This is a genomic window from Azonexus sp. (assembly GCF_049652925.1).
In the GTDB taxonomy this organism is placed as follows: Bacteria; Pseudomonadota; Gammaproteobacteria; order Burkholderiales; family Rhodocyclaceae; genus Azonexus.
This window is the reverse complement of record NZ_JBASFI010000015.1, coordinates 57,672-107,495: the sequence shown is the minus strand read 5'-3', so window position 1 is coordinate 107,495 and position 49,824 is coordinate 57,672. Positions and strand designations below refer to the sequence as shown.

Annotated in this window: 50 protein-coding genes and 3 tRNA genes (1 of these 53 cut by a window edge); 21 read left to right on the top strand and 32 right to left on the bottom strand. The window is 61.8% G+C overall.

Features of this window, described 5'->3' with window-relative positions:
* The 7 genes from WBK19_RS07845 to ilvD form a co-directional block, all read right to left on the bottom strand.
* Positions 1-178 (bottom strand): GTP-binding protein (locus tag WBK19_RS07845; protein WP_511288539.1); only part of this gene is annotated, 178 nt, incomplete at its 3' end.
* A gap of 53 nt (positions 179-231) precedes the next feature.
* A tRNA-Thr gene (locus WBK19_RS07840) sits at positions 232-306 on the bottom strand.
* 30 nt (positions 307-336) lie between these two features.
* A tRNA-Gly gene (locus WBK19_RS07835) sits at positions 337-410 on the bottom strand.
* A 39-nt stretch (positions 411-449) separates the two neighbouring features.
* Positions 450-534: transfer RNA gene (locus tag WBK19_RS07830), tRNA-Tyr, on the bottom strand.
* Between the two features lie 99 nt (positions 535-633).
* Positions 634-942, bottom strand: a complete 309-nt coding sequence (locus WBK19_RS07825) for a c-type cytochrome (RefSeq protein ID WP_511288531.1) — start codon at positions 940-942, stop codon at positions 634-636.
* A 150-nt stretch (positions 943-1,092) separates the two neighbouring features.
* Positions 1,093-1,713, bottom strand: coding sequence for a homoserine/homoserine lactone efflux protein (gene rhtB / locus WBK19_RS07820; RefSeq protein ID WP_511288529.1), 621 nt, complete (start codon positions 1,711-1,713; stop codon positions 1,093-1,095).
* The gene (gene ilvD, locus WBK19_RS07815) at positions 1,710-3,566 is read right to left on the bottom strand and encodes a dihydroxy-acid dehydratase (protein ID WP_511288527.1); all 1,857 of its coding nucleotides are present in this window, start codon (positions 3,564-3,566) and stop codon (positions 1,710-1,712) included. Before ilvD ends, rhtB begins: the two co-directional genes overlap by 4 nt.
* Positions 3,567-3,654: 88 nt before the next feature.
* Here ilvD and lgt point away from each other — a divergent pair, with 88 nt between their 5' ends.
* Genes lgt through WBK19_RS07800 form a run of 3 tightly spaced genes read left to right on the top strand, consistent with a single transcriptional unit; the run spans position 3,655 to position 5,722 of the window.
* Positions 3,655-4,446, top strand: coding sequence for a prolipoprotein diacylglyceryl transferase (lgt, locus tag WBK19_RS07810; RefSeq protein WP_511288525.1), 792 nt, complete (start codon positions 3,655-3,657; stop codon positions 4,444-4,446).
* A 40-nt stretch (positions 4,447-4,486) separates the two neighbouring features.
* On the top strand, positions 4,487-4,963 hold the full coding sequence (locus tag WBK19_RS07805; RefSeq protein WP_226442084.1) for a VOC family protein: 477 nt from the start codon (positions 4,487-4,489) through the stop codon (positions 4,961-4,963).
* 6 nt (positions 4,964-4,969) lie between these two features.
* Positions 4,970-5,722: a hypothetical protein gene (locus WBK19_RS07800; protein WP_511288523.1), complete on the top strand. Its 753-nt coding sequence runs from the start codon at positions 4,970-4,972 to the stop codon at positions 5,720-5,722.
* A 23-nt stretch (positions 5,723-5,745) separates the two neighbouring features.
* Here the strand turns inward: WBK19_RS07800 and WBK19_RS07795 are convergent, their stop codons facing one another.
* From WBK19_RS07795 to htpX, 6 genes are all read right to left on the bottom strand, one after another.
* Positions 5,746-6,360, bottom strand: coding sequence for a GAF domain-containing protein (locus WBK19_RS07795; RefSeq protein ID WP_511288521.1), 615 nt, complete (start codon positions 6,358-6,360; stop codon positions 5,746-5,748).
* A 118-nt stretch (positions 6,361-6,478) separates the two neighbouring features.
* Positions 6,479-6,817: a P-II family nitrogen regulator gene (locus tag WBK19_RS07790; RefSeq protein ID WP_511288519.1), complete on the bottom strand. Its 339-nt coding sequence runs from the start codon at positions 6,815-6,817 to the stop codon at positions 6,479-6,481.
* Positions 6,814-9,924: an efflux RND transporter permease subunit gene (locus WBK19_RS07785; RefSeq protein WP_511288517.1), complete on the bottom strand. Its 3,111-nt coding sequence runs from the start codon at positions 9,922-9,924 to the stop codon at positions 6,814-6,816. The genes WBK19_RS07790 and WBK19_RS07785 overlap by 4 nt, the downstream gene beginning before the upstream one ends.
* Entirely contained in the window at positions 9,921-11,060 is a 1,140-nt protein-coding gene (locus WBK19_RS07780) for an efflux RND transporter periplasmic adaptor subunit (RefSeq protein ID WP_511288515.1), read from the bottom strand. Before WBK19_RS07780 ends, WBK19_RS07785 begins: the two co-directional genes overlap by 4 nt.
* Positions 11,060-12,295 carry a TolC family protein gene (locus WBK19_RS07775; RefSeq protein WP_511288513.1) on the bottom strand — a complete coding sequence of 412 codons (1,236 nt, stop codon included), beginning with the start codon at positions 12,293-12,295 and terminating at the stop codon, positions 11,060-11,062. The genes WBK19_RS07780 and WBK19_RS07775 overlap by 1 nt, the downstream gene beginning before the upstream one ends.
* A gap of 41 nt (positions 12,296-12,336) precedes the next feature.
* A complete protein-coding gene (gene htpX / locus WBK19_RS07770; protein WP_511288511.1) occupies positions 12,337-13,212 on the bottom strand; it encodes a protease HtpX in 876 nt (291 codons plus the stop codon).
* 102 nt (positions 13,213-13,314) lie between these two features.
* Here htpX and WBK19_RS07765 point away from each other — a divergent pair, with 102 nt between their 5' ends.
* The 6 genes from WBK19_RS07765 to lipA are packed head-to-tail and all read left to right on the top strand — an operon-like array spanning position 13,315 to position 18,104.
* Positions 13,315-14,223 carry a LysR family transcriptional regulator gene (locus WBK19_RS07765; protein ID WP_511288509.1) on the top strand — a complete coding sequence of 303 codons (909 nt, stop codon included), beginning with the start codon at positions 13,315-13,317 and terminating at the stop codon, positions 14,221-14,223.
* A 35-nt stretch (positions 14,224-14,258) separates the two neighbouring features.
* The gene (locus WBK19_RS07760) at positions 14,259-15,398 is read left to right on the top strand and encodes a D-alanyl-D-alanine carboxypeptidase family protein (RefSeq protein WP_511288507.1); all 1,140 of its coding nucleotides are present in this window, start codon (positions 14,259-14,261) and stop codon (positions 15,396-15,398) included.
* Positions 15,399-15,402: 4 nt separating this feature from the next.
* Positions 15,403-16,278: a D-amino acid aminotransferase gene (locus WBK19_RS07755; protein ID WP_511288505.1), complete on the top strand. Its 876-nt coding sequence runs from the start codon at positions 15,403-15,405 to the stop codon at positions 16,276-16,278.
* Between the two features lies 1 nt (position 16,279).
* Entirely contained in the window at positions 16,280-16,549 is a 270-nt protein-coding gene (locus WBK19_RS07750) for a YbeD family protein (protein ID WP_494648372.1), read from the top strand.
* Positions 16,550-17,167, top strand: coding sequence for a lipoyl(octanoyl) transferase LipB (gene lipB, locus WBK19_RS07745; protein ID WP_511288503.1), 618 nt, complete (start codon positions 16,550-16,552; stop codon positions 17,165-17,167).
* Positions 17,160-18,104 (top strand): lipoyl synthase, encoded by a 945-nt coding sequence (lipA, locus tag WBK19_RS07740; RefSeq protein ID WP_511288501.1) that lies wholly within the window; start codon positions 17,160-17,162, stop codon positions 18,102-18,104. Before lipB ends, lipA begins: the two co-directional genes overlap by 8 nt.
* A 118-nt stretch (positions 18,105-18,222) precedes the next feature.
* Here lipA and WBK19_RS07735 read toward each other — a convergent pair whose 3' ends face one another.
* From WBK19_RS07735 to WBK19_RS07705, 7 genes are all read right to left on the bottom strand, one after another.
* Entirely contained in the window at positions 18,223-18,750 is a 528-nt protein-coding gene (locus tag WBK19_RS07735; protein WP_511288499.1) for a glycine zipper family protein, read from the bottom strand.
* Between the two features lie 12 nt (positions 18,751-18,762).
* Positions 18,763-19,101 carry a hypothetical protein gene (locus tag WBK19_RS07730; RefSeq protein WP_511288497.1) on the bottom strand — a complete coding sequence of 113 codons (339 nt, stop codon included), beginning with the start codon at positions 19,099-19,101 and terminating at the stop codon, positions 18,763-18,765.
* A 102-nt stretch (positions 19,102-19,203) separates the two neighbouring features.
* Positions 19,204-19,530: a hypothetical protein gene (locus WBK19_RS07725; protein ID WP_511288495.1), complete on the bottom strand. Its 327-nt coding sequence runs from the start codon at positions 19,528-19,530 to the stop codon at positions 19,204-19,206.
* Positions 19,531-19,541: 11 nt separating this feature from the next.
* A complete protein-coding gene (locus WBK19_RS07720; protein ID WP_511288493.1) occupies positions 19,542-20,837 on the bottom strand; it encodes an acetyl-CoA hydrolase/transferase family protein in 1,296 nt (431 codons plus the stop codon).
* A gap of 115 nt (positions 20,838-20,952) precedes the next feature.
* Positions 20,953-22,095 carry a THUMP domain-containing class I SAM-dependent RNA methyltransferase gene (locus tag WBK19_RS07715; protein ID WP_511288491.1) on the bottom strand — a complete coding sequence of 381 codons (1,143 nt, stop codon included), beginning with the start codon at positions 22,093-22,095 and terminating at the stop codon, positions 20,953-20,955.
* Between the two features lies 1 nt (position 22,096).
* Entirely contained in the window at positions 22,097-22,513 is a 417-nt protein-coding gene (locus tag WBK19_RS07710; protein WP_511288489.1) for a CopD family protein, read from the bottom strand.
* The gene (locus tag WBK19_RS07705; RefSeq protein ID WP_511288487.1) at positions 22,501-23,391 is read right to left on the bottom strand and encodes an SDR family oxidoreductase; all 891 of its coding nucleotides are present in this window, start codon (positions 23,389-23,391) and stop codon (positions 22,501-22,503) included. Before WBK19_RS07705 ends, WBK19_RS07710 begins: the two co-directional genes overlap by 13 nt.
* 33 nt (positions 23,392-23,424) lie before the next feature.
* Between WBK19_RS07705 and WBK19_RS07700 the strand changes: the two genes are divergently transcribed.
* Positions 23,425-24,438 carry a CDP-6-deoxy-delta-3,4-glucoseen reductase gene (locus WBK19_RS07700; RefSeq protein ID WP_511288485.1) on the top strand — a complete coding sequence of 338 codons (1,014 nt, stop codon included), beginning with the start codon at positions 23,425-23,427 and terminating at the stop codon, positions 24,436-24,438.
* A gap of 61 nt (positions 24,439-24,499) precedes the next feature.
* On the opposite strand, the gene WBK19_RS07695 is transcribed toward WBK19_RS07700, so the two are convergent.
* From WBK19_RS07695 to WBK19_RS07665, 7 genes are all read right to left on the bottom strand, one after another.
* The gene (locus WBK19_RS07695; protein ID WP_511288483.1) at positions 24,500-25,132 is read right to left on the bottom strand and encodes a COG3650 family protein; all 633 of its coding nucleotides are present in this window, start codon (positions 25,130-25,132) and stop codon (positions 24,500-24,502) included.
* 97 nt (positions 25,133-25,229) lie between these two features.
* Entirely contained in the window at positions 25,230-26,075 is an 846-nt protein-coding gene (locus tag WBK19_RS07690) for a putative RNA methyltransferase (protein ID WP_511288481.1), read from the bottom strand.
* A gap of 3 nt (positions 26,076-26,078) precedes the next feature.
* Positions 26,079-26,783 carry an ABC transporter ATP-binding protein gene (locus tag WBK19_RS07685; RefSeq protein WP_511288479.1) on the bottom strand — a complete coding sequence of 235 codons (705 nt, stop codon included), beginning with the start codon at positions 26,781-26,783 and terminating at the stop codon, positions 26,079-26,081.
* Positions 26,776-27,549, bottom strand: a complete 774-nt coding sequence (locus WBK19_RS07680; protein ID WP_511288477.1) for an ABC transporter ATP-binding protein — start codon at positions 27,547-27,549, stop codon at positions 26,776-26,778. The genes WBK19_RS07685 and WBK19_RS07680 overlap by 8 nt, the downstream gene beginning before the upstream one ends.
* Positions 27,546-28,607 carry an ABC transporter permease subunit gene (locus WBK19_RS07675; RefSeq protein WP_511288475.1) on the bottom strand — a complete coding sequence of 354 codons (1,062 nt, stop codon included), beginning with the start codon at positions 28,605-28,607 and terminating at the stop codon, positions 27,546-27,548. Before WBK19_RS07675 ends, WBK19_RS07680 begins: the two co-directional genes overlap by 4 nt.
* Positions 28,604-29,527 carry a branched-chain amino acid ABC transporter permease gene (locus WBK19_RS07670; RefSeq protein ID WP_511288473.1) on the bottom strand — a complete coding sequence of 308 codons (924 nt, stop codon included), beginning with the start codon at positions 29,525-29,527 and terminating at the stop codon, positions 28,604-28,606. The genes WBK19_RS07675 and WBK19_RS07670 overlap by 4 nt, the downstream gene beginning before the upstream one ends.
* Positions 29,528-29,598: 71 nt before the next feature.
* Complete coding sequence (locus tag WBK19_RS07665; RefSeq protein ID WP_511288471.1) at positions 29,599-31,002, bottom strand: branched-chain amino acid ABC transporter substrate-binding protein; 1,404 nt, start codon at positions 31,000-31,002, stop codon at positions 29,599-29,601.
* A 122-nt stretch (positions 31,003-31,124) separates the two neighbouring features.
* Here WBK19_RS07665 and WBK19_RS07660 point away from each other — a divergent pair, with 122 nt between their 5' ends.
* From WBK19_RS07660 to WBK19_RS07630, 7 genes are all read left to right on the top strand, one after another.
* Positions 31,125-32,426, top strand: a complete 1,302-nt coding sequence (locus WBK19_RS07660) for a GNAT family N-acetyltransferase (protein WP_511288469.1) — start codon at positions 31,125-31,127, stop codon at positions 32,424-32,426.
* Entirely contained in the window at positions 32,423-33,814 is a 1,392-nt protein-coding gene (locus WBK19_RS07655; protein ID WP_511288467.1) for an FAD-binding oxidoreductase, read from the top strand. The genes WBK19_RS07660 and WBK19_RS07655 overlap by 4 nt, the downstream gene beginning before the upstream one ends.
* Positions 33,815-33,816: 2 nt before the next feature.
* The gene (locus WBK19_RS07650; protein WP_511288465.1) at positions 33,817-35,682 is read left to right on the top strand and encodes a HAMP domain-containing protein; all 1,866 of its coding nucleotides are present in this window, start codon (positions 33,817-33,819) and stop codon (positions 35,680-35,682) included.
* Positions 35,683-35,800: 118 nt separating this feature from the next.
* Positions 35,801-39,247 (top strand): indolepyruvate ferredoxin oxidoreductase family protein, encoded by a 3,447-nt coding sequence (locus WBK19_RS07645; RefSeq protein WP_511288463.1) that lies wholly within the window; start codon positions 35,801-35,803, stop codon positions 39,245-39,247.
* A gap of 262 nt (positions 39,248-39,509) precedes the next feature.
* Positions 39,510-39,881 carry a hypothetical protein gene (locus WBK19_RS07640; RefSeq protein WP_511288461.1) on the top strand — a complete coding sequence of 124 codons (372 nt, stop codon included), beginning with the start codon at positions 39,510-39,512 and terminating at the stop codon, positions 39,879-39,881.
* A 249-nt stretch (positions 39,882-40,130) separates the two neighbouring features.
* Positions 40,131-40,883: a class I SAM-dependent methyltransferase gene (locus WBK19_RS07635; protein WP_511288459.1), complete on the top strand. Its 753-nt coding sequence runs from the start codon at positions 40,131-40,133 to the stop codon at positions 40,881-40,883.
* Between the two features lie 16 nt (positions 40,884-40,899).
* Positions 40,900-42,993 (top strand): sensor histidine kinase, encoded by a 2,094-nt coding sequence (locus WBK19_RS07630; protein ID WP_511288457.1) that lies wholly within the window; start codon positions 40,900-40,902, stop codon positions 42,991-42,993.
* On the opposite strand, the gene WBK19_RS07625 is transcribed toward WBK19_RS07630, so the two are convergent.
* A complete protein-coding gene (locus WBK19_RS07625) occupies positions 42,963-43,625 on the bottom strand; it encodes a response regulator transcription factor (protein WP_511288455.1) in 663 nt (220 codons plus the stop codon). The two genes, WBK19_RS07630 and WBK19_RS07625, sit on opposite strands and share 31 nt — an antisense overlap.
* 90 nt (positions 43,626-43,715) lie before the next feature.
* Between WBK19_RS07625 and WBK19_RS07620 the strand changes: the two genes are divergently transcribed.
* The gene (locus WBK19_RS07620; RefSeq protein ID WP_511288453.1) at positions 43,716-44,204 is read left to right on the top strand and encodes a PhaM family polyhydroxyalkanoate granule multifunctional regulatory protein; all 489 of its coding nucleotides are present in this window, start codon (positions 43,716-43,718) and stop codon (positions 44,202-44,204) included.
* Here WBK19_RS07620 and WBK19_RS07615 read toward each other — a convergent pair whose 3' ends face one another.
* Complete coding sequence (locus tag WBK19_RS07615) at positions 44,205-45,104, bottom strand: AEC family transporter (protein ID WP_511288451.1); 900 nt, start codon at positions 45,102-45,104, stop codon at positions 44,205-44,207. It lies immediately after the preceding gene.
* Positions 45,105-45,286: 182 nt separating this feature from the next.
* Here WBK19_RS07615 and WBK19_RS07610 point away from each other — a divergent pair, with 182 nt between their 5' ends.
* The 3 genes from WBK19_RS07610 to WBK19_RS07600 are packed head-to-tail and all read left to right on the top strand — an operon-like array spanning position 45,287 to position 47,767.
* Positions 45,287-45,727, top strand: a complete 441-nt coding sequence (locus tag WBK19_RS07610; RefSeq protein WP_511288537.1) for an NfeD family protein — start codon at positions 45,287-45,289, stop codon at positions 45,725-45,727.
* A gap of 19 nt (positions 45,728-45,746) precedes the next feature.
* Positions 45,747-46,610, top strand: a complete 864-nt coding sequence (locus WBK19_RS07605) for an SPFH domain-containing protein (protein ID WP_511288449.1) — start codon at positions 45,747-45,749, stop codon at positions 46,608-46,610.
* A 38-nt stretch (positions 46,611-46,648) separates the two neighbouring features.
* On the top strand, positions 46,649-47,767 hold the full coding sequence (locus tag WBK19_RS07600; protein ID WP_511288447.1) for a PQQ-dependent sugar dehydrogenase: 1,119 nt from the start codon (positions 46,649-46,651) through the stop codon (positions 47,765-47,767).
* 83 nt (positions 47,768-47,850) lie between these two features.
* Here the strand turns inward: WBK19_RS07600 and WBK19_RS07595 are convergent, their stop codons facing one another.
* From WBK19_RS07595 to WBK19_RS07585, 3 genes are all read right to left on the bottom strand, one after another.
* Positions 47,851-48,429 (bottom strand): hypothetical protein, encoded by a 579-nt coding sequence (locus WBK19_RS07595; RefSeq protein ID WP_511288445.1) that lies wholly within the window; start codon positions 48,427-48,429, stop codon positions 47,851-47,853.
* 102 nt (positions 48,430-48,531) lie between these two features.
* Positions 48,532-49,032: a hypothetical protein gene (locus WBK19_RS07590; RefSeq protein ID WP_511288443.1), complete on the bottom strand. Its 501-nt coding sequence runs from the start codon at positions 49,030-49,032 to the stop codon at positions 48,532-48,534.
* Positions 49,033-49,046: 14 nt separating this feature from the next.
* A protein-coding gene (locus WBK19_RS07585) for a phenylacetate--CoA ligase family protein (RefSeq protein ID WP_511288441.1) crosses the window boundary here: on the bottom strand, positions 49,047-49,824 show its 3' portion. It continues 452 nt past the right edge of the window; the window shows 778 of its 1,230 coding nt (coding positions 453-1,230); the start codon falls outside the window, past its right edge; the stop codon is at positions 49,047-49,049.

Genomic DNA, 49,824 nt, shown 5'->3' with positions numbered 1-49,824 from the left:
CACGAGCCTTTTCTTCCGGCGCCGCGTCGATTTCGTCATACTTCTTGGCCGAACCACCAAACTTGGCAGACAGCACCGTCGTGATCGCCGCCGTCAGCGTCGTCTTGCCATGGTCAACGTGACCAATAGTGCCGACATTTACGTGCGGCTTGGTACGCTCGAATTTTTCCTTAGCCATTCCAGTTCCTCAATAATCAAATAAATAAAAAATCCAGAATCCAAGCTAATCGGTGGTGCCCATGGGCAGGATCGAACTGCCGACCTCTCCCTTACCAAGGGAGTGCTCTACCACTGAGCCACATGGGCCTACCTTAAAACTCCAGCCGTACTGCGTTATGGAGCGGGTGAAGGGAATCGAACCCTCGTCTTAAGCTTGGAAGGCTTCAGCTCTACCATTGAGCTACACCCGCTTATTACGCCCGCAACACAGGCTGCTACAGCATTTAATCTGGTGGAGGGGGAAGGATTCGAACCTTCGAAGGCAGAGCCGACAGATTTACAGTCTGTTCCCGTTGACCGCTTGGGTACCCCTCCGGAAGAACCCGGGATTATCCGGACGACCACCAGCCCTGTCAACACCCAAAAACAGAAAAGCCGGCATATAGCCGGCTTTTTCCGCTTTCGAAACTGAAATTACTTCTGGGAGAGTACCCAGGCGACCAGCTTCTTGGCTTCGTCTTCGGTAACGTTGTTCGGCGGCATCGGGATCTGACCCCAGACGCCCTTGCCACCAGCCTTGACCTTGGTGGCCAGCATCGCGGGGGCAGCCTTGTCACCCTTGTATTTTGCAGCGACTTCCTTGTAAGCCGGACCAACCAGCTTTTTGTCGATGGCATGGCAGGACATGCAGTTCTTGGCCTTGGCCAGAGCTTCGTCGGCCTGGGCCTGACCGGCCATTACGATACCAGCGGCGGCCATCACGGCAACATAAACAGCTTTCATTCTCTCGCTCCGTTATTCAGGTTGGTGGATAAATCAGTATTGGATGATAAAACCCTTTTCTATCCCTTGCAAACAGGAAGCTCGGTGTAACCGCATCTCCTGCTCAAGGTAATTAACGCACAGCCTTAGCAACGCGTTGACAGCAAATGCTTATGAAGGTCGCGACGATAAAGCCAACAACGTACCAGCCGAGACGAATAAACCACCGAAAAGGCGATTCTGCAAACGAATAGCGACCGGATCATGCAACCACCGACCCAGATGTACTGCGGCAAGCGCGTATCCGGACATTACAACCATATCCGTCAGACAGAGTGTTGTCGCTATCATCAGGTACTGGGGAATTTGAGGTTCCGCTGGATTGACAAACTGAGGAACCAGCGCGCCGATGAATATGATCGCTTTCGGATTGGTCAGATTGACCAGAACCCCCTGCAGAAATAGCCCTTTGCGACGAACCATCGGCGCATTGGCGTCGACCGGAACGACGGGCGCCCGCCATTTCTGGATACCGAGCCAGAGCAGGTAGGCCGCACCCAAAAACTTGACCAGCAAAAATGCTGTTTCCGAGGCGGCCAATAGCGCGCCGAGGCCAAGCGCAACAATCAGCAAATGGAGCAGAATCGCCGACTGAAGACCAAGAATGGCCGTCAGTGCGGCCCAATAGCCGTGCCGCATGCCGGTGCTCATGCTGATCACCGCGCCCGGCCCTGGGGTCACGGCGATCAGGATGGCCGCCAGCAGGAAACCAAGCCAGACCGCGAGTGTCATTTACGGCGCTGAATCTGCTTGACGTCGCGCACGGCGCCCTTGTCGGCCGAGGTGGCCATCAGGGCATAGGCTTGCAGCGCGGCGGAAACGACGCGTTCGCGATTGACCGGCTGCCAGGCAGCGTCGCCCTTGGCTTCCATCGCAGCGCGACGGCTGGCGAGTTGGTCATCGGCGATAGCCAAGTGAATGCGACGATTCGGGATGTCGATTTCGATGGTGTCACCCTCTTCGACCAGACCAATAGCGCCGCCGTCGGCCGCTTCCGGCGAAGCGTGGCCAATGGAAAGACCGGAGGTGCCGCCAGAGAAACGGCCATCGGTGAGCAGCGCACAGGCTTTACCGAGGCCCATCGACTTGAGATAGGAGGTCGGGTAGAGCATTTCCTGCATGCCGGGGCCGCCCTTCGGGCCTTCGTAGCGGATGACGACGACGTCACCAGCAACGATTTTTTCGCCCAGAATGGCTTCGACCGCAGCATCCTGACTTTCGAAGACGCGAGCCTTGCCGGAGAACTTCCAGATCGACTCATCGACACCAGCCGTTTTGACAATGCAGCCGTCGACCGCTATGTTGCCGTGAAGCACGGCCAGGCCGCCCTCCTGCGAGAAAGCGTTAGCCTTGTTGCGGATACAGCCGTTCGTGCGATCAAGGTCCAGTTCGTTGAAGCGACGGTCCTGCGAGAAGGCAACTTGGGTCGGCACGCCGCCCGGGGCGGCCTTGAAAAACTCGTGCACCTTGACGTCGTGTTCGCGCACCACGTCCCAGCGCTCGATGGCTTCCCCGATATTCTTGATATGGACGGTCGGCACATCGCGCGTGATCAGTCCTGCCCTGTCCAGTTCGCCCAGGATGCCCATGATGCCGCCGGCCCGATGGACATCCTCGATGTGATACTTGTCGGTCATTGGCGCGACCTTGCACAGGCAGGGCACGGCGCGCGAAATGCGGTCGATATCGGCCATCGTGAAGTCGACACCGGCTTCCTGCGCCGTGGCCAGGATGTGCAGCACGGTATTGGTCGAACCGCCCATGGCGACGTCGAGGGTCATGGCGTTTTCGAACGCGGCCTTGGTGGCGATGGAACGCGGCAGGACCGAGGCGTCATCCTGCTCGTAATAGCGCTTGCACAGATCGACGATCAGGCGGCCGGCGCGCAGGAAAAGCTGCTTGCGGTCGGCGTGCGTGGCGACGACGGTGCCGTTGCCGGGCAGGCTGAGGCCGAAAGCTTCGGTCAGGCAGTTCATCGAATTGGCGGTAAACATGCCGGAACAGGAACCGCAGGTCGGGCAGGCGGAGCGCTCGATTTCGTCGAGATCGGACTGGGAAACCGTGTGGTCGGCGGCCTTGACCATGGCATCGACGAGGTCGAGGTGCACGACGTTACCCTGAATCTTGACCTTGCCGGCTTCCATCGGGCCGCCGGAGACAAAGATGACCGGAATGTTGAGGCGCATGGCGGCCATCAGCATGCCCGGGGTGATCTTGTCGCAGTTGGAGATGCAGACCATGGCGTCGGCGCAGTGGGCGTTGACCATGTATTCGACCGAGTCGGCGATCAGGTCGCGACTGGGCAGCGAATACAGCATGCCGCTGTGGCCCATGGCGATACCGTCGTCGATGGCGATGGTGTTGAATTCCTTGGCAACGCCGCCGGCCGCCTCGATCTCGCGCGCGACCAGCTGGCCCATGTCCTTGAGGTGCACGTGGCCCGGGACGAACTGGGTGAAGCTGTTGACCACGGCGATAATCGGCTTGCCGAAGTCGCCGTCCTTCATGCCGGTGGCGCGCCACAGGGAGCGGGCGCCGGCCATGTTGCGGCCGTGGGTGGAGGTGCGTGAACGGTATTGCGGCATGACTCTCTCTCCGTCTGAATCTGGCGCCGACGTCTTGTCATGGCGCGCGAACTATAATCGGCTAATTCTAGCCCACTCTGAACCTTCGATGCTTCTTCACCCGCAGTTCGACCCCGTCGCCTTCTCGGCCGGCCCAATCTCGGTGCGCTGGTACGGTTTGATGTACCTCGTCGCCTTCGTTCAGTTTATTTTGCTCGGCCGCTACCGGATCAAGAGTCGTCCGTCGATTCTTAGCGTCGAGCAGCTCGACGACCTGCTCTTTTACGGGATGCTTGGCGTCATTGTCGGCGGGCGACTTGGGCAGGTGCTGTTCTATGAACCGGCTTACTACCTGAGCAATCCACTGGAAATTTTCGCCGTCTGGAAAGGCGGCATGAGCTTCCATGGTGGCTTTCTCGGCGTGCTCGCCGCTATGGGGCTATGGGCCAACAAACAGCGGATCAACTGGTGGGACATCATGGATTTCGTCGCGCCGCTCGTCCCGCTCGGCCTGGCTGCAGGCCGTCTCGGCAACTTCATCAACGGCGAGCTTTGGGGCCGTGTCGCCGACGCCAGCCTGCCGTGGGCGATGATCTTCCCGCAATCCGGCGACATGCTGCCGCGCCACCCATCGCAGCTCTATCACATTGGTCTCGAAGGCCTCGCCCTCTTTTCAATTTTGTGGCTTTTTTCCGGTCGACCGCAGCAACGCGGTGCGGTGTCCGGTGTTTTCCTGATCGGCTACGGCTGCTTCCGTTTCATCACCGAATTCTTCCGCGAGCCGGATGCCGGCATCTTTGGCCAGTCGTACACGATCAGCATGGGCCAGTGGCTGTCACTGCCGATGGTGCTGGCCGGCATCGTTTTACTGGTGCTCGCCCAGCGCAGGAAATCTCTATAATTATGGATTACGTTATCCACTACACGACAGGAATCGACTCATGACACGTCCGTTCAAGGTTCTCGGCATCCAGCAAATCGCCATCGGCGGCCCTTCCAAGGAAAAACTGCGCACCCTGTGGGTCGAGAAATTCGGCCTGGAAATCACCAGCACCTTCGTCTCCGAGCGCGAGAACGTCGATGAAGACATCTGCGCCATGGGCACCGGCCCGTTCAAGGTCGAAGTGGACCTCATGCAGCCGCTCGACCCGGAGAAGAAGCCGGCCGTGCATGCCACGCCGCTCAACCACGTCGGCCTGTGGATCGACGACCTGCCCAAGGCTGTCGAATGGTTGTCGGCCAACGGCGTACGTTTCGCCCCGGGCGGCATCCGCAAGGGCGCCGCCGGTTTCGACATCACCTTCCTGCACCCAAAGGGTAATGAGGAATTCCCGATCGGCGGCGAAGGCGTGCTGATCGAACTGGTACAGGCGCCGCCGGAAGTCGTCTCGGCCTTCGCCAAGCTGGCCGCCCAATAAACCAAAATGGCTGACATCCCCGAGCACGAACTCGAGGAAACCCGCGCCGCGCTCGCCCCCACGCTGGAGGCGACCGCGGCGATCCTGCCCTGGGTGGCCACACCCAGAAAGGCGCGCTTCGACCCGAAACTCAATGAACGCTGGATTGCCGCCAACAAACGGCTTGCAGCGGCATGGTCGGAGCGCCATGGCGCCGGCGCCGACGATATTCGACCGGCCATTTTCGGGCTGTACACCATCGCCATCGAAACCGTCGACGCCAACTGCCTGCGTCTTGGCGAAGCACTGGCCAGCGCTGCCGACCGTCTTGAAGAAGATACGCTGTCGCCTCGCCTGATTGCCGCCATGAGCGCCGCCATCGAATGCCTGAGCGAAGCCGACGGCCTTGAGCACCCAGCCTTCCCGGAACGCGCCGACCACTTCGCCGGACGCCTAGAGGCATGCGCCAAGGCGACAAAAATCGACGAGCGCTCGGCCGTTCTCGACCAGCTATTCGTTGATGAAGCCAGCGAGCAAATCCAGTTGATGCACGATGCCCTGGCCGCTCTGCCGCCGGATGCCTACGCCCTGACCACGGAAGCGCTCAAGCTGGCCCAACAAGCCGAACTGCTCGAAATCTGGGGCGTCATGCACCTCGCCCGACAGCTATCAGATTGTATCAACCGGAATGCTGCCGACCTCGATAGCGCCGCCGTCCGCATGGAAATCCAAAATCGGCTGGAGGCACTCGGTACCACCATTGCCACGGTCAACCGGTAATTTCGGCCAAAACTGAAATGTCGTCAGATCGCGCCGCAAACGGCGCGCAGGCGTTCGCCGACGGCACGGGCCTGAAGCTTCGCTTCTTTCGCCTCATATTCGACCAGGGCCAGCGTTACCAGATTGGCCACCGCCTGCGCAAACAGCCCGTGCGACGACGTCCACGGTTGGCGCGAGGCGACCTGCTCGAGACAGAGCACCCCCTGCAACTCGCCGCGGATATGGATTGGTGTATCCAGCATGGCCGTCACGCCATGACGGGGCAGATAATCGGCAGCAAACTCGGCGGTCAATGGATGAATGTAGGCATCGTCAGCCGCAATGCTGCTGCCGGCCCGTAATGCCTGAAAGTACAGCGGATACTGGCGGGCATGGATACGCTGGTCTTTGCTGTGGCGCCGGGGTGACAGCTCAAAGAGGTCAAGGCAGAGCAGCTCCTGTTGCTGGTTGTTGAGCGCCCAGATGCTGACGCGCTCGACGCCGGACATCTGCGCCGCCGACTCGGTCAGGATGCTCAGCATCATGTCGAGCGGCGCCTCTTTGAAATAGGCGCCGCGCGACAGGCTGGCAATACCTTCCTGCAACTCCAGCGGCGACATCAAGGTTCTGCCGAATCCCGGATTGACCATGTTTTCCATAAAATTCCGACTGACCCGCCCCGAAGGACAAATATTCAAGTCCGAATTTTAAGAACCCCGGCTAGTTCCGCCCGTGAAATCCTCCACAGCTGACGAAAGTAATAGTCATTTTTTGACCTTACTCAGGACCCGGCGTCGTCTTGAAGATGAAGGCCGCCCGATGGATGTCTGTAATCCACACCAGGCCATCACCGTAATGTCCGGTCTTTGCCACCTCGGTAATCCGCTGAAAAATGGTCTCGGCCACCTCATCCGGGGCAACGATTTCGATGCGCACCTTCGGCGTGTAATCGGTCAATTCATCCTTGATCTTGGTCCGCGCCGGCACATGGCGCGACGGGGCGCTGCAGCCTTCAACCTTGGTTACTGTCATGCCGGGAAATCCGGGCAGCACGACCAACGCATCACGCAAATCCGCCAGTTTGTTGGGGCGAATGACTGCCTTGATTTCTTTCATGCTTCGACCTCTTCATCGTCAAACCAGCGGTAAATGGTGGGCAAGACCAACAGCGTCAGCAGGGTACAGGTAATCAGCCCGCCAATCACCACGATGGCCAGCGGCCGCTGTACCTCGGAGCCCGGCCCGCTGGAAAACAGGAAGGGGATCAGGCCGAGCATGGCCACCGTCGCCGTCATCATGACCGGCCGGAAGCGCAGCGTTGCGCCCTCGACCACCGCGTCGCGCACGCTGCGTCCCTGGTCGCGTAGACCACGGATGTAGGACACCAGCACGACGCCGTTGAGCACGGCGATACCCCACAGCGCAATGAAACCCACCGAGGCCGGCACCGACAGGTATTCGCCGCTGACGAACAGGCCGATGATGCCACCGATGGACGCGAAAGGCAGCACGGTGATGATCAGCGTGGCGAAACGCAGCGAATTGAAGAGCAGGAAGAGCAGGAAGAAAATCGCCGCGATGGTGATCGGGATGATGATCTTCAAGTGCCCCAGCGCCCGCTCCATATTCTGGAACTGACCGCCCCACTCCAGGTAATAGCCGTCCGGCAACTTGATCTGGCCGTCCACCTTCTCCTGCAACTCGGCGACGAAACTGCCGAGGTCGCGGTCCTTGACGTTGACGCCGACGACAATGCGTCGTTTGCCCAGCTCCCGCGAAATCTGCGCCGGGCCGTCCATGACGCTGATTTTGGCCACGTCGGCCAAGCGCGCCTGGGCACCGTTGCGCGAGGTGATCAGGATGTTCGAAATCGCCTCGACGTTGTTGCGAAAACTCTCCGGCAAACGGACAACGCCCGGGAATCGACGTTCGCCCTCGAAAATCTCGGTAGCCACCTTGCCGCCAACCGCTGTCTCCAGCAAATCATTGACGTCCGATACGTTCAAACCAAGCCGGGCAATGGCCTGCCGGTCAATTTCAATGGACAAATACTGCTGCCCGCTGATCCGCTCGATGCGCAAATCCTGCGCCCCCTCCAAGGTCTGGGCGACCTTGCCGATCTGCCCGGCGATCTTCTTCAACTGATCGAGATCGTCGCCAAAGACCTTGACGGCGATATCGGAGCGCACGCCGGTCACCATCTCATCGACGCGGTCGGAAATCGGCTGGGCCATGACGACCTGCACGCCCGGCAAGACCTTCAATTTCTCGCGCATGGCGTCCTGAATGTCCTCCTGCGTCCAGCCGGAAGGCCATTCGCTACGCGGTTTCAGGCTGACGATGGGCGTCGATTCATTCGGCCCCTGCGGGTCGGCCGGCGATTCGCCCCGACCAACGCCAGACACTGCCGATTTGACACCCGGTACCTGCATGACCAGACGCATGGCCTCCATTTCCATCTTGATCGACTCGTCGAGCGAGATGTTGGGCACCCGGTTGATACCCGGCACGACCGAACCTTCCTTCATTTCCGGAATAAAGGCGGTGCCGAGGAAGGGCAGCGTACCTACCGTCAGCACAAAGGCACTGACAGCCAGGATCACCGTCTTGCGCTCGTTGCCCAGCGTCCAGTGCAGCATCTTGAGGTAGCGACGCTTCATGGCGGCGATCAGCTTGGTATCGTGGTCACCATCGTGGGCCGGCGGCTTGAGCAGGTAGGTCGACATCACTGGCGTCAATGTCATCGACAGGACCAGCGAAATGGCCAGCGCGATGGCGATGGTATAGGCCAGCGGCGCGAACATCTTGCCTTCCATGCCCTGCAGGGTCATCAACGGCAGGAAGACGAGAATGATGATGCCAACACCAAAGATGACCGGCGTCGCCACTTCGACCACGGCGCGCAGGATCACCCGCAACTGGCTCTCGCCGCTCTTGGCATGGCGGCCAAGTTGCAGGTAGGCATTTTCGACGACCACCACCGAGCCGTCGACCATCAGACCGATAGCGATGGCCAGGCCGCCGAGCGACATCAGGTTGGCCGAAATGCCCAGCTTGTTCATCGCCATGAAAGTCAGCAACGGCGTCAGCACCAGCGTACCAACGACGATCAGCGAAGAGCGGACATCGCCAAGGAACAGGAAGAGCACGACGACAACCAGCGCGACGCCCTCGAGCAGCACCTTGGTTACGGTCCACAAAGCCGCATCGACCAGCTCCGAGCGGTCGTAATACGGCGCGATCTTCAGGCCGTCAGGCAACATGCCCTTGCGGTTGATCTCCTCAACCCGCGCCTTGACCCGGCTGACCACTTCCTTGGCGTTGCCGCCAGCGATCATCATGACCACGCCGCCGACCGCCTCGGTCGTCCCGTTCTTGATCACCGCGCCCTGACGGACATCGTGGCCGATCTGCACGTCAGCGACATCGCGAACGTACACCGGCACGCCATCCTTCTCCTTGAGGACGATGGCGCGCAGATCTTCCAGATCGCGGACCAGGCCAACACCGCGAATCAAGTACTGCTCGGCAAATTGCGGCAAGACGCCGCCACCGGCATTGGCATTGTTGCGACCGACCGCCTGATATACGTCGGCGACGCTGAGCCCGAAGTGCCGCAGCTTGTCGGGGTTGACCAGCACCTGATACTGCTTGGCGTAGCCGCCCTGCGAATTGATTTCGGCGACCCCCGGAATCGAGCGCAACAAGGGGCGCACCACCCAGTCCTGGGCGACCCGGCGCTTCATCAACTCTTCTACGCTGAGAGTCCGGTCACCGTCATCGGGCCGTTCCAGCGTGTATTGATAAACCTCGCCGAGGCCGGTCGACACCGGCCCAAGCACAGGTGTAATGCCGGCCGGCAAGCGCGAACCGACTTCGAGCAGGCGCTCCATGACCAGCTGGCGGGCGAAATAAACATCGGTCTTGTCGTTGAAAACCAGGGTTATCAGCGACAGGCCGGGCTTGTTCAGCGAGCGCATCTCCTCCAGCCCGGGCAGGCCGGTCATCGCGACCTCAAGCGGCACGGTGGCAAAACGCTCGACCTCTTCCGGCGAACGGCCGGTGGCCTCGGTGGCGATCTGGACCTGGACGTTGGTCACATCGGGGAAGGCATCGACCGACAGCTTGCGTGCTGCGTCGAGTCCGAAGAAGAAAAGGACGGTGGCGATCACCGCGACGATCAGGCGCTGCTTGAGCGCCCCACGGACGAGGGACTCGATCACGATCCCTCCATTTCCTTGCGATTACGCTCGTTGTTCAGGTGAAAAGCGCCATCAACCACAAGTTTTTCTCCACCTTTGAGGCCCGACTGAACGACGCGCACTCCACCCTGCTCGGGGCCCAGCTTGACCTTGGCCAAACGGAAGGCGCCATCGCCCGCGGCGACAAAAACGTGATCCTCGTCATTTTCACGAACAACCGCGCCAGCCGGTATGACCAGCCGCTCGACCGGCTTGGCTTCGATCAGCATCGAAGCCAGCATGGCCGGCTTGAGGCGGCCATCGCGGTTATCCAGTTCGGTACGAACCAGGACCGTACGCGTCTCCGGGTCGATGGTCTGACCGACAAAAATCAGTTTGCCGACCAGCTTTTCATGGCCCAGCGCCGGCACTTCGATGCTCACCGACTGCCCGGTCTTGACCTGGCTGACCTGCTGCTCCGGCACCTGTGCCACGGCCCACAGGCGAGAAAGATCGGCGACGACAAACAGGGAATCAGCCGGTTGCACAACCTGCCCCTGCGCCAACTTGCGTTCAACGACGACGCCATTCAAGGTCGCCACAACCGGCGTCACGGAATTGACCTCGCCCTGCTTGCCCAGGCGATCAATGGCCGCCGGGCTGACGCCCAGCAACTGCAATTGATCGCTGGCCGCCCGCGTCTCAGCCTTCGAAATCTGGTATTCGCTTTCCCGGCGCTGCAGTTCAGCCGCACCGATCACGTCGCCCTCAAACAGAGCCTTGGCGCGTTCTGCATTGCGTCGATTCAGTTCAAGCTGCGCCCGTGCCTTGAGATAAGCCAGTTGCTGGCTGGACAACTCACTGCTGTTCAACCTGGCGAGAATTTCGCCCTTTTTGACACTCTGGCCCAGCAGGGCGTCGATATCGGTGACCCGGCCCGTTACCGTGGCACCAATACGGGCCAGACGTTGCTCGTCAAAATCGATACGCCCGCTGACGCGCAGCGTTTCGGCCACAGGCTGAGTACTGACATCGCTCAATTTGAGCTGACCGAGCAGTTCCGGCGAAGGTGTCACGCTCAAGGGATCGCGCACCTGCTGCGCGGCCGATTTGTCATTCTCCTGATTGCAGCCGGCCAGTGTTGCCACGGTCAACAGCAAAAATAGGGCTTTTTTCATTATTCTTTTCCTCCGGGGATTGCCCGTAGTCGTTCAATTTCTACCCAGGCCGAAGCCAGTTCGTAACGTGCAGTAATCAATTCGGCGCGTGCGGCGCGGAAAACCCGCTGCGCATCGAGCACTTCGAGAAAACCACGTTCGCCAAAACGATAGGCCGCTTCCGCCACTTTCACGGCCGCTTCGGCCTGCATGAGAATGCCGGACTCGAGCGCGACAACCTGCGCCTGGGCAATTTCATATTGCTGGAAGGCGATTTCAAGCTGCTGAGCCAGCGAAAATTCCTGCGCGGCCAATTCATGGCGGGCCCGCGACAACTGCGCCGAGGCTTCGCCAACCGGGCCGCTACGGCGATCCCACAAAGGAATAGATACGACTACACCAAGCTTGTTGGCGCGAGTATCGGGATCCTCTTCAATGCCGGCTTTCAGCGCCACATTGGGCCAGCGCTGGCGGCGTTCGAGATCAAGCAGATGCTGGGCGCGCACCATTTCGGAGCGTGCACGCGCCAAATCCGGGCTGGTTTCGGCCAATTGCTTGCGCAAACCATCCAGCGGGGGCAATTCCGGCACATCCCGCAAGCGGCCGCTCAGAGTAAAGTCGGCGGGCAAGGCGCCGCCTACACTCTGGCGCAATTGCGAGCGCGCCTGCTCACCGCGAAAACCGGCCGCCTGGGCGGTTTTCTGAACATTGAGCAACTCGGCATCGGCCTTTATCAACTCGAAGCGCGGGGCTTCGCCGGTCTCCACCCGCAGCGCGATACGCGAGCGCACACTCTCCATGGCCGCCAGATCTTCACGCGTATTGCTCAGTTCAACATCACGCCGCAAGACCTCGAAATAACGCAGGCGCAGGCGGGCCAGCGTATCGGCTTCAAAGGCCCTGACCGCTGCCGTCGTCGACTCCAGCCCGGCCTCTGCCGCACCAATCCGGGCCGACCGCCGCCACGGCATATCGAGCGGCTGGGTCAGCGTAACGCTACGTGCGTCGCCGGTATTGCCGCCGACGCCGCGGCTGCGCGACGTCCCGCCGAGATATTCGAGCTCGGGGTTGGGAAAGGCGCCGGCGCTATCCACCGCATAGCGCGCCGCCGTAATCTGGTCGCGCGCCGACAGCACGGCACGACTGGACGACAGCGCCAGCGCCTCGAGTTTCGGCAGATCGAATTCGGGCTGGGCGAAAGCTAGCGTCGCGCCCATGCCCAAAGCGAAAGTCAGTATTTTTGTGCAATGCATCATAAAATTTACTTAGCAAACCGCGTGCCATTGGCTGGCTACGGTCAACGGCCTCCCAGGGCAGCAATACGTTCTTCAAGCGGCGGATGCGTCGAGAACAAGGCCATCCAGCTCCTACCGCCAGCAATGCCCGAGGCCGCCATGTTCTGTGGCAATGGCTCGGTGTGCAGGTTGCCCAGGCGGCGCAGCGCGTTTTGCATCGGGACCGGCGAGCCCATCAGGCCGGATGCCCCTGCATCGGCGCGGAATTCACGCTGACGCGAGAACCAGGCGACGATGATGCTGGCGAGCAGACCGAAGACGATTTCGCAGACGATGCTAGTCACCCAGTAGCCGATGCCTGGCCCGGTGTTTTCGTTGTCGCCACGGCGCAGGAAACCATCAACCAGGTAGCCGACGATGCGCGACAGGAAGACGACGAAAGTATTCACCACGCCCTGGATCAGCGTCATCGTCACCATGTCGCCGTTGGCGATGTGGGCGACTTCGTGGGCCAGTACCGCTTCGGCTTCGTCACGCGTCATGCCCTGCAACAGGCCGGTCGAGACGGCAACCAGCGAACTGTTCTTGCTGGCACCAGTGGCGAACGCATTGGGCTCGCCGTCGTAGATGGCGACTTCCGGCATCGGCAGGTTGGCACGCTTGGCCAGCTTGGCGACGGTGTCGACCAGCCACATCTCGGTCGACGAACTCGGTGCCTCAATGACCCGGGCGCCTGTGCTCCACTTGGCCATGGTCTTCGACATGAGCAAGGAAATGAAGGCACCACCGAAGCCGATCACTGCGGCGAAGACAAACAGCATGCCGACATTGAGACCGTTGGCGGTCAGGAATTTGTTGACGCCAAGCAGACTGGTCGCCACGCTGAGGACCAGCATGACGGCGAGGTTGGTGGCGAGAAAAAGGACAACTCGTTTCATGATCAACTCCTCGAAAGAGAAACAGGCGGATGTTATTGCATTGCAACAAACCAAAAAATGGGAGCAAAATGGAAATACTCTTCGTTTTTTTCTGCAGAACTCATGACGCCCCTTAACTATAAACATCTTCATTATTTCTGGGTCGTCGCCCAGGAAGGCAGCATTACCCGGGCGGCGGAACGCCTGGGCGTGGCCGTCCAGACGATCAGTGGCCAGCTTTCGTTGCTGGAAAGACAACTGGGCAAAGCCTTGTTCAACAGCCAGGGCCGCGGCCTGGTGCTGAGCGAGGCCGGGCGCGTGGCGCAGGGCTACGCCGACCAGATTTTCCAGCTCGGTGAGGCGCTGACCGAGGCCGTCGAGAACAGCGGTAGCGAGTCCACACTTCGTCTGCGCGCCGGTATTTCCGATGGCATTCCCAAACTTCTGGCTTACCGCCTACTTTCTACAGTGACCAGCATGCCGGCCGATGTCCGGCTGATTTGCGACGAAGGCGAATTCGATACCTTGCTCGCCGACCTCGCCCTGCACCGACTCGATGTCGTGCTGACCGACCGGGCGGCCCCGGTCAGCGCCAATCTCAAAGTATTCAGTACGCCGCTCGGTGATTTCGCCACTGGACTGTTCGCGACGCAGGGGCTGGCCGAGCAATACCGACAGAATTTCCCGAAAAGTCTGGACGGCGCGCCGCTGCTCCTGCCTACCCGCCACAATGCGCTGCGGGGCCGCATCGACCGCTGGCTGGAAAATACGAACATCCATCCGAAAATCGTTGGCGAATTCGAAGATAGCGCCTTGCTGACGACCTTCGGACGTGGCGGCTTGGGCATTTTCCCGGCCCCGCTGGCGCTCGCCGAGCAAGTCGCCAGCCAGTTGCAAGCCGTACCACTCGGCGCCATGAGCGGCGTCAGCGAGCACATCTTTGCCATTTCCAACGAGCGCCGCATCCGCCACCCGGCCGTCGAGGCGCTTTGCGCCGCCGCGCCACAAGTCGTGATTGAGCCAAGGGTATAATTTCCACCCCCAACGCAAAACAAAGTCCAAAACCAATGTCGCTGTTCCGCAAGACCACCCTTCTCGCCCTTAGTTTCGCTTTCGCCGCCCAGGCGATAGCCCAGCAATTGCCCGTTCCCCCGTCTCTGGCCGCCAAATCCTGGCTGCTGCTGGAAATGGGCTCGAATCAGGTGTTGACCGCAGAAAAATCCGACGAGCGCCTGGAGCCCGCCTCGCTGACCAAACTCATGACGGCTTACCTGACCTTCGCCGCCCTGCACAAGAAAACCCTGGCCCTCAGTCAGCCGCTGCCAGTCTCCGAAAAAGCCTGGCGCACTGGCGGTTCCAAGATGTTCGTCCGCGTCGACACGCAAGTACCGGTGGAAGACCTGATCAAGGGAATGATCGTCCAGTCCGGTAACGACGCCTGCGTCACGCTGGCCGAAGGCATTGCCGGTAGCGAAGAAAACTTCGCGCAGATGATGAACCGCGAGGCGCAACGGCTGGGCATGAATGCCTCGAGCTTCCGCAACTCAACCGGCCTGCCCGATCCTGAGCACTACACCACGGCGCGCGACCTGTCCCTGCTCGCCTCCGCACTGATACGAGACTTCCCCGAGGAATACAAGAAGTATTACTCGATGAAGGAATACACCTACAACGGCATCACCCAGCCCAACCGCAACCGCCTGCTTTACATCGACCCCACGGTCGATGGCGTCAAGACCGGCCATACAGAAGCTGCTGGCTATTGCCTGATTTCCTCCGCCCTGCGCGACAAGCGCCGCCTGCTCTCCGTCGTCCTCGGCACTGTCTCGGACAGCGCCCGGGCCAGCGAGTCGCAGAAACTGCTCAACTGGGGCTACATCTCCTACGATTCCGTGACGCTTTACGCCAAGGATCAGGCGGTTGCCACGCTGCGCGCCTGGAAGGGCGCCCAGAGCGAGGTCAAGGCCGGCTTTGCCAATGACCTGTCGATAGCCGTGCCCAAGGGTTACGCCGACAAGGTGAAAAGTGATTTCGTCGCCGAGCCACGCCTGATCGCTCCGATCGAGATCGGCCAGAAACTTGGCGTGCTGAAAGTCAGCATCGACGGCAAGGTTTACGGTGAATATCCAGTCGTCGCTCTTGAAAATGTGCCACTTGGCAACATCTTCATTCGTATCCTCGACACCATTCGACTCTGGTTCAACTAAACCCATGACGCCCTACGTCGCCGATCCCGTTTACCTGAACGGCCAGTTCAAGCCGCTGGCCGAAGCGGGCATTTCGCCGCTCGACCGCGGCTTTCTGTACGGCGACGGCGTCTATGAGGTGATCCCGGTCTATTCGCGCCGGGTGTTCCGTGTCGATGAACATCTGAAACGCCTGCAGGCGACGCTGGATGGCATCAAGCTGGCCAATCCGCTGACGGCTGACGGATGGAAAAAAGTGGTGTTCAAGCTGATCGAAACCGCCCCCTGGGACGACCAGTCGATCTACCTGCAAGTAACGCGTGGAGCCGATGACAAGCGCGACCACGCTTTTCCGCCGGCCAGCGTGCCGCCGACCGCTTTTGCCTTTTCTTCGCCGCTGGTCACAACGCCGGCCGACATCCGTGCCAAGGGCGTCGCGGCGATCACTGTGCCCGACCTGCGCTGGTCGCGCTGTGACCTCAAGGTCATCTCGCTGCTCGCCAACGTGCTGGCCCGCCAGCAGGCCGTTGAGCAAGGCTGCGCTGAAGCGCTGCTGATTCGCGACGGCTTCATGAAGGAAGGCGCGGCATCGAACATCTTCATCGTCAAGGACGGCGTGCTCTGCGCCCCGCCCAAGACGCAGCTGATGCTGCCGGGAATTACCTACGACGTGATACTCGAATTGGCCGAGTTCCACGGTCAACCGGTAAAAATCGCCGAAATTGAAGAAACTGAACTTCGTGCCGCCGACGAGGTCTGGATGACCTCATCGACAAAAGAAATCCTGGCAATCACGACGCTCGACGGCCAACCAATCGGCACCGGCCAGCCCGGCCCGCTCGGCGAGCAGATGTGGCAGTGGTACCAGGATTTCAAGAACACCGTAATGCGCAAAGGCTGAAATGGCATCGTACAAGGACACGCTCCTCGAATTCCCCTGTGAATTTCCATTGAAGATCATGGGCAAGGCTGACGACAGCCTGGCTCAGGTCGTCCTCGACATCGTCACCGTGCACGCCCCGGACTTCGACGGTGCCAGCATGGAAATGCGCGCCAGCTCCGGCGGCAACTACGTGAGCCTGACGTGCACCGTGATCGCCACGTCCAAGCCGCAACTCGATGCGCTGTACACCGACCTTAGCGGTCACCCGATGATCAAGGTCGTGCTGTAAGTGCCTCCTGTCGTCAAGCGCCTGGGGCGGGTCGATTACCAACCCACCTTCCAGGCCATGCAGGACTTCACGGCCGGCCGCACCGCCGAAACGCCGGACGAAATCTGGATCGTTGAGCATCCGCCGGTGTACACCCTCGGCCAGGCCGGGAAGCCGGAACACATCCTCAAGGATGTCGGCATTCCCATCGTCAAGATCGACCGTGGCGGCCAGGTCACTTACCACGGCCCGGGCCAGGTCGTGATCTACCTGCTGCTCGACCTCGCCCGCCTGAAAATCAAGGTGCGCGAACTGGTCACCGCCATCGAACAGGCCGTCATCGACCTGCTGGCCAAGCATGGCGTGACCGCCGAACGTCGCACCGGCGCCCCAGGCGTCTACGTCGGCGAGGCCAAGATCGCCGCCCTCGGCCTGCGCATTCGCAACGGCTGCTCGTATCACGGCGTCTCGCTCAACGTGGACATGGATCTTTCCCCCTTCGCCGCGATCAATCCTTGCGGCTACGCCGGGCTGAAAGTCATCCAGACCAAAGACCTGAATATTCCGCTCTCCGCACACGAGGCCGGCGAGCAACTCTCTCAACACTTGCTGCAGCAACTGGATAAACAAAATGGCTGAAAAAGGCGTCAAGCAAAAAGGCGAACTCAAAACCGCACGCATTCCCATCAAGATCGTGCCGGTCGACACCCCGCTGCGCAAACCCGAATGGATTCGCGTCAAGGCCGGCAACAGCGCCGGCCGCTTCGGCGAAATCAAGACCATGCTGCGCGAAAAGAAACTGCACACGGTCTGCGAAGAAGCCACCTGCCCGAACATCGGCGAATGCTTCGGCCGCGGCACGGCGACCTTCATGATCCTCGGCGACATCTGCACGCGGCGCTGCCCGTTCTGTGACGTCGGCCACGGCCAGCCGCTGCCACCCAACCCGGACGAACCGCGCGAACTGGCTGAGTCGGTCGCCGCCCTCAAGCTCAAATATGTCGTGATCACCAGCGTCGACCGCGACGACCTGCGCGACGGTGGTGCCCAGCACTTCGTCGACGTCATCCGCAACACCCGCGAGCTGTCGCCGACCACCACCATCGAAACCCTGGTTCCCGACTTCCGTGGTCGCATGGATGTCGCCCTCGAAGTCCTCGGCGGCGCCCTGCCCGACGTCCTCAACCACAACATGGAAACCGTACCCCGCCTCTACAAGCAGGCCCGCCCCGGCGCCGACTACAAGCACTCGCTGGAATTCCTCAAGCAGTTCAAGGCGCGCTATCCCGACGTCAAAACCAAGTCCGGCCTGATGGTCGGCCTCGGCGAAACCGATGAGGAAATCCTCGAGGTCATGCGCGACCTGCGCGCCCACGACGTCGAGATGCTGACCATCGGCCAGTATCTGGCCCCGTCGGGGCATCACCTGCCCGTCACCCGCTACGTCCATCCCGACATCTTCAAGATGTACGAAGAAGAAGCGAAAAAGATGGGCTTCACCGGCGCCGCCTGTGCGCCGATGGTGCGTTCAAGCTACTGGGCTGACGAGCAGGCGCACAGCGCCGGCGTCGCCTGATTCCGGGCACAGGGAACCAACTTCCACGGTCAACCGGGCTTGCTACGGTCTACCGTAAAAACAGGCCAAAAACAAAATGCCCGGCAGGTGATGCCGGGCATTTTTCATGGCTGAAAGCTTATTGCACGCCGGGCGGTGGCGGCGGAGGAGCGCCCGGAGGCGGTGGCGGGAGACCTGCATCGCTGGAACGTACTGCGCGCGGGTAAGCCATGCTGGCTGGCACCGGCACGCGGTGCCCCTTGCTGTACATGCACTGGATGTAGGCATTGTCATATTGACGCTGCGTGCCGACACCCGAGGCGCGGGCACTATCGGCGCCGGTTGCGCTGCCGAGCAGCAAACCAACGCCTGCGCCGGTCGCCGCGCCACGACCGTCACCACCAATCGCCGCGCCGGCCACCGCACCAACGGCTGCACCGACGGCTGCGCTGGTCACTGCAGATTCCCTGGCAGCCTCGCCGGCGGTCTTGCCGCCAATCTGGATGTGGGCAAACTGCCGGCAATACTGGTCGTCTTCGCGAAAACGCTCAATGCTCTGCCCTGTACCCGGCAAAACCATCACGCTCGGCCCGGTCGGCAACACGGTGCAAGCACCGAGGAATAACGCACCGCCCAGCAGGCTCAATCGCGGGAGAAGTCTCTTCATTTCAACCATCATTCATTTCTCCGGTTGCGGCAGAACCTTCTGCCAGCCGCCAGGACATTCCTTGACGTAAGGGTAATAGCCCTGGGCGCTCTTGCAGAAATACCAGTATTGCTGGCCTGACTCTGGGGCTGCATCCTGCTGCTGTTCGATATAGACCGGAGGCTGCGGAGCCGGCACAACGACCACCTGCGGCGGATAATAGTAAGGCGACGGGTACCACATCGGCCCCCACAACACCGGACCGCCAATGTACACGCCAACACGACCCCGCGGACCATGCGCCGAGGCGCTCGTCGCCATCCCGGCCATCACCACCGCCAACACGACCATCAGAATTTTTGCCGCTTTCATGGGGAACTCCAGCCTTCCTTGACCACAATTACACGATAGTCAATTTTAGGCCGGACGAGCGATTAAATTTGCTACAAGTTGTAAGCGGAATGCCCGGCTAACTCAGTCGTCCCGGGCAATCTCCTCGTCGCGTCTGCGGCGAAGACTCTCCGGCATTTTGAGCGTCGTCCGGTCCCAGCCCTCAAGCGCAAGAATGTCCACCATGCACGCCTCCATCAGCACATGCGCCCGCATTGTCGCCTCGGCGATGGCTTTATGGACCTGGTGATCATTGCCCGGATCGACTTCGCAGGCGTTCTGGTAGCGGTGCAGCTCGCGCAGGCTACGCAACTCCACCGCCACCTGTGCCGGGCAGGCGCACATATAGATCGCGCCTTCCTCGATGATCTGCGACAACTCCTGATCGGTAAATTGCTTTTGCAGAATCATCGTCTGCTCCCTTAGAGCAATTTCAGGCGTTTCGCTGCATCGCGCAGCTCGCCCCGGAAATTCGGATGGGCGATTCCGATCAGCGCTTCGGTCCGCTGCTTGGCCGTCTTGCCGCGCAGTTGGGCAACACCGAATTCAGTGACGACATAGTTGATGTCGTTCTTGCTGGTCGATACGTGGGTACCTGGAGACAGGGTCGGCACGATGCGCGAAATGGTGTCGTCCTTGGCCGTCGACGGCAGCACGATGAAGGCCTTGCCGCCATTCGAGCGGTTGGCGGCACGCACAAAATCGGACTGGCCGCCGGTCCCCGAGTAGGGAATCGGACCGAGGCTTTCCGAACCGCACTGGCCGAGGAAATCGATCTGCATCGTCGCGTTGATGGCGTGCAGGTTGTCGTTCTGCCCAGCCAGATAGGGGTCGTTGGTGAAATCGACCGGGTGCATTTCGAGCGCCGGATTGCGGTGCATGAACTGGTAGAGCTTCTTCGAGCCAAGCGCAAAAGTCGCCAACATCTTGCCGTGGTGGTAGTTCTTCTTGCGATTGGTCACGACACCAGCTTCGACCAGCGACATGATGCCGTCGCCGACCATTTCGGTGTGAATGCCGAGATCGTGCTTGTCGGTCAGCTGCATCACCACCGCGTCTGGAATGCCGCCGTAGCCGATCTGCAGCGTGGCACCATCCGGAATCATCTCGGCGACGTACTTGCCGATGGCTTCCTGGACCGGGCCGATCTTCGGCAGGCCGACTTCGAGAATCGGTTCGTCGCTCTCGCACAGGGCAGCAACCTGCGAAATGTGGATGTGACAGTCGCCATTGGCGAACGGCACGTTCGGATTGACTTCGAGCACGACAACACGCGCCCGGTCGATGGCGGCCATCGTGTAATCAGCAGCCAGCGACAGCGAGAAGAACCCATGCTCGTCCATCGGCGAAGCCATCGTGAACACGACATCGGCCGGCATCAGGCCACGGTTGATCAGTGATGGCATCTCCGAGAAATAGGCCGGTATGAAATCGACCCAGCCATCCTTGCCGCCCGGGCGGGTCGCGCCGCTGTAGAAGTAGGCGGTATGACGGACATGCTCGACAGTCTCCGGATCCAGATAACCAAACTTGCGCACGGCCAGAATCTGCGAAACCTGCACATCGCGAAAATCACGACGCGCCTCTGACAGAGCCGCCAGCAGGCTGGGCGGCTCGCCGACGGCGGTCGGAACGACGATCGTGTCGCCATTCTTGACGACGCGAATGGCATCGGCAGCGGACATGCGTTTTTGTTGATACAGGGCCTGGACGGACATGCGCTATCTCCTGAAATTATTTTGGCAAAACGTTAATCCTCGCATGGTGGTCAGACCGACAAGCTGACCGGGATCAAAACCCCATGCGTATTGCATTGCAGCAATTGAAGCGTGCTTATACCTTGCGATTACTGCCGGCAACCATGCGAATTTCAAACAGGCGGCACTCGAGCGGACCGTTGAACAGCGGCGTCTTGCGGCTCGGCTTGAGCCCGACCAGTTTAGGCAAACGCAGGTCGGCTGTGAAGAAAAAACAATTCCAGCCGGCCCAGTGTTTTTTCAGGGCCGAACCGAGTTCCGGGTAGAAGGCAGCCAGTTCATCCTGCTCGCCAATGCGCTCGCCGTAGGGCGGGTTGGTGACGAGAATGCCGTGATCGGTCAGCGGTTGCGTTTCCAGCAGATCTCCCTGGTCGACCGTGACGATGCCGCCAAAACCGGCTTCCTGCAGGTTGCGTCGGGTGGCACGGACGGCCTTGTCGTCGATGTCGTAACCGCGGATATCCATCGGCTCGGCCGGCTTGACGCGCGCTTCGGCGGCCTGGCGAATGCTCGCCCAGTTGAGCGCCTCAAAATTGCGCAGCATCTCGAAGGCGAAACCGCGATCCAGACCGGGCGCCCGGTCCAGCGCCATCTGCACGGCTTCGAGCAGGAAGGTGCCGCTGCCGCACATCGGGTCAACTAGCGGCGTACCGGGCTGCCAGCCGGTGATCTTGAGAATGCCGGCCGCCAGGTTTTCCTTGAGCGGCGCGTCGACACTGGCCTTGCGGAACCCGCGCTGCCACAGCGGCTGACCGGAAGTGTCGAGGTACAGCGTGCATTCGTTTTCGGACAGGAAAACATGGATGCTGACATCCGGGTTACGCGTCTCGATGTTCGGCCGGTCGCCGCGGTCCTCGCGGAAGCGGTCGCAAACGGCATCCTTGACGCGCAGCGTGACGAAATCGAGCGACTTGAGCGGGCACTTGATGGCCGTCGTCACGACGCGCATGGTGCGCGTCACGTCGAAATGATTCGGCCACAACTGGCGGACGGCCAGCCGGTAGATATCTTCTTCCTTCTGGTACGGCCCCTTGACGATGTGCCAGAGAATGCGGGTGGCCAGTCGGGACTCGAGATTGGCCCGGTAGCAGACCAACCAGTCGCCGGTGAAAAATACGCCACCATGGGTCGTCCGCAGGTCTTCGCCGCCGACGCCACGAAGTTCCTCGAGCAAATGTTCTTCCAGCCCGCGCGGGCAAATTGCGAAATAGGTATTCATGTCAGAAGGGCTTGAGGACGACGAGGAAGAGGACGATCAGCAGGACGATAACCGGCAGTTCGTTATAGAAACGGTACCAGATGTGGGTTTTCTTGTTGCCGCCGCCCTGAAACTGCTTGAGCACCCGGCCGCAATGCCAGTGGTAAACCGCGAGCACGGCGACCAGCGTGGTCTTGGCGTGCAGCCAGCCGCCCGTGAAGCCGTAGCCGAACCACAGCCACAAGCCGGTCAGCACTGCGAATACGCCAAGCGGCGTCATGAATTTGTACAGTTTGCCGGCCATCAAAAGCAGACGGTCGCGCTCGGCGACGCTGTCGGCCGGCACCATGGCCAGGTTTACAAAGATGCGCGGCAGGTAGAACAGGCCGGCAAACCACGAAATGACCATCCAGATATGCAGAGTCTTTACGACGAGCATGCGTTTCTCCTTGAGACTGCATCGGCGATCCCGACATCGATGTTCGGGAAGGCGAGCTTTAGTTTTAATTCTGTTTTCAGGCGCTGGTTGCCAATACGCCGCGATTCACGCATGAAGGACATCTGCACCGGCGACAACGTTCTCGCCGCTTCCTCCCGCGAAATCCGCGGCGGGCGCGGCAAGGCAAAGGCATCGGCGACCCGGTCGAAGTACTCGGCCATCTTCAGGTCGGAATCATCGACGACATTGTAGACGCGGTTGGCGCCGCCATGACGTAGCGCGGCGATACAGGCAGCGGCGAGGTCGTCGGCGTGAATGTGGTTGGTGTAGCCGTCATCGGCCGCGCACAGCGCCGGAAGGGCCTTGTTCAGGCGCTCGACGGGCAGGCGGTCGGCAGCATAGATGCCCGGGGCGCGGAGGATTGAGACCTTGACGCCGGTCTGCTTGCCCCATTGGCGCAGGCAACGTTCGGCATCAACCCGCCGACCGGCTCGGGAACTCTCCGGATTCAGGCGGCGCGTTTCGTCGATCTGCGCCCCGCCACAATCGCCATAAACCCCCGTCGTGCTTACGTAAACCAGACACCGTGGTAGACTTTTGCTCTTGCCCAAGGCGGCCAGCAGGTTGCGGGTACGCGTGTCGTGACGGCCTTCGCCGGGCGGTGGCGCCAGATGCAGAATGCTGTCGGCCAGTCCGGCGATGCGTTGCAGGCTGCCCCGGTCGTCGAGATCGGCCAGCACCGGCCGCGCCCCCGCTTGGCGCCATTCGGCCGCCCGGCTGGCATTGCGCAGCAGGGCATAGACGCGAGCATCAGGGACAATGCGGGAGAGGATGCGGCGGGCAACGTCCCCGCTGCCAACAATCAGGATTTTTTGCACGCCGGCATTGTAGCCGACGACCAAGGGGAAATTATGAGCTACCAGATCACCGTCCAGCCGAGCGGCCGCGCCTTCAGCGCCGAAGCCGGCGAGACCCTGCTTGACGCCGGGCTGCGCCAGGGCCTGATTCTGCCGTACGGCTGCAAGGATGGCGCCTGCGGCGCCTGCAAGGGCAAGGTCGTCAGCGGCACGGTTGACCACGGCAAGTCGCAGCCACACGCCCTGACCGACGATGAAAAGGCCGCCGGCATGACCTTGTTTTGCTGCGCCAGCGCCCAGACCGATCTGGTCATCGAGTGCAAGCAACTGGCTCTGGCCAGCGACATTCCGGTCAAGACCCTGCCTTCGCGCATCGAGAAGCTCGACAAACTGGCGCCGGATGTCATCGAAATGCATCTGCGCCTTCCCGCCAACGAACGTTTTGAGTTTCTCGCCGGGCAGTACATTGACATCCTGCTCAAGGACGGCAAGAAGCGCAGTTACTCGCTGGCCAGTGCGCCGCGTGACGAGAACATGCTGGAACTGCATATCCGCCACGTTCCCGGCGGCCTGTTCACCGAGCAGGTTTTCTCGACCTTGAAGGTCCGCGACATCCTGCGTTTCAACGGCCCGCATGGCAGCTTTTACCTGCGCGAGGATTCGTCCAAGCCGATGATCCTGCTTGCTGGCGGCACCGGCTTTGCTCCGGTCAAGTCGATCGTCGAACACGCCATGGCCAAAAACATCAGCCGGCCGATGTTCATCTACTGGGGCGCCAAGGCACGGGTCGATCTGTACCAGAACGCGCTGCCGGAAAAATGGGCAGCCGAACACGCCAATATCACCTACGTTCCGGTGCTCACCGAGCCGGCGGCTGGCGACGAATGGAGCGGTCGCACCGGCTTCGTGCACCAGGCTGTGCTGGCTGACTTCCCCGATCTTTCCGGCTACCAGGTCTATGCCTGCGGGGCGCCGGTCATGATCGAGGCAGCCAAACGCGACTTCGCGGCACAAGGCATGCCGGAAGAAGAGTTCTTCGCCGACGCTTTCACCTTTTCGACGACTTGAGTCGCCAGGAGCGATTTCAATTTTGGCCAGTTTTTCCGGTTGACCGTAGAAGACGCGAGAATCAACGCTGCCAGGCGCAGCCCTTGAGCACCTGACCGTTCAGATCGACTGAGGCCGTCCACGCAAAAACGCCGTTGGCCTGGACATCATGGCAAATGGTCTTTTCGAGGCGGACGACCAGCTTGGCGTGATCGTTGGCACCGTCGTAGCGGTGGAGGTTTCCTTCGCTTCGGAACTCCGTGTAAGGCAGCACGACCTCCGGCTTGCCGTAGCGCTGCAGGCGGACATGTTCGCCGCCGGCGACCAGCGCCCAGGCCGGATCGTTGCCGGCGGCGCGCCACGATTCCTCTTTGCCGCCCGGCATCTGGCAGCGCCCTTCGACGCGCGCCATGTTGAAGGCCGAAGCCTTCAACGTACCGTTGTCGAGCACGCCGAGCAGTTCGACGTAGAGCCGCTTGCCGGCATCGAGCCCGACGCTGTTGAGCACCCTGGTCACACTGCCATCGGCCGAAACGTCTTCGACATTGGCGTAGCTGCGGTCGCGGCAGGGCGAAAAAATCAGCCGGTCGCCCTGCTTCATCATGAGCCCGTAGGCCATTTTCGGCGCCATATCGACCGGCTTGGCCTCGTCGGCCTGAAGGGCGGCGGAGAGCAACAAAACGGCTAGCGCGGCAAGGGAATGGCGAAAGGTCATGGCGAGGCAGTCCGGTGAAAGGCAATGTCGGCCATTGTCACCCGTCCGCCCGGCAAATCGTTTGATGCAACTGAAAAAGCGCTGACGTTCCCGATGCTCAGGCGAGGCGCCCGAAACGTGTCAGGCGGACATCCACGCTCACCGCCAGCGCGGTCAGCGCCGCCGCCCGCGCCCGCCCCTCGGCGCTGGCCCGGTAAAGATGCGGCGTCATGGCCAGCAGGTCGGCGATCTGCTCGGCGCCGTCGATGGCCAACTGGAAACGTACGATTTCCGTCGACAGGTGGCAAAAACCGGCCGGCACCTGCGTGTCGGCGGCACGCTCAGGCTTGAGCGCGGGATAAATGATTTCGCGCAGCTCGCGCAGATGGTCCGGCCCGGCATCGACCTGCAACAGCACGCCGCCCGGCTTGAGCACGCGGGCAAACTCGCCATAGACCGGGAAACCGAACATGCACAAAACAAGGTCGAGCCTGGTCGGCAGCACCGGCAGATTGGCATTGCTGCCGACCAACCAGTTCGGCCGCCTGTCCTGCTTGGCGGCGGAAAGCACCGCCCATTTCGAGATGTCGAGACCAAGCACGGCCAGCGTTTGTCCTTCACCCGCCGCAGCGGCAAGCTGGCGCAGGTAGTAGCCCTCGCCGCATCCGGCATCGAGGCAACTGATCGTTGCGTTGGCGGGAATGTCGGCCAACGCCACCCGGCTGACCGCCGCGGCAATCGGCTGGTAATGGCCGGCATTGAGGAAACGCCGGCGGGCGGCAACCATTTCCTTGCTGTCGCCCGGGTCGAGCGAACGCTTTTGCTGCACGAGCAGAAGGTTGGCGTACCCCTGGCTGGCAACGTCAAAACTGTGGCCGGTGGCGCAGCGCCAAGCCGAACCGTGGCAATGCAGCGGCGCGCCATCGAGCGGGCAAGCCAGCGCCTGAAAGGGAACGATACTCACGCCTTACTCGCCGAGGTAAGCAGCGCGGACCTTGGGATCATCGAGCAGCATGGCCGACTCACCATTCAGCGTGATTTCGCCGCTTTCCATGACGTAACCGCGCTGGCTCGATTGCAATGCCAGCCGGGCGTTCTGCTCAATGAGCAGAATGGTCATGCCATCGGCGGCGACGGCGCGGACGACTTCAAAAATCTTCTGGACCATGATCGGTGCCAGGCCCATCGACGGTTCGTCGAGCAGCAGCATTTTCGGCCGGCTCATCAAGGCGCGGCCGATGGCCAGCATCTGCTGTTCACCACCGGAGAGCGTGCCGGCCAGCTGGCTTTCACGCTCCTTGAGGCGAGGGAAATAGCCGTAAACCATTTTCAGGTCTTTTTCGACGTCGACCGCAGCATTGTGGATGTAAGCGCCCATGTGCAGGTTTTCCAGCACGGTCAGCCGGGGAAAGACGCCGCGCCCTTCGGGGACCAGCGCGATGCCCTTGCGGATGATGTGGTGCGGGGCGATGCGGGTGATGTCTTCGCCACAGAAATGGACGTCGCCGCCAACCGCATCGAGCACCCGCGAAATCGCCTTGAGCGTGCTCGTCTTGCCGGCGCCGTTGGCCCCGATCAGCGCCACCGTCTCGCCTTCGTTGACGTGAAAGGTGATGCTGCGCACCGCCTGGATGCCGCCGTAGGCGACGTGGAGTCCGGTTACTTCAAGCACCTAGATAAGCCTCGATGACGCGTTGATCTTTTTGCACGACGGCCGGCACATCCTCGATGACCAGCGCGCCGTAGTCGAGCACGGCGACGCGGTCGCAGAGGCCCATGACCAGCTTGACGTCGTGCTCGATGAGCAGGACGGTCGTGCCGTCACGGCGGATGCCGTCGATCAGGTCGCGCAGTTGTTCCGTTTCGGTAGCATTCATGCCGGCGGCCGGCTCGTCGAGGCAGAGCAGCTTGGGTTCGGTGGCCAGTGCGCGGGCGATTTCGAGCCGGCGCTGGTCGCCGTAGGAGAGGTTGCGGGCTAAATCGTCAGCGCGTTCCTCAATCCGGACGTAGTGCAGCAGGTCGATGGCCTTTTGCCGGATTGCCGCTTCTTCAGCCTTGGTCGCAGCGTTCTGGAACATCGCGCCGAGCACGCCGGCCTTCGTCCGCACGTGGCGGCCGACCATGACGTTTTCGAGCGCTGTCATGTTGCCGAACAGTCGGATGTTCTGGAAGGTGCGGGCAATGCCGCGCGCTGCCGCCTTGTCCGGCGCATCGGCGATGAGCGGCGTGCCGTCGAAGGTGAAGCCGCCGCCATCCGGAATGTATAGCCCCGTCATGCAGTTGAAGAAGGTCGTCTTGCCGGCGCCATTCGGGCCGATCAGGCCGTAGATCTCGCCATGATTAATACTCAGCGAGACATCGCGCAGCGCCTTGACGCCGCCGAAGTGCTTGGCGACCGCCTTCGCTTCGAGCAGCAGTTTTGGCAAATTCGCGCTCATTTGCCGGTCTCCTGCAACTCGCGCTGACGTTCCGGCGACGGCCACAGGCCAGCCGGTTTGAAGCGCATGACGAGCACCAGGGCCAGCCCGAAAACCAGCATGCGCAGACTTTCCGGATCGATCAGCATCTTGCCGAAGACGGCCATCTGCAGCGGCCCGACGCCATAGCGCAGGACCTCTGGCAGCACCGTGAGCAGCACGGCGCCGAGGATGACACCGGGAATGTGGCCCATGCCACCCAGCACCACCATGGCGAGAATCATGATCGATTCCAGCAAGGAGAAGCTTTCCGGCGAGACGAAGCCCTGCATGGCCGAGAAAATGCCGCCGGCGACGCCGCCAAAGCTGGCGCCCATGGCAAAGGCGAGCAATTTGAGATTGCGCGTGTTGATGCCGATGGCCTTGGCAGCAATCTCATCTTCCCGGATGGCCTGCCAGGCACGGCCGATGCGCGAATTCTGCAGACGCACATTGATGATGATGACGAGAATGGCCAGCGCGACGAGCAGGAAGTAATACTTCTGCGGTCCACTGAGCGCAAAGCCGAAAATCTGCGTCGTTCCCGAGAACTTGAAGGCGCCGAAACTGACCGGATCGATCAGCGTGATGCCCTGCGGACCGTTGGTGAGATTGAACGGCGCGTTCAGGTTATTCAGGAAGATGCGGACGATTTCGCCAAAACCGAGGGTGACGATGGCCAGATAATCGCCACGCAGCTTGAGCGTCGGCGAGCCGAGCAGCACGCCGGCAAAACAGGCCAGCCCGGCACCAATCGGCAGAATGGCCCAGATTGGCCAGTGCAGCCCGAAGTGAGGACTCGCCAGCAGCGCCCAGGTGTAGGCGCCGACGGCATAGAAGGCGATGTAGCCGAGGTCGAGCAGGCCGGCCAGGCCGACAACGATGTTGAGACCAAGCGCCAGGAAGACGTAAAGGATAGCGAAATCAAGAATGCGCACCCAGGCCTGACCGCCGGTCGCGGCGATAAACGGCAAGGCGACCAGAAACGCGGCGGTCAGGCCGATTCCCACGGTCGACCGGAAAAAACGGCCAAAATTCATGCCCTGTCCCCCGTCTTCTCACCGAACAAGCCGGACGGCTTAAACATCAGCACGACAATGAGCACGACGAAAGCAAAGATGTCCTGATAGTGGCTGCCGAGGAAGCCGCCAGTCAGGTCGCCGATATACCCCGCCCCGAGCGCCTCGATGATGCCGAGCAGGATGCCGCCGAGCATGGCCCCGGCCAGATTGCCGATGCCGCCGAGGACGGCCGCCGTGAAGGCCTTGAGGCCGAGCATGAAGCCCATCTGGTAGTGGGCAATTTCATAATAGGTGCCGACCATGATGCCGGCCACGGCGCCAAGCGCCGAGCCGATGACGAAGGCGGCAGCGATGACGCGATTGATATTGACGCCCATCAGGCTGGCCACCGCCGGGTTCTGCGCCGTAGCGCGCATCGCCATGCCAAGCTTGGTGCGATAGACCAGCAGCAGCAAACCGCCCATGGTCGCCGCCGAAACGACCACGATGATGACCTGGATCATCGTGAAATGCGCCCCCGCCCATTCGAAATTGACCTTGGGCAGCAGCGAAGGGAAAGTCAGGTAGTTCCGCCCCCAGATGATCATCGCCAGATTCTGCAGGACGATGGACATACCGATCGCCGTGATCAGCGGCGTCAGCCGCGGCGCGTTGCGCAAGGGCCGGTAGGCGACGCGTTCGAGCGCCCAGCCGAGCGCCATGCAAACCAGCACCGCCGCCATCATGCCGGCCAGCCCGGCCACCGCCACCGGCATGCCGGCCTTGATCAGCGAACCGGCCACCGTGATGGTGACCAGCGTACCGATCATCACCACCTCGCCATGGGCAAAATTGATCAGCCCCATGATCCCGTAGACCATCGTGTAGCCCAGCGCGACCAGCGCGTAGATGCTGCCCTGGACGAGACCGTTGATGATCTGCTGGAGGAAAATATCCATTTAGTCTTTTTCTTTTTGAACATAAGGAAACGGCACCTTGCGGTGCCGTTTCGGTGCTGCGGATTACACGATTACTTCTTCTCGACCGCCGCCTTGGTCGCATCGGCGGCATTCTTGACCGCCTCGGCGCCCGCCTTGACGGCATCCTTGCCAGCCTCGGTCGCTGCCTTGGCAGCATCCTTGACGTCGCTGACCGCTTCCTTGCCGACCGCCGTCGCGGCACCGGCCACTGCCTTGGCCGCATCCTTCACTTCAGCCACGGCTTCCTTGACTTCAGACTTGGCAGATTCCATCGTGCTACCGCCCAGCGTCTCGACGTATTCGAGCTTGCCACCCGTGTACCTGTAAATGGAAATGGCACCGCCCTTGAGGTCGCCCAGCGCATCGAATTCGATCATCGCCGTCACGCCGTCGTACTTGGTCTGGCCAATGGCCGGCAGGAATTTGGCCGGCTCGACCGAATCGGCCCGCTTCATCGAATCGGCCATGACCATCACGGCATCGTAAACATACGGTGCGTAAAGCTGGATGTCAGCACCGAACTTCTTGCTGAACTTCTCGCGGAACTCCGGACCCTTGGCCAGTTTTTCCAGCGGCATGCCGGGCAGCGAGCAGAACTGGCCTTCGGTGGCCGGGCCGCCCAGCTTCATGAATTCCGGCGTACAGACGCCGTCGCCGCCGAGGAACTTGGCCTTGATGCCGAGTTCCTTCATCTGCTTGGCCATCGGACCGCCCTGCGCATCCATGCCACCAAAGAAGACCATTTCGGCCTTGGTCGACTTGATCTTGGTCAGGATGGCCTTGAAGTCGGTCGCCTTGTCGGTGGTGTATTCGTTGGCCACGACCTTGATGCCGGAAGCTTCGGCCGCCTTCTTGAACTCGTCGGCCAGACCCTGGCCGTAGGCGGTGCGGTCATCGACGATGGCCACGGTCTTGACGCCCTGCTTGACGGCGAACTCGCCGAGGCTCTTGCCTTGCTGGACGTCGTTGGCCATGACGCGGAAAGCCGTGGCGAAGCCCTGTTGCGTGTATTTCGGGTTGGTCGCCGAACCGGAAATCTGCGGGATGCCGGCATCGGCGTAAAGCTTGGAGGCCGGGATGGTGGTGCCCGAATTGAGGTGACCGATGACGCCGTTAACCTTGGCATCGACCAGTTTCTGGGCAACGATGGCGCCCTGTTTCGGGTCGGCAGCGTCGTCTTCGTTGAGCAGTTCGAACTTGACCTTGGCGCCACCAATTTCCATGCCCTTGGCGTTCAGTTCCTCGATGGCCAGCACGGCGCCATTTTCATTGTCCTTCCCGAGGTGCGCCTGAGGGCCGGTCATCGGTGCAACATGGCCGAGCTTGACAACCACTTCCGGCTTGGCGGCCGGCGCGGCGGGCGCAACGATTTTCGGTTCTTCCTTCTGGCCGCAGGCTGACAGGGCAAAAGCAGCAGCAACGGAGAGGGCAACTACGGAAAGCTTGGCTTGCATCGGTGTTTCTCCTGATCTCTGGGGGGGATAAAACGGTATCCTCCGATTGTCCGGAGGCACCTGATTCATGTCAATCATAAGGTGCTATGATAAAAACGTAGTTTTTCCTTTGAGTGCGCTTGATGCCGGCCTTAGCCCGTTTGCGGTTCTACTTCAGCCAGACTGCACGCAAGCTTTTTGCGATGTTGCCGCAGAAGAGCCGCCATAACGTCTATCGCTCCTTCGTGGACTGCGATCCCGAGCCCAACAAGCGCCTGGTCCTGAAAATCGCCGAGACGAAGGAAGAGCTCGAAGCCTGCTTCAAATTGCTGCACGACGCCTATGTCAGCAGCGGCTTCATGACCCCCGACCCATCCGGCATGCGCGTCACGGTCTATCATGCCCTGCCGTCCACAACGACGCTGTGTGCCAAATTCGACGACCAGGTCGTCGGCACCCTGTCGCTGATCCGTGAAAGCGCCATCGGCTTTCCGCTGCAGCGCATTTTCGACCTGACCGGCGTCCGCGAGAAGGAAGGCAATATCGCCGAGGTGTCGGCCCTCGCCGTGCATCCGCGCTTCCGGCGAACGGGAGGAACCATCCTCTTCCCGCTCATGAAGTTCATGTACGAATACTGTACGACCTTCTTCGATACCCGTCATCTGGTCATCGCGGTCAATCCGCGCCATATCGAGATGTACGAGTCGCTGCTTTTCTTCAAGCGGCTGACCGCCAACATCGTCGAGAACTACGACTTCGTCAATGGCGCACCGGCCGTCGGCGCCTCGCTCGACCTCAAGCACGCGCCGGAAATCATGCGCAAGGCCTACGCCGGCAAGGCCAATAACCGGAATCTTTATCACTATTTCGTCGAAACCAAGCTCCCAAACATCCAGATTCCGCACCGGCGCTTCTTCACGACCAACGACCCGGTCCTGACGCCTGACCTGATCGACTACTTCTTCAACAAAAAAACAAATGTCTTCGCCGAGCTGAGCGACCGCAAGAAGGCCCTGCTCCACCTCATCTACGACCTGCCGGAATATCGCAGCGTTCTGCCGCCCCTGCCCGAAAAGGGAACCGCACCGCTCATTCGCCAGCACCGCCGCTTCTCGGTCAAGTGCCCGGCCCGCCTCAACAACGCAACACCGTTGTTTGAAAAGCCGATCAACATCGAAGTCAATGAAGTGTCGCGCTACGGTTTCCGGGCCCGCATCGTCGAGCAAGTCCCGCCTGACGTATGGCTCAACGCCACCGTCCAGCTTGGCCTCAATGAAATCTCCCGACTGACCGTTCAGGTCGTTCAGGAAACCGATGTCGATGACCAGCATTACTGCGGCTTCCGCATCGGCGAACCGGATCTGGTCTGGCGAAAGTTCGTCACGGCGCTCTACGAAGGGCATACCCACACGGATCTCGATCAGGCGACCCGATTCCTCCCGTGACTTCCCCATCGATACCGGACGCACTCCGGCAAGCGCTGCAACAACACTTCCAGCATCGATTTTCCCAGGGCGACTCGACGCGCCTGCAGCATGGCCGCGACGAATCCGTCCATGACCCGATGCTGCCGGGCGGCGTCGTCTTTGCCGAAAACACCCAAGAAATCGCGTTGACCGTGGCACTCTGCGCCGAACACGGCATACCGGTCATTCCCTACGGCGTCGGCAGCTCGGTCGAAGGCCATGTGCTGGCACCGGGCGGCGGCATTTCGCTTGATCTTTCGGGCATGAACGAAATCATTGTCATCCACGCCGAAGATGGCGACGCAACAGTCCAGGCCGGCGTCACGCGCAAACAGATCAACGATGCGTTGAAGGGCACCGGCCTGTTTTTCCCCATCGACCCCGGTGCCGATGCAACGCTCGGCGGCATGGCGGCGACACGCGCCTCGGGCACCAATGCCGTGCGCTACGGCACGATGCGCGACAACGTGATGGCCACGACCACCGTTCTGGCCGACGGCCGCATCATGAAAACCGGCGGCCGCGCCCGCAAGTCGTCAGCCGGCTACGACCTGACCCGGCTGCTCGTCGGCTCGGAAGGCACGCTCGGCATCATGGCCGAACTGACCGTCAAGCTCTACCCAATTCCCGAGGCCATTTCGGCCGCCGTGTGCACCTTTCCGGACATCGATTCGGCCGTCCAGGCGGTCATCCTGACCATCCAGCTCGGCGTCCCGGTAGCCCGCATCGAACTGCTCGACGCCCTGTCGCTGAAGGCCATCAACCTGTTCAGCAAGACCACGCTGGCCGAGGCGCCAACGCTGTTTTTCGAATTTCACGGCAGTGCGGCCTCGGTCGAGGAGCAGGCGCAAACCGTACAGGGCATCGCCGATGACCTCGGCGGCACGCATTTCGAGTGGGCCGCCCGACCGGAAGATCGCAGTCGGCTGTGGCAGGCCCGCCACGACGCCTATTTCGCCTGCCTGCAACTGAAACCCGGCTGCCGCTGCTTCCCGACCGACGTCTGCGTACCGATCTCCCGGCTCGCCGAGTGCATCGCGGCGACCAATGAAGACATCGCCCAGGTCAGCATTCCGATTGCCCTGTTCGGCCACGTCGGCGACGGCAATTTTCACCTCGTCGTACTGGTCGACACCGGCAACGAAAAAGATATGGCGGAAGCGGCGTGGATCAGCCAGCGCGTCGTCGAGCGCGCCATCGCCATGGAAGGCACCTGTACCGGCGAGCACGGCATCGGGCTGGGCAAGCGCAAATACCTGCGACGCGAACATGGCGATGTCGCCGTCGATGTCATGCATTCGATCAAGCAGGCGCTCGACCCGAAAAACATCCTGAATCCCGGAAAAATCCTGCCGCCGGCACTTTGACCATGTCGCCCTACAGTCTCAAACTCAAACTCACGGTTGGCGCCATCGGCACGGCGCTGGTTCTCCTCCTCGTCCAGTTTTTCGGCCAATACTCGGTTCTACGCGAAGATCTCGGCAAACGCATCGAAGCCGAGCAGTTTGCCTTCCTCGGCGAACTGGCCGGCAATATCGACGACAAGCTGCAGGAGCGCCTGCGCGCCCTGACCACGGTATCCAGCACCGTGCCGCAAGACCGGATGACCGACCTCGCGGCCCTCGAACGCCATCTGCGCGAGCGCCCCACCCTGTTGACGCTGTTCGACGACCTCTACATTTTTGACGCCAAGGGCCTGCTGCTCGTCGACTGGCCGATCAAGCCGGGACGACGCAATCTCGACATGAGTAGCCGGGACTACATCCAGAACGTCCAAAAAACGCTCAAGCCGACCATTTCCCAACCCATCCTCGGCAAGGCCACGCAGCAGCCGATCGTCGTCATGGCGGCCCCGGTCCTCAATGCCCGGGGCGAACTCGTTGCCATCTTCGGTGGCGTCCTCAACCTCTACAAGCCCAACCTGATCGGCACGCTGGGAACGCGCAAGATAGGGCAGGCCGGCTATCTCTATCTGGTCAGCAAGGACCGGCTGATCATTGCCCATCCGGATAAGCAGCGGATCATGAAGGAGGTTGCCCCGGTTGGATCCAACCTGGCCCTTGACCGCGCGCTCGCCGGCTTCGAAGGGACTATTGAGGGCACCAACAGCCGCGGGCTGGTCGGCCTGTTCACCTTCAAGCGACTGGCCTCGACGGACTGGATCATTGCCTCGGTCGTTCCCAGCAGCGAGGCCTTCCAGCCCATCCGCAACATCGAGCAGCGGATGGCGACGATTACCATCCTGCTCATGTTGCTCGCCGCCCCGCTGCTCTGGCTCTTCTCGGTACGCATCTCGAGGCCGCTCGGCCAACTGGCTGCCGCCATGCGCCAACGGGCCAGCGCCATGCGTCCGGGGCGAGCCGCCGAACCGGTGGCCGAAATCGGCAGTAGCGAAATCAGTACCGTCGCCGCCGCCTTCAACGAGTTTCTCGGCGCCCGCAACGAGGCGGAACTGGCGCTGGCGGCCAGTGAGGAGCAGCGCTCGAAAATGATGGAAAACCTGGCGACCGCGAAGGAGTCGGCAGAAGCGGCGAACAAGGCGAAGAGCGAATTTCTGGCCAACATGAGCCATGAACTGCGGACGCCGATGAACGGCGTCATCGGCATGATCGAACTGGCCCGGATGAACAGGCTCGATGACGAGACCAAGGAATACCTGAACATTGCCCAGGCATCGGCCAACAGCCTGCTGGCCATCCTCAACGACATTCTCGATGTCTCGAAGATCGAGGCCGGCAAGCTGCACATCGAACATACGCCGTTCGAGTTCGCCCCCCTGGTCAACGACGTCCTCCGCCTGATGACGCCGCAGATCAAGGACAAGGGCCTGAGCAGCGAATGCAATCTGCCGGCCGATTTGCCGCAAACCCTGATCGGCGACCCCCTGCGCATCCGTCAGGTTTTGCTCAACCTGATCGGCAATGCCGTCAAATTCACCCTCACCGGCCGCATCGTGGTCTCCGCGCAGGTCGTCGAAACAGCCGCCAGCGACATGATGCTGGCCGTCGACATCGCCGACACCGGCATCGGCATCCCGGCCGACCGTCTGGAAGCCATCTTCCATGCCTTCGCCCAGGCCGACGGTTCGACCACCCGCAATTTCGGCGGCACCGGCCTTGGCCTGACCATCTCCAGCCAGCTCGTCGACCTGATGGGCGGCCGCCTGACGGTGCAAAGTCAGGAAGGCGTCGGCAGCACCTTCAGCTTCACGCTGCGTCTCGGTTTGCCCGGGTAATCCCGCATAGCCGGAACGTTCGCCGGCCAGCACAATCCAACCTCCATGCAGTCGGCGCCACCACCCCCGGCGCCGGCTGACCGAAACCGCCCACAAGGCGTCAAAACCGGAGACCCCCATGAGCAACCTGGCTCAACCGCCCTTGCCGGACGACCTGTCCGCGTCGATCGACGACAAATACACCCGCCACACCGGCCGCGTCTTCCTGACCGGCACCCAGGCGCTGATTCGCCTGCCCATGCTGCAACGCGAACGCGACCTCGCCGCCGGGCTCAATACCGCCGGCTTCATTTCCGGCTATCGCGGCAGCCCACTCGGCAATCTTGATCTCGGCCTGTGGAAGGCCATGGAACACCTCGCCGAACACCACATCACCTTCCAGCCCGGCCTCAACGAAGATTTGGCGGCGACGGCCGTGTGGGGCAGCCAGCAAGTCAATCTCTTTCCCGGCGCCCTATACGACGGCGTCTTCGGCCTGTGGTACGGCAAAGGGCCGGGCGTGGACCGTTGCGGCGACGTCTTCCGCCACGCCAATGCCGCCGGCAGCTCGAAATTCGGCGGCGTGCTGGTCATCGCCGGCGACGACCATGCGGCCAAATCCTCCACCCTGCCGCACCAGACCGAGCATTTTTTCAAGGCGGTCATGATGCCGGTGCTCTACCCGGCCAACGTCCAGGAATACCTGGATTTCGGGCTGCACGGCTGGGCGATGAGCCGCTATTCGGGCTGCTGGGTCGCCTTCAAGGCACTGGCCGACACGGTCGAGACATCGGCTTCGGTCAGTATCGACGGTTCCACGGTCAACCCGATTTTTCCGCCAAATTTCAAAATGCCGCCGGACGGCCTCAACATCCGCTGGCCCGACCCGCCGCTGGTCCAGGAAGCCCGCCTGCTCAACCACAAGCTCTACGCGGCCCTGGCCTACTGTCGGGCCAATGGGCTGAACAAGCTGATCATCGATTCGCCGACGCCGAAGCTCGGCATCCTGACCGCCGGCAAAAGCTACCTCGATGTCCGCCAGGCCCTCGACGAACTCGGCATCGACGACGCGCTGGCCGGCGAAATCGGCATCCGGCTGTTCAAGGTCGGCATGGTCTGGCCGCTCGAACCGGAAGGCGTCCGCCAATTTGCCGAAGGGCTGGAGGAAATCCTCGTCGTCGAGGAAAAGCGCCAACTGCTCGAATATCAGTTGAAAGAAGAGCTGTACAACTGGAAGGACGACGTTCGCCCGCGCGTCATCGGCAAGTTCGACGAAATCGGCGAGTGGTCCGAAGGCAACTGGCTGCTGCCGGCCACCGGGGAACTGCCGGTCGCCATCATCGCCCGCGTCATTGCCGAACGGATCGGCCGTTTCTTCACCTCGCCGACCATCGCCGCCCGCCTCGCCGTGATCGAAGCCAAGCAGAAAGCGGCGCTGACCCCCATCGTCCTCGCCGAGCGCAAGCCGCATTTCTGCTCGGGCTGCCCACACAACAGCTCGACGCGCGTCCCCGAAGGCTCGCGCGCCGTCGCCGGCATCGGTTGCCACTACATGGTGACGTGGATGGACCGGTCAACCTCAACTTTCACCCACATGGGCGGCGAAGGCGTGCCCTGGGTCGGCCAGGCGCCCTTCACGACTGAAAAACACATCTTCGCCAACCTCGGCGACGGTACCTATTTCCACTCCGGCATCCTCGCCATCCGCCAGTCCATCGCCGCCAAGGTGCCGATCACCTACAAGATTCTCTACAACGACGCCGTGGCGATGACCGGCGGCCAGCCCGTCGACGGCATCCTGAGCGTCGCCCGCATCACGCGCCAGCTCGAAGCCGAGGGCGTCGGCAAGATGGTCATCGTCACCAACGACCCGGCCAAATACGCCGAGATCACCGACCTCGCCCCCAACGTCCCGATCCGCCACCGCGACGAACTCGACACCGTGCAGCGTGAACTGCGCGAAGAACCCGGTGTCACCGTCCTCATCTACGACCAGGTCTGCGCCACCGAAGCCCGGCGCCGGCGCAAACGCGGCAAGATGCCGGCCATTGCCCAGCGCGTCGTCATCAACGAAGCCGTCTGCGAAGGCTGCGGCGACTGCTCGGTGCAATCCAACTGCCTGTCCATCATCCCGGTCGAAACTGCCTTCGGCACCAAGCGCCAGATCGACCAGTCGTCGTGTAACCTGGATTTCTCCTGCGTCAAAGGCTTCTGCCCGAGCTTCGTCACCATCGAAGGCGGCAAACTCAAAAAAGGCAGCAATCCCACGGTCAACCCGGAAAATTGGCCAATTTTGAAATCGCCCAAACTGCCGGCCACGACCCAGCCCTACAACCTCCTCATCACCGGCGTCGGCGGCATGGGCGTCATCACTCTCGGCGCCCTCATCGGCATGGCTGCCCACCTCGACGGCAAGGGCATTTCTACCCTCGACATGACCGGCCTGGCGCAAAAATATGGCGCTGTCTTCTCCCACCTGCGCATCGCCGACCGCCCGGAAGACATCCACGCCGCCCGCATCGCCACCGGCGAAGCCCATGCCGTACTCGGCGGCGACCTCGTCGTCAGCGCCAGCACCGAAGCCCTGTCAAAAATGCTCGAAGGCCGCACGCGCGCCGTCGTCAGCTGCACCGACACGCCAACCGCCGACTTCACGCGCAACCGCGACTGGCACTTCCCGCTGGCCGGCCTCAAGACGCAGCTCAACGAAACCCTCGGCGCCGATCACGTCCAGTTCATCGACGCCCAGCACCTGGCCAACCGACTGATGGGCGACGCCCTCTACGGCAACATGCTGCTCCTCGGCTACGCCTGGCAACTCGGCCTGGTGCCCGTTTCCGCCGCCGCCCTCGACCGCGCCATCGACCTCAACGGCGCCGCCGTCGACGCCAATCGTCAGGCTTTCGAATGGGGCCGACGCGCCGCGACCGACCCGGAGCGCGTCGCCAAAATCGCCGGCCCGCTGACCGGACAGCTCTTGCCGGAACAAACGTTGGACGAACTCATCGCCAGCCGCATGGAACACCTCACGGCCTACCAGAACGCCCACCTGGCCGTCCGTTACGCCAGCCGCGTCGAAACCATCCGCCGCCTTGGCAACGACGCCCTGACCCGCGCCGTCGCCACCCAGTACGCCCGCCTGCTCGCCCCCAAGGACGAGTACGAAGTCGCCCGCCTATACACCGAAGGCAATTTCCTCAAGCAACTCGAAGAGCAATTCGACGGCAACCTCCGCCTCAGTTTCAACCTCGCCCCGCCGCTACTGGCCAAACACGGCCCGGACGGCCGGCCGAAGAAAATCACCTTCGGCCCCTGGCTCCTGCCCGTGCTCAAAGTGCTGGCCAAGGCCCGCAGCTTGCGCGGCAGCTGGCTTGACCCCTTCCGCTTTGGCCCGGAAAAAGCGCTCGACCACAAGCTGCTCGCCGACTACGAAACCGACCTCGATTTAATCGTCCGGCACAGCACCAGTCCGGAACTCGTGGCACTGGCCAACTGGCCAGCCGAAGTGCGCGGATTTGGACCGGTCCGCAGCGAAGCGGCCAAGAAAGCGGCAGGCCGACGGGAGGCGTTGCGGCAGTTCGCTTGAACCACGCCGTACCCACTCGACATTAGATCACCCGCTCCGTATGCTGTTGCCTGAGAATCGATGGCAAAAACGCCATCGACTAAATAACAGGGGGGCAGACTACTGTTTCAGCGGGTCAATAACCGTGTTCTGTCTCCTAATATTCAAAAATTGAGCTAGGCCCCCTCTATACCCGCCTTTAAACCCTGCAACGTTATGTTGCAAAGGAAGCCGAATTAATTCCGCCGTCATTTCATTAATCGGTCTCGTTGTCGGAGCTGTGTTGCAGTTCATGTTCACGCGGCACTTGGACAACAAAAAGCACCAGCGCGATCTCCGAGCAAAGGCATACGCAGATTATTTGCAATGCGTGAGTGAGCACGCCAATCTCGGGCATCAAAAAAACTCAACGGAAGGGCGACAACTTGGCGCCAAGACAGCAGATGCAAAATGCAGAATCTCGCTATACGGTGCCCCTGCTGTCATCTCAGCATTTGCAGCATTTGAACGCTTGGGCGCAGCCATGAATACTCCGGAGCAGTGCGGAGCCTTCACTGAGATGGTAGCGGCCATGCGCCAAGATGCTCTCGGCAGCTCATCGGTAGCCCAAGCAGATCTCGAAGCCGTATTGCTGGGTCTTCGTCGTACAACATAATACTGAGTTCAAACAAAATAAGGGGCCAGGCTCAAATAGCGTTTTGACCCATCTGCTCAGCGTTTTCACCATTCCCACGGGCAACCGGAAATTTCGGCCAAATTTGAAATCGTCGCGGCTGGCAGCTTTCCCGGCAAACCATTCCAACCCGGCGTATTCGGTTCCCCTCGCTCGCTGAGCGCACCGACCGAACTGACCACTCACTCAAGAGAAAAGGCGAGTTCCGCGCTGATCGCATAAAATCGGCGGATGACTTCAACGCCGAAACGACAGTTCGCCCTGCAAGGGGCGGCTGTCATCCTTGTTCTCTCTATCGCCTGGCCCTACTACGGATTTCAGGCCGAAGCCATGCCGTGGCTGGAAACCAGCCTGGCTATCGGCGGCGTTGCCCTGTTTTTTGCCACGGTTTCGCGGCAACCCTGGTGGTGGCGTGTCATGCATGCCAGTTTCATGCCGCTCGTCTGGTACACCCAGGGGCTGGCCATCGACCCGCTCTGGTTCCTGCTTGCCGCCATGTTGCTGCTGATGGTCTTTCGCGGCGCACTGTCGGGGCAGGTGCCGCTTTACCTGTCGAACAAGCAGACGGTCGCCGCCCTGGCCGAGCTGCTCGTCGAACGCGGCCCGAGCCGTTTTCTCGACCTCGGCGCGGGGCTGGGCAGCACTACCGTGCCGCTGGCCGACGCGCTGCCTGACAGCCATTTCACCGGTTATGAAAACGCTCCGCTGACCTGGCTGGTCGGGCGCTTCTTCAGCCTCGGCCGGCCCAACATCCGCTGGCGCTGGGACGATCTGTGGCAGGCCAAGCTGGGTGAGTACGATGTGGTTTATGCCTTTCTCTCGCCGGCGCCGATGCCCCGGCTCTGGGAAAAGGTGAGGGCGGAAATGGCGCCGGGCAGCCTGTTCATCAGCAATAGCTTCCCGGTTCCCGGGGCGACGCCGGATCGCATCATCGACGTGGACTGCACACCGCCTCGTCCGCTCTACTGCTACCAGGTCCAGTAAGCGAGCCGGCCGGCAGATGCGCACGAGAAAGCCCGAAACCCTCGCCCTGACAGCCGCCATGGCCGGCACGCTGATCATTCTGTTCGTCTTTGTCGTCGACCTGACGCTGGTCCGCCACAACGATCTCCAGGTCGGCGAACGCCGCCTGCAACATTTCAGCCTGATGATGGCGGAACACACGGCGCGTACCTTCGAAGCGATCGACGTGCTGCTGCGCGACACCGCCAGCGATCTTTCCGGCCCCCGTCGCGACTGGGAAAAGTGGGAGTCGTCCCGGGGCTGGGAATACATCGCCCAGCGTCACTCGCGCTCGATGCCGCAGCTGCGCGACCTGATCGTCTTCGATCGCCACGGCAACCAGCGTTTCATTTCGACGCACTTCCCGACGCCGCACATCAACGTCCAGGACCGACCGTATTTCGTGGCACTCGAAGATGGCGCCGACGTGTCGACTTTCGGCCCCTATGTCGGCCGCAATTCGGGGCGCTACACTTATGCCATCAGCCGGCGCCTGACGGCTGATGGCGGTGTGTTCTCGGGCGCTGTCTTCGCTGCCATCGAACCCGCCTACCTGCAGGATTTCTGCTGGTCGAACCGGCTGTCCGACGATTTTGAGGCGGTGCTGACCAACGCCCGCGGCGAAATTGTCGCCTCCTGCCGGCCCAGCGATACCAGCCGACAATCGGCCGTCCTCGGCGCCAAGGCGGGGACTGTTCTGTTTGATGGCAAGCTGCGGGACATGGTGCCGACCAACGGTTTGGCCAAGGTCAATGGCCTGCTCGTCTCGGTAGCCGAAGTGCCGGGCTTCTCCGACCTGCGCATCCTGACCGCCATTTCGGAAAAAACGCTGCTCGCCGCCTGGCAAACCCGGCTTTTCGAACTGGCCTCGCTCGGCCTGCTGGTCAGCATCGTGCTCTTCGTCGGGGCCATGCTGGTTCGTCGCCAGGTGCGTGAAATGTCGATCATGACGAACGAGCTGGCTGCCAGCCACGATCATCTCGAGGAGCGCATCCACGAAGCGACGGTCGAACTGGCCGGGCAAAAGGATGCGGCCGAGCGCGCCAATACGGCCAAAAGCCGCTTTCTCGCGGCCGCCAGCCATGACTTGCGGCAACCGCTGCACGCCCTTTCGCTGTTCTCGGCCGATCTGCAGCGCCAGCTCCGCAGCGGCACACCGAGCGAACTGCCGCGGCTGGCCGAACAGATTTCTGCATCGACCACCATGCTCGGCGAATTGCTCGATTCGCTGCTCGACATTTCCCGCCTTGATGTCGCGGGGATCAAGCCGGACTGCCGCCCTTTCCCGCTGCAACCGGTTTTCGAGCGGGTGGCAAATTCTTTCCGACGCGCCGCCACCGACCGCAACATTACGCTGCGTTTCCGGCCCAGCGCGCTGTGGGCAAACACCGATCCGTTGCTGCTCGACCGGATGATCGCCAACCTGGTTTCCAACGCCCTGCGCTACACGATGCCGGGTGGACGGGTTCTCATCGTCGCCCGGCGCCGTGGCGAGCAACTGCTGATCGAAGTGCGCGACAGCGGCATCGGCATCGCCCGGGAACATCAGGCGGCGATCTTTGCCGAGTTCTATCAGGTCGGCAACGTCGCCCGCGAACACAGCAAGGGGCTGGGTCTCGGGCTGTCCATCGTGGACCGGCTGGCTCGGGCGCTGGACATTCAGGTCGCGCTGCGCTCGCGGCTCGGCGAGGGCACCACCTTCTCGCTACGCGTCGCCGGCAGCCCGCCGGGGATTGTCGCCCAGAATCCGGTAAGCCCGGCGCAGGCGGCGGAAAAGGTTCATTGCATCGGCAACTCGGATGACATGGTGGCCTGCGTTGGCCTCCTTAAAGGCTGGGGTTTTGCCGTCAGCGTCGCCGAGCGCAGTGGCAGCGAACGGCCACCGGAAAATGTCGTGCTGATCAGCGATGTCGAACATGCGGCGGCGGTCAGCGCCGAACTGGCGCCCGGCACACCGCTCATCGTTCTGGTCGGCGCCGCCGGCCAGGCTTTGCCACCCGGCGCCCACGCCCTGCCGGCGCCGATTCGGCCGGCCAAGCTGCGGGCGCTACTCAACCAGCTTCAGAAGACGCTTTCGAAGTCGATGCCGTAACGGGCGACAGCGACCAGCGCCTGGGTCCGGCTATTGACGCCGAGCGTCTTGAACACCGCCGTCGCGTGAATCTTGACGGTGCCTTCAGAAAGTCCCAGCTGGTCGGCGATGTCGCGATTTGACATGCCGCGCACCATGAGCGCCAGGACCTGGCCCTGACGATCGGTCAGGCCGATTTCGTCGGGGCGCACGCCCGACTTCGACGGCGGCACCGGCCTCATGTCATCAAGCTGGGAGGCGGCCTGGCCGGTCGGCCGGAAGATGTTGCCGGCCAGCACTTCGCGCACCGCCGAGAGCAGCGCCTCGCCGGAAAACGCCTTGGGGATGAAACCGGAGGCGCCGAGATTGAGCACGCGGGTGATGGTCGGCAAATCGTCGAAGGCCGAGACGACGGCGACCGGCATCGCCGGGTAACGCCGACGCAGGATGTCGAGACCGGCAAAGCCGTCGATCCCCGGCAAGGCCAGATCGAGCAGGACCAGATCAAATTCGCCTTCGTTATCAAGCACATTGAGCGCCGCTTCGAAATCCGCGCTCTCCTGCACCTGCGCTCCCGGCTCAACCTGACCGAGCAGCCGGACCAAGCCTTCGCGAACGAGCGCGTGATCTTCCACCACCAACAGTTTCAACATAGGCCCCCCTTATTCAACAGGGCGCTAATTTATCATTTTGCATAGCCTAAGTGGTTTAAGATGACAAAACACAAGATAAAGGAGACGAAGATGTCCGACAATCAAGTACACGACCCCCTCAATTTCATGCGCAGCATGTGGGGCAACATGGGCTTCTCGCTGCCCGGCATGGTCGCCCCCACTTTCGACGTTGAAGAACTGGACAAGCGCATCAAGGACATGAAGGCGGTCGAAGGCTGGCTGCGCATGAACCTGTCGATGCTGCAGATGACCATTCAGGGCCTCGAAATGCAGCGCACCACGGTCGGCGCTGTTGAAGCCATGGGCAAGATGGCCAAGGACGCTGCCAAGTCGATGACCCCGGAAGCCGCGCCGGAAGCCCCGGTGGCCCCGCCGCCAAATTTCTTCCAGGGCGCGATCCATCCGGAAAACAGCACCATGTCCGACGCCGCCATGTGGCCGTGGCAGATGATGCAGCAAATGCGCGAGCAGATGCAGCAAAGTGCTGAAGCAGCCGCTCAGGCCGCAGCCGAAGAGGCAGCCAAGCCGAAGACCAAACGTCCGGCAGCGAAGAAGTAATCAGAGCCGGGCCAGCCACGCTGCCCACAGCGGCAGCGTGAGCATGGACCCGAGCGTCGTCGCCGAGATGAGCCAGGCGACGCTCTTGCCGTCACCGCCCATGCGCATGGCCAGAATGTAGGCCGACGAGGCGGTCGGCAGCGCAGCAAAAAGCACCGCTACCTGATAATTGAGGCCGGTCAGTCCGAGCTGTGATCCGACGCCGATGGCGACCAGGGGCAGCGCCAGCAGCTTGACGGCCACCAGCCAGACGGAAAACCCCCGTACCCCCGGTGTGCTGTCCAGGCGCAAGGCGGCGCCGACGGTGATCAGGCCGAGCGCGATGGAAGCATCGGCCAGCCGCCCGAGAAAGGCCTGCAGCGGTGCCGGCGGCACGAAGCCGGCAAGATTGAGCAGAAAACCAGCGGCCGTCCCCCAGATCAGCGGATTGCGCGCCACTTCGCGCCACAGGCCGACCTCGCCGTGGCGGGCCAGCATCCAGACCGAGACGAGATTGGCGAAAGGCACGGCAGCGCCGACGATCAGCCCCATCGTGGCAATGCCCGGGGCGCCGAAGAGCATGCCGGCAACAGCCAGCGCGATATAGGAGTTGAAGCGGTAGGCGCACTGGAACATCGAGGCGTAGGTCAGCGCCGGCAGGCGGCTGAACAGCTTGGGGATCAGTCCCAACACCATGCCGGCCGCCATTGCGGCAAGGGCGGTGGCGAGCAGCGGCAGCGCCGAGCCGATGTCGAGCTTTGTCTTGATGATGGCGTTGATGAGCAGGGCCGGAAACAGGATGAAATAGACCAGCTTCTCGACGCCGCTCCAGAAATGGTCACCCAGATGCATCCAGCGGCGGATGGCGGTGCCGAGGAGGATCAGGGCGAAGTCGGGGAGAAGAAGCAGCGCGGTGTTCATTGGGGCATTCTATTAAACCCGCTGGCGACTGTGCGAACTACCGGTCATTCCCGCGTAGGCGGGTATGACAAACTGAATTGTTTGGCGACTTCCACGGTCAACCGGAAATAATGGCCAAAATCGAAATCCGCCTTGACCCTGTCCGGCAAACCCGAAATACTGGCCCGGAAAAGGAGAAGAACATGCATCTCGAATGGTGGCACTGGGTTGTCGGCGGCATTGCGCTGATTCTTGCCGAACTCGCCGTCCCCTCGTTTTTCATCGTCTGGTTCGGCCTCGGCGCGCTGCTCGTCGGCCTGCTCGCGCTGGCTTTTGATCTTTCGCTGACCGCCCAGCTGGCCACGTGGACGGTCGCCTCGCTGGCCATGGTCGTGCTCTGGTTCCGCGTTTTCAAGCAGAGCTTCGTCAAGACCCGGGCCGGCACGGCGGACGGCGAGGTCATCGGCGAAGTCGGTCTGCTGGTCGGGGCCGTCGCCCCTTTCGCCCGCGGCAAGGTGCGTTTTCAGGGGCCGCTGCTCGGCTCTGAAGAATGGGCTTGCATCGCCGACACGACGATTGCCGCTGGCGAACGGGTCAGGGTCGTCTCGGTGGAAGGCAGTTTTCTCAAGGTAGCCAAGGCTTAAAGAGGTCAAAAAAATGGACATGAACGCAGGATTTGTCGTCACGCTGGCCATACTGGTCTTTGTCATCGTCACCATCGCCAAGGGCGTGCGCATCGTGCCGCAGGGCGAGGAATGGATCGTCGAGCGGCTCGGCAAATACCACGGCACGCTCAAGCCCGGCCTCAACATTGTCATCCCCTACCTCGACAAGGTGGCCTACCAGCTGGTGACCAAGGACATCATCCTCGACGTCCAGGAACAGGAGGTCATCACCCGCGACAACGCGGTGATCCTGACCAACGCCATCGCCTTCATCAAGGTCACCGACCCGGTCAAGGCGGTCTATGGCATCACCGATTTCTCGGAAGCCATCCGCAACATGATCATGACGACACTGCGCTCCATCGTCGGTGAAATGGAGCTCGACGAGGCGCTGTCGTCGCGTGACAAGATCAAGGCCCGGCTGCGCGAAAGCATTGCCGACGAGGCGGTGGACTGGGGCCTGACGGTCAAATCCGTCGAGATTCAGGACATCAAGCCCTCGCAGTCGATGCAAAAGGCCATGGAAATGCAGGCCGCCGCCGAGCGCGAGCGCAAGGCCGTGGTGATCCGGGCCGAAGGGGCCAAGCAGGCAGCCATTCTCGAAGCCGAAGCGCGCCTCGAATCGGCCAAGCGCGACGCCAACGCCCAGGTCATGCTGGCCGAAGCCTCGGCCGAGGCAATCCGCCGCATCACCGCCGCCATCGGCGACAAGACCGGCCCGATGTCCTACATGCTGGGCGAAAAATACATCGCCGCGCTGGAGCGCATGGGCGAGAAGGACAACGCCAAGGTCATCGTGCTGCCGGCCGACCTGCAGGAAGCGGTCAAGGGCTTGTTCGGGCGCAACAAGGTCGCGGGCTGAACTGCCACGGTCAACCGGAAATAATCGGCAAAATTGAAATGCCGAAGGGTACCTGGCTCTCGACCACTCTGCTCGCGGCCCTGACCGCGCTGCCGCTGGCGGCGCTAAGCGGCGAGCCGCGCACGGAAGTCGTCGCCAGCGGACTCGACCACCCGTGGGCGCTGGCCTTCATCGGCGATGGCCGGATGCTGGTCAGCGAACGCCCGGGCCGGCTGCGCATAATTGCCGCCGACGGCAAGCTTGGCGCCCCGGTGGACGGTCTGCCGGCGGTGGAAGTCACCGGCCAGGGCGGCCTGCTCGACGTGGTCGCCGACCGCGATTTTGCCCGCAACCGGATGATCTATTTCTGCTACGCCGAACCGGCCGCGCAGGGCAGCGGCAATTCGACGGCGCTCGCGTCGGCCCGCCTATCCGACGACGCCAGACGGCTGGAAAAAGTGACGACGATCTTCCGGCAGGCGCCGAAAATCAGCAGCCGCCTTCATTTCGGCTGCCGCATCGTCGAGGCCGACGATGGCCGGCTTTTCCTGACCCTCGGCGAACGCGGTTCGCGCATGGCGGATGCCCAGAAGCTCGACAACCATCACGGCAAGGTGATCCGAATTGCCAAGGATGGATCGGTGCCAGCCGACAATCCTTTCACCAAACAGCCCGGCGCGCTGCCCGAAATCTGGAGTTACGGCCACCGCAACGGACAGGGCGCCACGCTCGGCCCGGACGGCCAGCTGTGGATGCACGAACATGGTCCGCAGGGCGGCGACGAAATCAATCGCCCCGAGCCGGGCAAGAACTACGGCTGGCCGGTCATTACCTATGGTGAAAACTACGGTGGCGGTGCCATCGGCGACGGCCTGACCCGCAAGGCCGGCATGGAGCAGCCGCTGCATTACTGGGTGCCATCGATTGCGCCATCCGGCATGGCCTTTGTGCGCAGCGAACGCTACGGGAAATCCTGGCGCGGCAGTCTGCTCGTCGGCTCGCTCAAATTCAGCTATCTGGCCCGACTGGAGATGGATGGCCCGCGTGTCGTCCGCGAAGAGAAGCTGCTGACCGGCCTGCGCCAGCGGGTGCGGGATGTCCGCGAGGGGCCGGACGGAACCATCTACCTGCTGACCGACGAACGTAGCGGCCAACTGCTCAGGCTGGTGGCCGACTAGCCAGCCGTTTCAGCCCAACTACCGGGCGGCAGAATTTCAAATTTGCGGCTTTTTTCGGGTTGACCGTGGCAAGCACCGGCTGCTCAGCCCGCCTCTTCCTCATACTGCCGGCGCAGCCGGGCGAGACCTTGCTGGTAGGCCTCGGCGTCGCCGAAATCAAAGAAATTCGGGTAGAGCTCATGGGCGGCCTTGACGCGGCGGGCGTGCTTGATCGGACACCAGTACTGCTCGGTGCGTGCCGCCACTTCCCGCGTGTAGGCGGCGACACCGTTGCCGTATGAGCAGTAGAAGCAGTTGAATTTTTCGACAATGTTGAGATATGGCAGGTCCTGGCGGTCGAAAACCAGATACTCCGAACGCTTCACCTTGGGAATCCGGTAGACCGGAAAACAGATGGCCTGAAAGATCGTGACGAAGAGGTCCATGAGCAGGAAGGGAATCCAGCCAAGGTAGATGAGCGGCGCGGTGAGGGCGACGAGCAGGCGGGTGCGCAGCAGGAAGCGGAACAGCCCGGTCTTGTAGCGGCGTTGCTGGCGCTGGAATTCTTCGGCCAGCTCGATCTTTTTTTGCGCCCACTCGTCGCGGGTCTGACGGTATTCCTCTTCGAGTTCGTCCTGCAGGGCGCGGATTTTCGCCAGCAGTTCGTCGATATTCTTGTCCATGGCCCCTGATCTTTCGCTGGATAGGCGCAGCAAATCTGCACTTCAGGGAGTGTGCCCGATCAGGCGTCGGGCGTCACGCGCCGGACGAGGCGGGTGGCCGGCCTACAGTCCGCAGATGGTGAGGAGGTCTGCTTCCAGTTCGATTTCCATGCCTTTTTCGAGCTTTTTCTCGACGAACATGCCGCGATACAGACGGCCGGCGTTCTCGGCTTTTTTGGCATGCGGTGTTTCCCAGTCGGTGACGCGGACTCGGACGACACCGCTCTGTTCGTCGCGCTCGGCAACGCCCTCGGCGACGCACGGGAAGGCCTGGACATGGCGGTTGAATTCGTCACGACTGTATCTTTCCAGCGGTTTGCCGGGCACCACCGGGCATTTGCCGAGATGGCGGGTGCGCACTTCGGCGGACAGCACTTCACCTTTCAGGAAAAAAACCGGATCAGTCACCACCCAGCCGTTGCCGCCCTCCTCGTAGCGCACGCATTGACCGGCCTGCAGCAGTTCCGGCTGCTTGAACAGCAGCTTGGCCGAAGGCCGCAATACCGGCTCGGCGGCCTGCGCCGACAGCGTCAGACAGGCCAGCACAACGAGGAGAATTCGCATGGCAATTTCCCGGATCAATAGATCCGGCTATCTTCGATCACCTTCCCGTCATTGGGCAAGCCCCCCGGCGTAACAAATGCGACTTCGCCGCGCAATTTGGTCATTTCACGCAGGCTGTTGACCAGCGCTGCGTCGAGTGCCTCGTGGCCGGCCTCAATTTCGCAATGGAGCACCATGCGGTCCTGGCCGCCCGGGTTGTCGACGACCAGCCGCATGCGGTGGATTTCCGGATGGCGGGCAGCGATCTGCGCGACCTGCTCGGGATGGACGAACATGCCCTTGATCTTGGTCGTCTGGTCGGCCCGGCCCATCCAGCCTTTGAGCCGGATATTGCTGCGGCCGCAGGGCGAGCGGCCGGGCAGGATGGCCGAGAGGTCGCCGGTGGCGAAGCGGATCAGCGGGTAATCCGGGTTGAAAGTAGTGACAACAACTTCGCCGACTTCGCCCGGCTCGACCGGATCGCCGGTACCCGGACGAACGATTTCGACGAGGATTTCCTCCTCGACGACCATGCCTTCCTCGGCCTCGGTTTCGTAGGCGATGGCGCCGATGTCGGCCGTCGCATAGCACTGACGAACGGTAATGCCGCGCTCGTTGAGCCACTGCCGGGTCACACCCGGCAAGGCTTCGCCGGAGACGCAGGCCTTGCGCAGCGAACTGATGTCGGCGCCCATTTCTTCGGCCTTCTCGACGATGATGCGCAGGAAGGACGGCGTACCGACATAGCCTTCCGGCTTGAGATCAACCATGGCCTGAACCTGCTGCTCAGTCTGCCCGGTACCGCCCGGGAAT

Coding starts and splice junctions, on each gene's coding strand:
- WBK19_RS07825 (WP_511288531.1), bottom strand. CDS start 942: ATGAAAGCTGTTTATGTTGCCGTGATGGCCGCCGCTGGTATCGTAATG.
- rhtB (WP_511288529.1), bottom strand. CDS start 1,713: ATGACACTCGCGGTCTGGCTTGGTTTCCTGCTGGCGGCCATCCTGATC.
- ilvD (WP_511288527.1), bottom strand. CDS start 3,566: ATGCCGCAATACCGTTCACGCACCTCCACCCACGGCCGCAACATGGCC.
- lgt (WP_511288525.1), top strand. CDS start 3,655: ATGCTTCTTCACCCGCAGTTCGACCCCGTCGCCTTCTCGGCCGGCCCA.
- WBK19_RS07805 (WP_226442084.1), top strand. CDS start 4,487: ATGACACGTCCGTTCAAGGTTCTCGGCATCCAGCAAATCGCCATCGGC.
- WBK19_RS07800 (WP_511288523.1), top strand. CDS start 4,970: ATGGCTGACATCCCCGAGCACGAACTCGAGGAAACCCGCGCCGCGCTC.
- WBK19_RS07795 (WP_511288521.1), bottom strand. CDS start 6,360: ATGGAAAACATGGTCAATCCGGGATTCGGCAGAACCTTGATGTCGCCG.
- WBK19_RS07790 (WP_511288519.1), bottom strand. CDS start 6,817: ATGAAAGAAATCAAGGCAGTCATTCGCCCCAACAAACTGGCGGATTTG.
- WBK19_RS07780 (WP_511288515.1), bottom strand. CDS start 11,060: ATGAAAAAAGCCCTATTTTTGCTGTTGACCGTGGCAACACTGGCCGGC.
- WBK19_RS07775 (WP_511288513.1), bottom strand. CDS start 12,295: ATGATGCATTGCACAAAAATACTGACTTTCGCTTTGGGCATGGGCGCG.
- htpX (WP_511288511.1), bottom strand. CDS start 13,212: ATGAAACGAGTTGTCCTTTTTCTCGCCACCAACCTCGCCGTCATGCTG.
- WBK19_RS07765 (WP_511288509.1), top strand. CDS start 13,315: ATGACGCCCCTTAACTATAAACATCTTCATTATTTCTGGGTCGTCGCC.
- WBK19_RS07760 (WP_511288507.1), top strand. CDS start 14,259: ATGTCGCTGTTCCGCAAGACCACCCTTCTCGCCCTTAGTTTCGCTTTC.
- WBK19_RS07755 (WP_511288505.1), top strand. CDS start 15,403: ATGACGCCCTACGTCGCCGATCCCGTTTACCTGAACGGCCAGTTCAAG.
- WBK19_RS07750 (WP_494648372.1), top strand. CDS start 16,280: ATGGCATCGTACAAGGACACGCTCCTCGAATTCCCCTGTGAATTTCCA.
- lipA (WP_511288501.1), top strand. CDS start 17,160: ATGGCTGAAAAAGGCGTCAAGCAAAAAGGCGAACTCAAAACCGCACGC.
- WBK19_RS07735 (WP_511288499.1), bottom strand. CDS start 18,750: ATGAAGAGACTTCTCCCGCGATTGAGCCTGCTGGGCGGTGCGTTATTC.
- WBK19_RS07730 (WP_511288497.1), bottom strand. CDS start 19,101: ATGAAAGCGGCAAAAATTCTGATGGTCGTGTTGGCGGTGGTGATGGCC.
- WBK19_RS07725 (WP_511288495.1), bottom strand. CDS start 19,530: ATGATTCTGCAAAAGCAATTTACCGATCAGGAGTTGTCGCAGATCATC.
- WBK19_RS07720 (WP_511288493.1), bottom strand. CDS start 20,837: ATGTCCGTCCAGGCCCTGTATCAACAAAAACGCATGTCCGCTGCCGAT.
- WBK19_RS07715 (WP_511288491.1), bottom strand. CDS start 22,095: ATGAATACCTATTTCGCAATTTGCCCGCGCGGGCTGGAAGAACATTTG.
- WBK19_RS07710 (WP_511288489.1), bottom strand. CDS start 22,513: ATGCTCGTCGTAAAGACTCTGCATATCTGGATGGTCATTTCGTGGTTT.
- WBK19_RS07700 (WP_511288485.1), top strand. CDS start 23,425: ATGAGCTACCAGATCACCGTCCAGCCGAGCGGCCGCGCCTTCAGCGCC.
- WBK19_RS07695 (WP_511288483.1), bottom strand. CDS start 25,132: ATGACCTTTCGCCATTCCCTTGCCGCGCTAGCCGTTTTGTTGCTCTCC.
- WBK19_RS07680 (WP_511288477.1), bottom strand. CDS start 27,549: ATGAGCGCGAATTTGCCAAAACTGCTGCTCGAAGCGAAGGCGGTCGCC.
- WBK19_RS07675 (WP_511288475.1), bottom strand. CDS start 28,607: ATGAATTTTGGCCGTTTTTTCCGGTCGACCGTGGGAATCGGCCTGACC.
- WBK19_RS07670 (WP_511288473.1), bottom strand. CDS start 29,527: ATGGATATTTTCCTCCAGCAGATCATCAACGGTCTCGTCCAGGGCAGC.
- WBK19_RS07665 (WP_511288471.1), bottom strand. CDS start 31,002: ATGCAAGCCAAGCTTTCCGTAGTTGCCCTCTCCGTTGCTGCTGCTTTT.
- WBK19_RS07660 (WP_511288469.1), top strand. CDS start 31,125: ATGCCGGCCTTAGCCCGTTTGCGGTTCTACTTCAGCCAGACTGCACGC.
- WBK19_RS07650 (WP_511288465.1), top strand. CDS start 33,817: ATGTCGCCCTACAGTCTCAAACTCAAACTCACGGTTGGCGCCATCGGC.
- WBK19_RS07645 (WP_511288463.1), top strand. CDS start 35,801: ATGAGCAACCTGGCTCAACCGCCCTTGCCGGACGACCTGTCCGCGTCG.
- WBK19_RS07635 (WP_511288459.1), top strand. CDS start 40,131: ATGACTTCAACGCCGAAACGACAGTTCGCCCTGCAAGGGGCGGCTGTC.
- WBK19_RS07630 (WP_511288457.1), top strand. CDS start 40,900: ATGCGCACGAGAAAGCCCGAAACCCTCGCCCTGACAGCCGCCATGGCC.
- WBK19_RS07625 (WP_511288455.1), bottom strand. CDS start 43,625: ATGTTGAAACTGTTGGTGGTGGAAGATCACGCGCTCGTTCGCGAAGGC.
- WBK19_RS07620 (WP_511288453.1), top strand. CDS start 43,716: ATGTCCGACAATCAAGTACACGACCCCCTCAATTTCATGCGCAGCATG.
- WBK19_RS07615 (WP_511288451.1), bottom strand. CDS start 45,104: ATGAACACCGCGCTGCTTCTTCTCCCCGACTTCGCCCTGATCCTCCTC.
- WBK19_RS07610 (WP_511288537.1), top strand. CDS start 45,287: ATGCATCTCGAATGGTGGCACTGGGTTGTCGGCGGCATTGCGCTGATT.
- WBK19_RS07605 (WP_511288449.1), top strand. CDS start 45,747: ATGAACGCAGGATTTGTCGTCACGCTGGCCATACTGGTCTTTGTCATC.
- WBK19_RS07600 (WP_511288447.1), top strand. CDS start 46,649: ATGCCGAAGGGTACCTGGCTCTCGACCACTCTGCTCGCGGCCCTGACC.
- WBK19_RS07595 (WP_511288445.1), bottom strand. CDS start 48,429: ATGGACAAGAATATCGACGAACTGCTGGCGAAAATCCGCGCCCTGCAG.
- WBK19_RS07590 (WP_511288443.1), bottom strand. CDS start 49,032: ATGCGAATTCTCCTCGTTGTGCTGGCCTGTCTGACGCTGTCGGCGCAG.